Origin of the sequence: Polaribacter marinaquae (genome assembly GCF_038019025.1) — a bacterium.
Classification (GTDB): domain Bacteria; phylum Bacteroidota; class Bacteroidia; order Flavobacteriales; family Flavobacteriaceae; genus Polaribacter; species Polaribacter marinaquae.
Genome location: NZ_CP150496.1, coordinates 2937000 through 2994670 on the forward strand (window position 1 = coordinate 2937000; position 57671 = coordinate 2994670).

At 29.0% G+C, this 57671-nt stretch carries 45 protein-coding genes and 1 other RNA gene (2 of these 46 cut by a window edge); 30 read left to right on the plus strand and 16 right to left on the minus strand.

Features of this window, described 5'->3' with window-relative positions:
- A protein-coding gene (locus WG950_RS12990; protein ID WP_340932931.1) for a tagaturonate reductase crosses the window boundary here: on the plus strand, nt 1–1442 show its 3' portion. Its footprint begins 22 nt before the window's first position; 1442 of the gene's 1464 nt are visible here — the last part of the coding sequence; the start codon falls outside the window, past its left edge; the stop codon is at nt 1440–1442.
- Between the two features lie 21 nt (nt 1443–1463).
- Entirely contained in the window at nt 1464–3071 is a 1608-nt protein-coding gene (locus tag WG950_RS12995) for an altronate dehydratase family protein (protein WP_340932933.1), read from the plus strand.
- A gap of 23 nt (nt 3072–3094) precedes the next feature.
- Here the strand turns inward: WG950_RS12995 and WG950_RS13000 are convergent, their stop codons facing one another.
- Nucleotides 3095–4120, minus strand: a complete 1026-nt coding sequence (locus WG950_RS13000; RefSeq protein WP_340932935.1) for a LacI family DNA-binding transcriptional regulator — start codon at nt 4118–4120, stop codon at nt 3095–3097.
- Between the two features lie 128 nt (nt 4121–4248).
- Between WG950_RS13000 and WG950_RS13005 the strand changes: the two genes are divergently transcribed.
- The 14 genes from WG950_RS13005 (at nt 4249) to WG950_RS13065 (ending at nt 23560) form a co-directional block, all read left to right on the plus strand.
- Nucleotides 4249–5967 (plus strand): Ig-like domain-containing protein, encoded by a 1719-nt coding sequence (locus tag WG950_RS13005; protein WP_340932937.1) that lies wholly within the window; start codon nt 4249–4251, stop codon nt 5965–5967.
- A gap of 155 nt (nt 5968–6122) precedes the next feature.
- A complete protein-coding gene (locus WG950_RS13010) occupies nt 6123–9422 on the plus strand; it encodes a TonB-dependent receptor (protein ID WP_340932938.1) in 3300 nt (1099 codons plus the stop codon).
- Between the two features lie 18 nt (nt 9423–9440).
- On the plus strand, nt 9441–11237 hold the full coding sequence (locus WG950_RS13015; protein WP_340932941.1) for a RagB/SusD family nutrient uptake outer membrane protein: 1797 nt from the start codon (nt 9441–9443) through the stop codon (nt 11235–11237).
- Between the two features lie 21 nt (nt 11238–11258).
- Nucleotides 11259–12818 carry a DUF5123 domain-containing protein gene (locus tag WG950_RS13020; RefSeq protein ID WP_340932942.1) on the plus strand — a complete coding sequence of 520 codons (1560 nt, stop codon included), beginning with the start codon at nt 11259–11261 and terminating at the stop codon, nt 12816–12818.
- Nucleotides 12819–12998: 180 nt separating this feature from the next.
- Nucleotides 12999–13430 carry a hypothetical protein gene (locus tag WG950_RS13025; RefSeq protein ID WP_340932944.1) on the plus strand — a complete coding sequence of 144 codons (432 nt, stop codon included), beginning with the start codon at nt 12999–13001 and terminating at the stop codon, nt 13428–13430.
- Between the two features lie 150 nt (nt 13431–13580).
- Nucleotides 13581–14801: a hypothetical protein gene (locus tag WG950_RS13030; RefSeq protein WP_340932946.1), complete on the plus strand. Its 1221-nt coding sequence runs from the start codon at nt 13581–13583 to the stop codon at nt 14799–14801.
- Complete coding sequence (locus WG950_RS14155) at nt 14765–14917, plus strand: T9SS type A sorting domain-containing protein (RefSeq protein WP_377500880.1); 153 nt, start codon at nt 14765–14767, stop codon at nt 14915–14917. Before WG950_RS13030 ends, WG950_RS14155 begins: the two co-directional genes overlap by 37 nt.
- 95 nt (nt 14918–15012) lie before the next feature.
- Complete coding sequence (locus WG950_RS13035; protein ID WP_340932948.1) at nt 15013–16335, plus strand: pectate lyase; 1323 nt, start codon at nt 15013–15015, stop codon at nt 16333–16335.
- A gap of 18 nt (nt 16336–16353) precedes the next feature.
- Entirely contained in the window at nt 16354–17760 is a 1407-nt protein-coding gene (locus tag WG950_RS13040; protein ID WP_340932949.1) for a glycoside hydrolase family 28 protein, read from the plus strand.
- A 10-nt stretch (nt 17761–17770) separates the two neighbouring features.
- Complete coding sequence (locus WG950_RS13045; RefSeq protein ID WP_340932952.1) at nt 17771–18766, plus strand: DUF4861 family protein; 996 nt, start codon at nt 17771–17773, stop codon at nt 18764–18766.
- An 11-nt stretch (nt 18767–18777) separates the two neighbouring features.
- Nucleotides 18778–20016 (plus strand): glycoside hydrolase family 88 protein, encoded by a 1239-nt coding sequence (locus tag WG950_RS13050; RefSeq protein ID WP_340932953.1) that lies wholly within the window; start codon nt 18778–18780, stop codon nt 20014–20016.
- A gap of 2 nt (nt 20017–20018) precedes the next feature.
- Nucleotides 20019–21641, plus strand: a complete 1623-nt coding sequence (locus tag WG950_RS13055) for a glycoside hydrolase 43 family protein (protein WP_340932955.1) — start codon at nt 20019–20021, stop codon at nt 21639–21641.
- Nucleotides 21642–21757: 116 nt separating this feature from the next.
- Nucleotides 21758–22606: a rhamnogalacturonan acetylesterase gene (locus WG950_RS13060; protein WP_340932957.1), complete on the plus strand. Its 849-nt coding sequence runs from the start codon at nt 21758–21760 to the stop codon at nt 22604–22606.
- Nucleotides 22607–23560 (plus strand): alpha/beta hydrolase, encoded by a 954-nt coding sequence (locus WG950_RS13065; RefSeq protein WP_340932959.1) that lies wholly within the window; start codon nt 22607–22609, stop codon nt 23558–23560.
- 512 nt (nt 23561–24072) lie between these two features.
- Here WG950_RS13065 and WG950_RS13070 read toward each other — a convergent pair.
- Both WG950_RS13070 and ssrA read right to left on the minus strand, forming a co-directional pair.
- Entirely contained in the window at nt 24073–24369 is a 297-nt protein-coding gene (locus WG950_RS13070; protein ID WP_340932960.1) for a hypothetical protein, read from the minus strand.
- 889 nt (nt 24370–25258) lie between these two features.
- Nucleotides 25259–25652, minus strand: a transfer-messenger RNA (tmRNA) gene (ssrA, locus tag WG950_RS13075).
- Nucleotides 25653–25871: 219 nt separating this feature from the next.
- On the opposite strand from ssrA, the gene WG950_RS13080 reads away from it, so the two are divergent.
- The 4 genes from WG950_RS13080 to WG950_RS13095 are packed head-to-tail and all read left to right on the plus strand — an operon-like array spanning nt 25872 to nt 28774.
- A complete protein-coding gene (locus WG950_RS13080) occupies nt 25872–26051 on the plus strand; it encodes an HVA1 family protein (protein ID WP_340932962.1) in 180 nt (59 codons plus the stop codon).
- 50 nt (nt 26052–26101) lie between these two features.
- A complete protein-coding gene (locus tag WG950_RS13085; RefSeq protein WP_340932964.1) occupies nt 26102–27307 on the plus strand; it encodes an NAD(P)-dependent oxidoreductase in 1206 nt (401 codons plus the stop codon).
- The gene (locus WG950_RS13090; protein ID WP_340932965.1) at nt 27304–27528 is read left to right on the plus strand and encodes a DUF3820 family protein; all 225 of its coding nucleotides are present in this window, start codon (nt 27304–27306) and stop codon (nt 27526–27528) included. The genes WG950_RS13085 and WG950_RS13090 overlap by 4 nt, the downstream gene beginning before the upstream one ends.
- A 34-nt stretch (nt 27529–27562) precedes the next feature.
- Entirely contained in the window at nt 27563–28774 is a 1212-nt protein-coding gene (locus WG950_RS13095) for a mechanosensitive ion channel family protein (RefSeq protein WP_079737070.1), read from the plus strand.
- On the opposite strand, the gene WG950_RS13100 is transcribed toward WG950_RS13095, so the two are convergent.
- Nucleotides 28771–29334, minus strand: a complete 564-nt coding sequence (locus WG950_RS13100) for a hypothetical protein (RefSeq protein ID WP_340932967.1) — start codon at nt 29332–29334, stop codon at nt 28771–28773. The two genes, WG950_RS13095 and WG950_RS13100, sit on opposite strands and share 4 nt — an antisense overlap.
- 67 nt (nt 29335–29401) lie before the next feature.
- Between WG950_RS13100 and WG950_RS13105 the strand changes: the two genes are divergently transcribed.
- A complete protein-coding gene (locus WG950_RS13105) occupies nt 29402–29773 on the plus strand; it encodes a DUF1801 domain-containing protein (RefSeq protein ID WP_340932969.1) in 372 nt (123 codons plus the stop codon).
- Between the two features lies 1 nt (nt 29774).
- Here WG950_RS13105 and WG950_RS13110 read toward each other — a convergent pair whose 3' ends face one another.
- On the minus strand, nt 29775–30728 hold the full coding sequence (locus tag WG950_RS13110) for a transglutaminase domain-containing protein (RefSeq protein ID WP_340932971.1): 954 nt from the start codon (nt 30726–30728) through the stop codon (nt 29775–29777).
- A 114-nt stretch (nt 30729–30842) separates the two neighbouring features.
- Complete coding sequence (kdsA, locus tag WG950_RS13115; RefSeq protein ID WP_077809864.1) at nt 30843–31661, minus strand: 3-deoxy-8-phosphooctulonate synthase; 819 nt, start codon at nt 31659–31661, stop codon at nt 30843–30845.
- Between the two features lie 120 nt (nt 31662–31781).
- Here kdsA and WG950_RS13120 point away from each other — a divergent pair, with 120 nt between their 5' ends.
- Nucleotides 31782–32828 carry a M28 family peptidase gene (locus WG950_RS13120; RefSeq protein ID WP_340932972.1) on the plus strand — a complete coding sequence of 349 codons (1047 nt, stop codon included), beginning with the start codon at nt 31782–31784 and terminating at the stop codon, nt 32826–32828.
- Nucleotides 32829–32836: 8 nt separating this feature from the next.
- Complete coding sequence (locus WG950_RS13125) at nt 32837–33343, plus strand: DUF4136 domain-containing protein (protein WP_340932973.1); 507 nt, start codon at nt 32837–32839, stop codon at nt 33341–33343.
- A gap of 86 nt (nt 33344–33429) precedes the next feature.
- Here WG950_RS13125 and WG950_RS13130 read toward each other — a convergent pair whose 3' ends face one another.
- Complete coding sequence (locus WG950_RS13130; protein ID WP_077809861.1) at nt 33430–33909, minus strand: hypothetical protein; 480 nt, start codon at nt 33907–33909, stop codon at nt 33430–33432.
- Nucleotides 33910–33997: 88 nt separating this feature from the next.
- Nucleotides 33998–40630, minus strand: a complete 6633-nt coding sequence (locus WG950_RS13135) for an MG2 domain-containing protein (RefSeq protein WP_340932974.1) — start codon at nt 40628–40630, stop codon at nt 33998–34000.
- A gap of 168 nt (nt 40631–40798) precedes the next feature.
- Between WG950_RS13135 and WG950_RS13140 the strand changes: the two genes are divergently transcribed.
- Nucleotides 40799–42151 (plus strand): UDP-N-acetylmuramate--L-alanine ligase, encoded by a 1353-nt coding sequence (locus tag WG950_RS13140; protein WP_340932976.1) that lies wholly within the window; start codon nt 40799–40801, stop codon nt 42149–42151.
- On the opposite strand, the gene WG950_RS13145 is transcribed toward WG950_RS13140, so the two are convergent.
- The 6 genes from WG950_RS13145 to trkA all read right to left on the minus strand — a co-directional run bounded on the left by WG950_RS13145 (nt 42135) and on the right by trkA (nt 49964).
- Nucleotides 42135–43247: a nucleotidyltransferase family protein gene (locus WG950_RS13145; RefSeq protein ID WP_340932977.1), complete on the minus strand. Its 1113-nt coding sequence runs from the start codon at nt 43245–43247 to the stop codon at nt 42135–42137. The genes WG950_RS13140 and WG950_RS13145 overlap by 17 nt on opposite strands.
- Nucleotides 43237–44376 carry a hypothetical protein gene (locus WG950_RS13150; RefSeq protein WP_340932978.1) on the minus strand — a complete coding sequence of 380 codons (1140 nt, stop codon included), beginning with the start codon at nt 44374–44376 and terminating at the stop codon, nt 43237–43239. Before WG950_RS13150 ends, WG950_RS13145 begins: the two co-directional genes overlap by 11 nt.
- Before the next feature lie 89 nt (nt 44377–44465).
- The gene (locus WG950_RS13155; RefSeq protein WP_172830847.1) at nt 44466–44624 is read right to left on the minus strand and encodes a hypothetical protein; all 159 of its coding nucleotides are present in this window, start codon (nt 44622–44624) and stop codon (nt 44466–44468) included.
- A gap of 25 nt (nt 44625–44649) precedes the next feature.
- Nucleotides 44650–47016: a T9SS type A sorting domain-containing protein gene (locus tag WG950_RS13160; RefSeq protein ID WP_340932981.1), complete on the minus strand. Its 2367-nt coding sequence runs from the start codon at nt 47014–47016 to the stop codon at nt 44650–44652.
- A gap of 101 nt (nt 47017–47117) precedes the next feature.
- Nucleotides 47118–48617 carry a TrkH family potassium uptake protein gene (locus WG950_RS13165; protein ID WP_340932983.1) on the minus strand — a complete coding sequence of 500 codons (1500 nt, stop codon included), beginning with the start codon at nt 48615–48617 and terminating at the stop codon, nt 47118–47120.
- Nucleotides 48618–49964 carry a Trk system potassium transporter TrkA gene (gene trkA, locus WG950_RS13170; protein WP_340932985.1) on the minus strand — a complete coding sequence of 449 codons (1347 nt, stop codon included), beginning with the start codon at nt 49962–49964 and terminating at the stop codon, nt 48618–48620.
- Nucleotides 49965–50115: 151 nt separating this feature from the next.
- On the opposite strand from trkA, the gene radC reads away from it, so the two are divergent.
- Genes radC through WG950_RS13185 form a run of 3 tightly spaced genes read left to right on the plus strand, consistent with a single transcriptional unit; the run spans nt 50116 to nt 52997 of the window.
- Complete coding sequence (gene radC / locus WG950_RS13175) at nt 50116–50802, plus strand: RadC family protein (protein WP_077809854.1); 687 nt, start codon at nt 50116–50118, stop codon at nt 50800–50802.
- A gap of 34 nt (nt 50803–50836) precedes the next feature.
- Nucleotides 50837–52141, plus strand: coding sequence for a polysaccharide deacetylase family protein (locus tag WG950_RS13180; RefSeq protein ID WP_340932988.1), 1305 nt, complete (start codon nt 50837–50839; stop codon nt 52139–52141).
- A gap of 1 nt (nt 52142) precedes the next feature.
- Nucleotides 52143–52997: a hypothetical protein gene (locus WG950_RS13185; protein ID WP_340932989.1), complete on the plus strand. Its 855-nt coding sequence runs from the start codon at nt 52143–52145 to the stop codon at nt 52995–52997.
- Here the strand turns inward: WG950_RS13185 and WG950_RS13190 are convergent.
- The gene (locus WG950_RS13190; RefSeq protein ID WP_340935263.1) at nt 52967–54238 is read right to left on the minus strand and encodes a polysaccharide biosynthesis C-terminal domain-containing protein; all 1272 of its coding nucleotides are present in this window, start codon (nt 54236–54238) and stop codon (nt 52967–52969) included. The genes WG950_RS13185 and WG950_RS13190 overlap by 31 nt on opposite strands.
- Nucleotides 54239–55375, minus strand: a complete 1137-nt coding sequence (locus tag WG950_RS13195) for a glycosyltransferase family 4 protein (protein WP_340932991.1) — start codon at nt 55373–55375, stop codon at nt 54239–54241. It lies immediately after the preceding gene.
- A gap of 74 nt (nt 55376–55449) precedes the next feature.
- Here WG950_RS13195 and WG950_RS13200 point away from each other — a divergent pair, with 74 nt between their 5' ends.
- The 3 genes in view from WG950_RS13200 to WG950_RS13210 are tightly spaced (at most 35 nt apart) and all read left to right on the plus strand, a layout consistent with a single transcriptional unit that may run on beyond the window.
- Nucleotides 55450–56133 (plus strand): YjjG family noncanonical pyrimidine nucleotidase, encoded by a 684-nt coding sequence (locus WG950_RS13200; RefSeq protein ID WP_340932993.1) that lies wholly within the window; start codon nt 55450–55452, stop codon nt 56131–56133.
- 35 nt (nt 56134–56168) lie between these two features.
- On the plus strand, nt 56169–56717 hold the full coding sequence (locus WG950_RS13205; RefSeq protein WP_340932995.1) for a hypothetical protein: 549 nt from the start codon (nt 56169–56171) through the stop codon (nt 56715–56717).
- A gap of 1 nt (nt 56718) precedes the next feature.
- Nucleotides 56719–57671, plus strand: the 5' portion of a protein-coding gene (locus tag WG950_RS13210) for a DUF5723 family protein (protein WP_340932996.1). It continues 415 nt past the right edge of the window; the window shows 953 of its 1368 coding nt (coding positions 1–953); its start codon is at nt 56719–56721; the stop codon falls past the right edge of the window.

The window sequence follows — 57671 nt, forward strand, 5'->3', positions numbered from 1 at the left end:
AAATATTAAATAGAGAAAACACAAACCTAAAAAGTGTTGCTCCGATAAAAGTTATACAATTTGGTGAGGGAAACTTTTTAAGAGCCTTTGTTGAATATGCATTTCAAAAATTAAATCAAAAAGTAGATCTTAATGCAGGTATAGCAGTTGTACAGCCTATTGATCGCGGTATGGTAAGCATGCTTAATGATCAAGATGGATTGTATAACTTATTTTTAAAAGGTGTTCAAAAAGGGAAAGAAATTCAGCACAAAGAATTAATTACAAACATCGTAAAAGGTGTAAACCCTTATACAGATTTTAATTCTTATATTAATTTAGCCAAAGAAGAACAACTAGAATTTATCATCTCTAATACTACAGAAGCAGGTATTGCTTATGTAGAAAGTGATACTTTAGAAATGCAACCACCAAGTTCGTTTCCAGCAAAATTAACAGTATTACTAAACGAAAGATTCAAACATTTTAATGGTGATTCAAACAAAGGATTAACTATTATTCCTTGTGAATTAATCAATCATAATTCAGAACAATTAAAAGAAATCATTTTAAAATATGCTAACGATTGGAAGTTAGGTAACGGTTTTATCAATTGGATAAATAATGATTGCTCATTCCATAGTACTTTAGTAGATAGAATTGTACCTGGATATCCAAAGGATGAAATTGAAGCTTATAACGCACAATTAGAATACAAAGACAATCTAATTGTTGCAGCTGAGGTATTTTTACTTTGGGTGATTGAAGGTGGTGAAGAATTAAAGAAAAAATTACCATTTCATAAAACAGATCTAGACGTAAAAATAGTAGAAGATATGCAACCTTATCGAACAAGAAAAGTACGTATTTTAAATGGTGCTCACACTTCTATGGTTCCATTTTCTTTGTTATATGGTAATGAAACAGTAAAGGAAACAGTTGATAATACTTTTACAGGAGCATTTGTAAACAAAGCTATTTTTGATGAAATCAATGATGTACTTCCTATGGATAAAAGTGAGCTAAACAGCTTTGCTGAAGAAATCTTAGATCGTTTTAGAAATCCATTTATCAAACACAGGTTGGCTGATATTGCTTTAAATTCTATCTCAAAATTTAAAGTACGTGTGTTACCAAGTTTGTTAGAATATGCAGAAAAAAACAGCAAATTACCAACCAATTTAACGTTTGCATTTGCATGTTTAATCCGTTTTTATAAAGGAACTTGGAAAGGACAAATACTACCAATTAAAGACAGTCAAGATATTGTAGATACTTTTAATAAAATTTGGGCAAAAAATGACACAAAATTAGTAGCAGAATCTGTTTTGTCTTATATATTATTTTGGGGGGAAGATTTAACAAAAGTCAATCAATTAACAGAAGCAATAATATTTGCTTTAGATCAAATTGAAGTTAACGGAATTGAACAAGGATTTGCTAATTTTAGCAATAAATATTAAGTAAGAAACACGCATTATATCATGCAAAAAAAAATAATAAAAGTACATGCAACTGATAACGTTTTAGTTGCGTTAGTAAATCTAACAGCAAATGAAGTTATCTCTTTTGAAAATCAAGACATCAAAGTTATTTCAGATGTAAAAGCTAAACATAAAATTGCTTTACAGACTTTAGAAATTGGTGATGAGATTTTTATGTACGGAGTTTTAGTAGGAAAAGCAAGTTTTAAGATTGAAAAAGGAGGTGTTTTAACTACAGAAAATGTAAAACATCAAAGTGCTAAAGTAAGTAAAAAAACAGGTACTATTGATTGGACTCCACCAAATGTAGATCAGTGGAAAGATAAAACTTTTATGGGTTATCATAGAAAAGATGGGCAAGTAGGAACTGCTAATGTTTGGTTATTTTTTCCTTTGGTATTTTGTGAAAATAAAAATATTGAAAAATTAAAAAGTATTTTTGAGAAAGAGTTGTTAACACAAAAATCAAACTCTCATCAAATGTTATTAAGATCATTAGTTAATGATAATGTTGGCGAATTAGAACAAGCAGAAACCACAAAAGTTTTTGAAAACATTGATGTTAAATTTATTACGCATCCGGGAGGATGTGGAGGAATTAGACAAGATTCTGAAAGTTTAGCAAGATTATTAGCTGGCTATGTTAAAAACCCAAATGTTGCAGGAGCAACTGTTTTAAGTTTAGGATGCCAAAATCTTCAAATAGATATTTTTAATAAAGCATTAGAAGCTATTAGTCCAGATAATAAAAAACCAGTGTTGATGTATGAACAACAACAAATGGGAACTGTAGATGACATGCTAACAGCAATCATTAAAAGTTCTTATGCAGCTATAAAAGAAGCTAATGAAATTGAAAGAAAACCAGCACCTCTATCAAAACTAAAAGTAGGTTTAGAGTGTGGTGGGTCTGATGGTTTTTCTGGTATTTCTGCAAACCCAACTTTAGGATTTACTTCAGATATGCTAGTAGCACTAGGTGCAACAGCAATATTATCTGAATTTCCAGAACTTTGTGGTGTAGAGCAAGAGTTGGTAAATAGATGTGTAGAAGAAGAAAATGCAAACAAGTTTTTAAGCTTAATGCAAGCTTTTGAAAAATCTGTTATAGATGCTGGTTCTGGTTTTGATATGAATCCTTCACCAGGAAATATCAAAGACGGTTTAATTACAGATGCAATGAAATCTGCTGGAGCTGCTAAAAAAGGAGGAACATCTCCAGTTGTAGATGTTTTAGACTATGGAGAATATATTACAAAACCAGGTCTAAATTTACTTTGTACTCCTGGAAATGATGTTGAGAGTACTACAGCAATGGTTGGCTCTGGAGCAAATATTGTTTTATTTACAACTGGCTTAGGAACTCCTACAGGAAATCCGATTACGCCTGTAATTAAAGTGTCTTCAAACTCAGACTTAGCAAAAAGAATGAGTGATATTATTGATATTGATACAGGGGAAGTTATAAGAGGCGAAAAAACAATCGAAGAAATGGCTGAAACAATGTTAGAATACATTGTTAATGTAGCTAGTGGTAATATTTCATCAAAAGCAAGTTTGTTAAATCAAGATGATTTTATTCCTTGGAAAAGAGGCGTTTCTTTATAAGTTTTTCAATAAATTTTTATCAATTATAAATTAGTTTTTAAAGAAGATTTTCTAATAATTAATTCTGGTTGTAGCACAATTTGTTGAGCTTTCTTTGTCTTTAAACTTTTATCTACTTCTTCTAAAAATACTAAAGCAGCTTTTCTTCCCATCTCTATTGGGGACTGATCTACAGAAGTGATAGATAATTCCATGAAACGCGTAAAAGGTTCATTACTAAAACCTACAACGCTTATATCTTCTGGTATTCTTAATCCTTGAGATTTAATTTCTTGAATAGCACCAAGAGCTGAAAAATCACTAGTAGAAAAAATAGCATCAGGAGGATTTTCTAAACTTAACAATCGTTTTGTTGATGCTCTTCCTGCTAAAACTTTACTATGAGTTTCAATAATTAAACTTTCATCATACTCTAAACCACTATCCAATATAGCCTGCTTATAACCTAAAAATCTATTTTTAAAAATTTCAAGCCTTCTATCATTAGATAGATGAGCAATTCTCTTATATCCTTGTTTTATAAGATGTTTTGTAGCTTGGTATGCTCCATCAAAGTCATCTATAGTTATAGAACTAACATTTGCAATATCTTTTTTTCTATCAAAAAATATTAGTGGTACATTTTTTTTAGAAATGCTTTCAAATATATTACTCTTAGTTTGGGCATTGGTAATAGACATTAAAATTCCATCTACTTGGGCACTTAATAAAGAATTAATATTCCCAATTTCTTGTTCTTCTTGGTCATGGGTTTGGCAAATAATTACATGGTAACCTTTTGGGTATAATTCTTCTTCTATTCCTCTAATTACAGATGCAAAAAAGTTACTGTCAATACGAGGTACAATTACTCCAACATTATAACTCTTTCCGCTTTTTAAGGCTTTTGCTAAAGTATTCTGCTCATAATTCATAAGTAAAGCAGTTTTTTGAACTAGTTTTCTAGTTTTTTCACTAATTTTTGGATTGTTGTTGAGAGCCCTAGATACTGTAGCAGCTGTTAAACCTAAATTTTCGGCAATATCGTAGATTGTCGTTTTCTTTACCATCTTGCTAATTAATGATTTTTTTTTGAATTAAATATATTTTTAATTAATAAATTTTGATAATTCAAAGTTTATTAATATCATTGTGTAATCGATTACATTTATTATAATTCCTTTTAAATAAATAAATCATGAAAAATATATTTAAATATTCGTTTTATATTCTGTTTGTAGTGCTTTTTTCTTGTAATAGCAATGATGATGATTTTACAGAAACTGCTGTAAGTAGTATTATTATTGATGGCGATCATATTAATGATGGAACTTCTTCTCAAATGCGAGCCGAAATATTTCCTATAACTGCTTTAAATAAATCTATAATTTGGAGTGTTTCTAATGAAACAATTGCTACCATTTCTTCAAGTGGGTTAGTAAAAGCAATAACAAACGGATCTCTAACTGTTTTTGCAACTTCTAAAGATAATCCAGAAGTTAGTTCATCTAAAGATATTTTAGTATCTGGAGTTGTTGTACCAGACGTTTTAGTATCAAGTTTAACAATCTATGGTTCTGATATTATAAACGGGCAACCGCAAAACTTTACTGTAGAGGTGTTTCCTGCAAATGCAACAAATCAAGATGTAAGTTGGTCAGTATCCGATAATACTATAGCGACTATTAATTCAGAAGGTTTATTAACACCCATAAATAATGGAGTTGTAAAAGTTATTGCAACTTCTAAAGATCCAAATGCGGTATCAGCAGAATTAGAAATTAGCATATCAGGTTTTTCAAATATTCAAGGTGTAAGCACTAGTACAGAGCTATTAAATGCCATTCAAAATGCTATTTCTGGTGATGTTATTTATGTAAAAGAAGGTGTTTTTACTTTTAGTACTACTATTAAAATCACACAAAGTGGAACATCAACAAACCAAATATCCATTATCACGCACCCAAATAATTCTCAAAGACCAATTTTTGATTTCTCTTTAATGTCAGAAAATTCATCCAATAGAGGTATTGAATTATCTGGTAATTATTGGCATATAAAAGGAATTAAAATTACAAAAGCCGGAGACAATGGAGTGTGGATTAATGGTAATAATAATTTAGTAGAATATTGCGAATTTAGCGAGAATTCAGATACTGGATTGCAGATTAGCAGTGGTGGTAGTAATAATACAATTCTTAATTGCGATTCTTTTTTTAATGCCGATTCTACTTTAGAAAATGCAGATGGTTTTGCAAGTAAGTTAGATGCAGGAGATGGAAATAAATTTATAGGTTGTAGAGCATGGCAAAATTTAGATGATGGTTGGGATGGTTATTTAAAAGGTACTGATAATATAACCACAACTTATGAAAACTGTTGGGCAATTAAAAATGGATATTTAAAAGATGGTAGCAAAGGTGTTGGAGACGGAAATGGTTTTAAAACAGGTGGTAGTGATGACAAAACATTAAAACATAATGCTATTTTTAAAAACTGTTTGGCTGTGGGCAATGTTGTTGACGGATTTGACCATAATAGCAATAGAGGTAATGTAGAAATTTATAATTCTGGAGCCTATAATAATAGTAGAAACATCAATTTCGGAAGCTCTAATATTGCGAATGCATTAACTATAAAAAATACCGTAAGTTTTTCTGGTGATAATAATGATAGTTACAATGCAACAAATATAGATATTAGCAATAATGGTTGGCAAAATGGAATCCTAACAAATACGAGTGATTATGTTAGTTTAGACATAGATTTATTAACCAGTGCTAGACAGTTAGATGGTAGTTTACCAGAATTAGATTTTATGAAATTGGTAGATGGCAGCGATCTTGTAAATGCTGGTATAAATGTTGGATTATCCTTTAACGGATCTGCACCAGATATTGGTCCTTTTGAAAAATAACCAAATTTTAAGTTTAGAAATTAATTTTTTAGCAAAAAAAGCATAAAAAAACTATTGTTATAGTAAAAATGTCTAGTTTAAATCTAAAAAATAATTATATTTGTGTAATCGATTACAATTAACTAAAAAAATGAATTAATACTTAAATTAATTTTATGACAAACAATAAAACAGTATTTTGGAAACTAAGATCCAAAATAAAAGACAGAAAAGTTTCTTCACTTAGTTTTTCTAAAAGCTTTAAAGCTTTACTTTTTACATTTTTATTCTTTGCTTATACAAACATTCAAGCACAAGATAATATTATTGTAAATGGAGTAGTTACAGAACTAGATACAGGTGTTCCTTTGCCAGGAGTATCTGTAATGATAAAAGGCACAACAAGAGGAATGTCTACAGATTTTGATGGTAATTTTAAACTTGCTAACGTTTCATCAAATGCAGTGTTGGTTATCTCTTATTTAGGGTATGCAACAAAAGAAGTAAAAATAGAAGGTAAAACAAATATTAAAGTTGAACTCTCACCAAGTACTGAATCTTTAGACGAAATTGTTGTTGTTGGTTATGGAACATCAAGGAAGTCAGATTTAACAGGTTCAGTTGTTGCCATTTCTGGTTCAGATATAGCAAAACAACCGATTTCTAATGTTGGAGAGGCCTTAACTGGTCGTTTACCAGGTGTTCAAATTGTTTCTTCAGAAGGGTCTCCAGATTCTGAAATGAATATTAAAATTCGTGGGGGTGGTTCAATAACACAAAACAGTTCTCCTTTAGTTATTGTAGATGGTTTTCCTGTAAATAGTCTTAGTGATATTGCATCTTCTGATATAGAAAACATATCTATATTAAAAGACGCTTCTTCAACTGCAATTTATGGTTCTAGAGGTGCAAATGGTGTAATAATTGTAACTACGAAGAGTGGTAAAAACGGAAAAGTCACAGCAAATTTTAATACCTTTTATGGTTTTAGTAGTATTGCAAAAACTATAGATGTATTAGAGGTGCAAGATTTTGTAAAATGGCAATATGAGTATGCACTGCTTAGAAATGATGGTAGTGATAGACCAGAAGAATCTTATGAAAGATATTTTGGTTTGTGGCAAGATTATGATCAATATTTAGGTCAGAAAGGAACAAATTGGCAAAAACAAATCTATGGAAATCTAGGTACAGTTGAAAGCCGAGATTTATCTGTAAGAGGTGGTTCAGAAAAATTTAATTTTAATTTAAACTATGCTTTATACGATCAAAAAGCCATAATGTTAGGTTCTAAATTTAGAAGAGATAACCTTTCTGTTTCTTTAAAAAGTAAAGCAAGTGAAAAAGTAGACTTATCTTTTACATTCCGTTATTCTAATACTGAAGTTAATGGTGGTGGAGCAAATGAACAAAACGAAGTTTCATCAGCAGATTCGCGTCTAAAACACAGTGTTGGTTATTCACCAATTCCATTACCTGGTTTAACAACAGATGAAACAGATGAAGCTTTACAGAGTTATTTGGTAGATCCTTTTCTTGCTGTAGATGATAATCAACGTCAAAAAACAAGAAAAAACTTTAATATGGTAGGTAGTTTTTCTTGGGAGGTTTTAGAGAATCTAAAATATAGAATGGATATTGGTTTAGATAACAGAGAAGACGGAGATAACCGTTTTTATGGTAGATCAACTTATTATGCTAATAACAGACCATCAGCAAACAACCAAGGTTTGCCAGCTTTTGTTACAACAGACAGAAAACAAACTCGTTTTAGAAATGCCAATACTTTAAATTACGATTTTAAAGAATTATTACATAGTGATGATCATGAACTTAAGTTACTTTTAGGTGAAGAAATGCTTATTACAAAATCTAATACTCTAACTCAAGAAATTCATGGTTTTCCTAAGTTTTTTGATTTTAATACTTCAAAAAATCTTTTTTCACAAGGAACCCCTCAAACTGTAGATAATTTTTACAGTCCAGATGATAAATTACTTTCTTTCTTTGGTAGAGTAAACTATAGTTTTAAAAACAGATATTTATTAACAGCTACTTACAGAGCAGATGGTTCTAGTAAATTTTTAGGAGATAATGCTTGGGGTTATTTTCCTTCAGCTGCTTTAGCTTGGAAAATAACTGAAGAAGAATTTTTAGAAGATTCAAGTTGGATAGATATGTTAAAACTTAGAATTAGTTATGGTGAATCAGGAAATAATAATATACCAACAGGTCAAACAGCTAGAAATTTTCAATCAAGCACAACTACTTACATAAACGATGTTACAAATTATTGGGCACCATCAACGGTACTTATTAATCCAGATTTAAAATGGGAAACCACCGTTACTCAAAATATAGGTTTAGATTTTGGTTTATTCGATAGCAAAGTTACTGGTAGTTTAGAGGCGTATAAAAATGTTACAGAAGACTTGTTGTTTAGGTTTAATATACCAAATGATACAGGTTATGCCAGCCAATATAGAAATGTTGGTGAGGTGCAAAACTCAGGAGTTGAAGCTTCTTTAAATTTCACAATTTTAGAAAAATCAGATTATGCTTTAAATCTTTCTGTAAATACAAGTATCAATAGAAATAAAATTCTTTCCATGGGCGCTTTAGAAAATTTTGGAGAAAATACTAATTGGGCATCATCTCAAATTGGAGACGACTATTTAGTAACAGTTGGTCAACCTTTAGGTGTAATGTATGGGTATAGAAATACAGGAAGGTACGAAGTTTCAGATTTTAATTATAATCCTGACAATCAAGAATACACGTTAAAGTCTGGTGTGGCCGATAATTTAGTTATTGGTAATGTAAGGCCAGGTTCAATGAAGTTAAAAGATATTAGTGGCCCAGAAGGTGTACCTGACGGTGTAGTTGATGCAAACGATCAAGAAATTATCGGTAATTCTAATCCAGATTTTATCGGTGGTTTTGTACTTTCTGGACGTGCATATGGATTTGATTTATCTGCAGCGTTTAATTTTAGCGTAGGTCAAGATGTTTACAACGCAAATAAAATTGAATTTACCACATCAAACGAAAATGGACAGTACAGAAATCTAAGCACTATAATGGCTGATGGTAATAGATGGACAAATCTAGATTCATCAACTGGTCAATTAGTAACAGATCCAAATCAATTAGAGGCTTTAAATAAAAATACAACCATGTGGTCTCCATATATGTCTAGATATGTTTTTAGTGATTGGGCTGTAGAAGACGCTTCTTTTTTAAGATTAAATACTTTAACATTAGGATATACTCTTCCTGAAACCGTAGTTGAAAAATTATTGGTATCCAACTTAAGGTTTTACGTAACTGCAAATAATGTGTTTGTGTTAACCAATTATTCAGGCCCAGATCCAGAGGTATCAACAAGAAGAAAAACTCCATTAACACCAGGTGTAGATTACTCTGCATATCCTAGAAGTAGACAGTTTGTTTTTGGATTAAACTTAAATTTTTAACAATATATTTTTTAGAATATGAAAAAAATAAAATCAATATTAATTTTAGGAGTACTTACACTTACTCTTTTCAATTCTTGTAGAGAATTTGAAAGTGATTTTTTAGATGCTCCAGTAAAATCTTCATTAGAAGAGTCTTTGATTTTTTCTAATGCAGGTTTAGCAAGAGGTGCTGTAGATGGTATTTTAGAGCCAATGGGACAAACAAATTCTTATAGAGGTAGACACATTCCTAACTATGGTTTTAATACAGACGTAGAATGGCATTACAATTCTGCTTCTGTGGGTAATGCTACTGGAGAACTAGCAATCTATGATGCTAAGCCAAATAACACTTCAATGAATAGAGATAATAGCTCTTGGGCAATGATTTATAGAGGTATTGAAAGAGCAAATATTTGTATAGTAGGTATCCGAGAATATGGTAATCCAGAGCCTGGTAATGAATTAGGTCAATTGTTAGGAGAAGCTTTAACATTAAGAGCCTTGTATTATAGCGATTTACTAAAAACTTGGGGAGATGTACTTGCGCGTTTTGAACCTATTACTTCAGAAACTGTATATATCGAAAAATCTAGCAGAGATGTTATTTATAAACAAATAATTGCAGACTTAGGAGAAGCAGCTGAGTTAGTTGCATGGCCAAATGAATCATCAGCAACAACTACAGTAGAAAAAGTAAATAAAGCTTTTGTTAAAGGATTAAGAGCACGTGTAGCATTAGCTGCAAGTGGTTTTCAACAATACCCAGTTGATGGAGTTCGTAGAAGTAATGATCCAGATTTATCTGTAGATAAAATGTACAGATTAGCTTTAGACGAGTGTATAGACGTAATTAATAGTGGTACAGCTTCGTTAGAAACATCTTTTGAAACACTATGGAGAAAATTAAATGAAGAAAATATTTCTGCAGGAGGAGAATCTCTTTGGGAAATTCCGTTTGCAGATGGTCGTGGTCGTGTAAACTTCTCATTTGCAATTCGTCACAGAAGTGTAGACCAATACACAGGACAAGCAAGAGGAGGTACTGCAGGTCCATTACCAACAGTTTTTTACGATTATGATGAAAAAGATATAAGAAGAGATATTACCTGTATACCTTATCAATGGGGTACTGCTGTAGATGGTGTTTCACAACAAGAATTGGTAGACTTAAATACGTGGTATTTTGGTAAATATCGTTACGAGTGGATGAATAGGTATGTTACTTCTTCTAACGATGATGGTGTTAATAAAATTTATATGCGTTATGCAGAAATTCTTTTAATGGCAGCCGAAACTGCAAATGAATTAGAAGGGGTTGCTGCAGCTGCACCATATTTAAAACAAATTAGAAGAAGAGCTTTTGATTCTAGTGATCATCCAACAAAAGTAGAGAACTATGTAAATAATATTAGCAGTAAAGAAGAAATGTTTCAAGCTATTGTAAATGAACATGGGTACGAATTTACAGGAGAAATGGAACGTAAGCAAGCACTTATACGTTGGAATTTGTTAGGTGAAAATTTAAGAAAAGCAAAAGAGAAAATGGCTAATTTAAAAAATCGTACAGGAGAATACACTGACGTACCAGTAACCTTATATTACAAATATGAAGAAGATGAAGAAACATTAAACATCTATGGATTAAATAGAGGAGAAACAGAAAATCCTGGTGTAGAGTATTCTGCTAAAGATTGGACAAATTTACAAGACGACAGAATAAACGCTTTGTTTAAGGAAGGTGTAGATCCAGATACAAGACAATTTTGGCCAATTTGGCAAGTATTTATAGATAATAGTAATGGTAAATTATATAACGATTACGGATACTAATAAACTTAATAACAATTTATTATGAAACTAAACAATATAATAAAAGTACTATTTTTAGCTGTATTATGCATCAGTTTTTCTAGTTGTATAACTAGTTATGATGAAGATGTTATAGAAGAGCTTTCTATTAAAAGAGAATTTGCGCCAGTAGACTTAACAGCAAGAGTTAGAAATCAAACAAATGTAGAGTTAAATTGGGCTTTAAGAGATCAGGTTACAAATTTTGTGGTAGAATTTAGTGCAGATGATCCAACTTTTTCTACAATATTTTTATCACAAGAAGTATCTGCAGAAGATTTACCAGTGCAAATAAGGTTAGAAGGAGAAACTGTTTATTCAATAAGAGTAAAAGCTGTAAGTTCTAGAGGTTTAGAAGATTCTACTTGGGCATTGGGTGAAGCAAGAACCTTAACAGAACAAATTATTTTACCTTCAGAAGCTGGAGATATTCAAGCATTATCTGCAACTTTAAGATGGGAAGCTGGTTTAAATGTAACTCATTTTATATTAGAACCTGGTAGTATAATATATGATATAACCACACAAGATAAAACAGCTGGTATTGCTACAATAACAGATTTAACTTCAGAAACAGAGTATACTGCAACACTTTACAATAATGATAAAGTTAGAGGAACCGCTTCTTTTACCACTGGTATAGATGTAGGAAATAACACATTAGCGCTTCCAACTGATGATATTTTTAAAATAATTGCAGATGCTGCTCCAGGAGATATAATACTTTTTGAGCAAGGAGATTATACAGATCAGGTAGGTAGAATAACTTTAGATAAATCAATAACTCTAAGAGGTTTAAGACCAGATTTTAAACCCCAATTAAAAGTTAGTTTCGCTCTAGAAAGTGGAGCAACTGATGTTAATTTAATCGATTTAGATTTAACTGGAGATTTACCATTAGAATTAACAGATATGATAAGGTATAGTGGTGTTGGAAATTATAATTCTCTTTTAGTAAGTGGTTGTAATGTACACGATTATGATCGTTCTTTTATAGCAGGTAATGTAACAGATGCAATTATTCAGTCTATAACTGTAGAAAATTCTATAGTAACAAATGTATTGACTAATGGAGGTGATTTTATCGACTTTAGGTCTTCTGATGTTTTTAATGTAAATGTTAATACAAGTACATTTAATAATTGTGCTCCAGGTCGTGATTTCTTTAGAATTGATGATTCAGGTACGTCAACTCGAAGTGGTTTAACATGTAATATTATATTAGATAGCTCTACCATTTATGCTTGTTCAAATTCTTCGAGTAAAAGGTTGATGTACGTTAGATTTCAGGACAATAAAATTACCGTAAAAAATACTTTAATTACAGATACAGATTCAGAAGGATATTCAGATCAAAGTAGAACAGATCCAAATCCAACATTTTTAAACAATAATTATTGGAATGCAGATGGCTTTTTTAATAGTAGTCAAAAAATATCAGATCAATCAGGCACAAATACTGTTTTAGACCCTGGTTATGTAGATGCAGCCAATGGAGATTTTACAATAACAAACCAAACTTTATTAGATAATGCTGTTGGAGACCCACGTTGGAGACAATAGTAGTTTTAATTGATTTATAACATGCCAAATAGCAATAGTTATTTGGCTTGTTTGGTTTTTTAAGTTGTTTAATGTTTAAGGATGATATTGCCTTTAATGAGTTTATAATAAAGTAATTATCTAAATAAAATTCATGTATCTACAATCAAATACATTAATAGTTTTAATACTTAAAATGTTATGAAAATAGCATTTTCTTGTTGGTTTGTACTTTTTTATTCATTAACTATTTTTTCTCAAGAAGTTAGTTTTAGAAAATATGGAGGTTGGTTAGAATCTGCTTATATAGAATGGCAACCTGTTGATGAAACAACAAGTTATAATGTGTATTACAGTGGTCAAGGAACCGTAAATCGTAAAATTGATAACCAATTAATAAGATGTTATAAACATGGATCTTACAGGGCAGATATTCTCGGTTTAAAACCAGGTAATTATACAACTTTAGTAGCTCCTATTATTCAAAATTCTGAACAAATCAAAACAACAAATTCAATTGATGTTATTGCTAATGATAGAGGCGGTTTTGCATTTTTTAACAATCGGATAGTTGGGGGGTATAACTTAGATGGTACACCTAAATCTGGTGCCGTAATTTTATACATTACATAAGAAACTAAAAATACAACTCAATTAAATGTAACAGGCGCCAATTCTAATCCATATATTGATTTACAAGCTATTCTAAATGGTTTTAAAAAAGGAAAAGACAATAGACCTTTAATTGTTAGATTAATTGGTCAAATAACAGATCCTTTAGAATTGTTAAATGGAGATATTGTTATCGAAAATAAACAAAATTCAAATAGCTCTGTAAATCTAGAGGGTGTAGGCGAAGATGCAGTGATAGATGTTTTGGGTATTCGTTTAAAAAATGCTTCGAACATAGAGATTAGAAATATTGGTATTATCAATGTGAATAGTGGAGAAGGAGATAACATTGGTTTACAGCAAGAAAACGATCATATATGGGGTCATAATGTAAATTTCTTTTATGGTGATGCAGGTAGCGATGCAGATCAAGTAAAAGGTGATGGGGCATTAGATTGTAAAAGATCTAAATATGTAACATTCTCTTACAATCATTTTTGGGATACAGGTAAAACAATTTTTTTTGGGTTAAGTGAAACACAGGAGGATCCTGATTTATTGATTACATATCATCATAATTGTTACAATCATTCAGATTCACGCCATCCTAGAGCACGTTATTATACAGCACATGTTTACAATAATTATTATGATTGTAATTCGAAATATGATGTAGGTTTTACCAAAGGCTCATCGGTATTTGTAGAAAATAATTATTTTGAAAATTGTAAATACCCAATATTAACTTCTTTGCAAGGAAGAGATATTGCCTATGGAAATGGAATATTTTCAGGAGAAGATGGAGGTACAGTAAAAGCTTTTGAAAACACAATTATTGGAGAAAGTAGATTTGATCCTTATGGAGCCGTTGGTCCAACCAATTCTACTACTACTACTACTACTACTAATTTTGATGCTATTGTTACAGAAACTAGAAACGAAACCATATCAAATACAATAACTTCAAAAGCGGGTAGTAATATTTATAATAATTTTGATACTAATGAAGTTCTTTGGTATACCTATAATGTAGATTCAGCTGAGGATGCTAAAACAAAAGTGATGCAATTTTCGGGTAGATTAAATGGAGGTGATTTTAATCAACCTGCAGATGATACATCATCTACTGTAAATCAACCCTTAAAAACTGCACTACTAAATTACACCACAAATTTAGCATGTATTCAAGGTATTAGTCTACCACCCAATGATCAAATATTAGTGATAACTAAAGACAATACAGATAAAGATATAATAGAGGGTAATAGCTTGCAAAATATTGTATTTACTTGGGTAGGAAAAGCAATCGATGCAAATGTTACTGGTTTACCAGCATCAGGAATTATAAAATACAGTTGTATCCAAATCCTGTTAAAAACCGATTATTTATAAATTTTAATGAAAAAACAGAAAAAATTCAAGTTTATAATACATTTGGTAGGGTAATTAAAAGTAATACCAATCTCAATAATATCGATTTAAGTGATTTAAAAAATCAGCTTATATAGTTAGAGTATATACCAAAAAAGGAATCGCAAAAAAGGTGATAATTAAAAATTAGGTTTAAAATGATGAATTTTAAATGTAAAAAAGAAAAAATATAATGCCCAAAAAAGGAATTTTAATTTTATTTATTTTAATAGTTGTTCAAACAAATTATAGCCAAGAACTTGCATTTCCTAATGCAGAAGGTTTTGGAAAATATGCTACTGGTGGTCGTGGAGGTTTAACTTATGTAGTTACCAATTTAAATGATGATGGAGAAGGTAGTTTAAGAAAAGGAATTGTAAAAAAAGGAGCAAGAACCATTGTTTTTGCAGTTTCTGGTACTATTGAATTAAAATCAAAATTAGACGTAAACAAAAACAAAGGGAATCTTACCATTTTAGGGCAAACAGCTCCTGGAGAAGGCATCACTCTAAGAGGTTATCCATTTACAATAAAAGCAAATAATGTTATTGTAAGGTATTTACGATTTAGAATGGGAGATGAAAACAGTGTTCAAGGAGATGCCTTAGGTGTTAATAATGCAAAAAATGTTATTATAGATCATTGTTCAATTAGTTGGGGTACAGATGAAAATGCTTCTTTTTACAATAATAAAAATTTTACTTTGCAATGGAGCATTATTTCAGAAGCTTTAAATAAATCAGTTCATAAAAAAGGAGCTCATGGTTATGGAGGTATTTGGGGAGGCGTAAACGTTTCATTTCATCATAATTTAATAGCCAATAATAATAGTAGAAATCCAAGATTTAGCGGTTCTAAAACAACTCAAAATTCAGAAAATGAGTTTGTAGATTTTAGAAATAATGTAATCTATAATTGGGGATCCAATAGCATTTACGGAGGTGAAAAAGGAACTTATAATTTGGTAAATAATTATTTTAAGCATGGTCCTGCAACTACTTCTTCAAAATTAGATAGAATTGTAAGTCCTTCTAAACCTTATGGTAAATTTTATGTAGATGGCAACTATGTTTACGGGTATAAAGAAATTTCTAAGAATAATTGGAAAGGTGGTGTACAATGTGATAATCCTCTTGCAACCAAGTTAGATAATGAAATCAATATTTCTGGAAACACAAAGACCGACAAAACGCAAAAAGCTTACAAAAGAGTTTTAAAAGATGCTGGTGCTAGTTTCTTTAGAGATCCTGTTGATCAGAGAATCATCAAATATGTGAAAAAAGAAAACGCCATGGTTAAAAACGGCATTATTGATTCTCAAAAGGAAGTTGGTGGATGGCCACTAATAATAGAAAATAAAGTAGGCAAAGACACAGATAAAGATGGAATTCCAGATAAATGGGAGCAAAAAAACAAATTAGATCATCTCAAAATCGATGCTAATTTAAAAACCTTAAGTAAAACGTATACAAACATAGAAATGTATAGTTTCTCTCTTGTTAAAGAATGTATTTAATTATAACAAAACAAAATTATGAACATTAACAAAACAATTTTAGCGCTTTCAATATTTTTGACGACTTTAATTTCTTGTAAAGAACAAACTGCAAAAAAGGCAAATTTTTTTGACGAAGCTGATAAAATAATCGAAAGCATCAACATAAAACAGTTTAATAATCTTACTTTAAATATAAAAGATTTAGGTGCTGTAGCAGATGCTAAAACTCTAAATACATCCATTATTAATGCAGCAATAGATTCTTGTAATGCTGCTGGTGGAGGAAAAGTAATTATTCCTCCAGGAGACTTTTTAACAGGGCCAATTGTTTTAAAAAGTAATGTGAATTTACACTTAGAAGAGGGCGCGAATGTCCTTTTTTCTAAAAATTATAAAGAATATTTGCCTGTTGTACATACTTCTTACGAAGGTCAAGAATTAATGAATTATTCTCCATTAATTTATGCTTACAAACAAAAAAATATAGCCATTACTGGTAAAGGTGTTTTTAACGGCCAAGCGAGTAATAAAAACTGGTGGCCATGGGCAGGTAAAGATACCTATGGATATATTAAAGGAACTCCTAATCAGAAAGACAGCATAAACTTACCAAGATTATGGGAAATGTCTAATAATAATACACCCGTTTCTGAGCGAATTTTTGGAGAAGGCTATCAACTTCGTCCAACATTTATTGAACCTTTTGAGTGCGAAAATGTATTAATTCAAGGGGTAACAATTACAAACGCTCCTTTTTGGGTAATACATCCTATAAAATCAAATTATGTTAGAGTTGATGGAGTAACAGTAAATAGCCATGGGCCAAATAATGATGGTTGTGACCCAGAATACAGCAAAAATGTTCATATTACAAATTGCACTTTTAATACAGGTGATGATTGTATTGCCATAAAGTCTGGTAGAAATAATGATGGAAGAGTGGTTAATATTCCTAGTGAAAATATTGTAGTAGAAAATTGTGAAATGAAAGATGGTCATGGAGGAGTGGTTTTAGGTAGTGAAATTTCTGCAGGTGTAAGAAACGTATACGTTAGAAATTGTAATATGGATAGCCCCAATTTAGATAGAGCAATTAGAATAAAAACGAATACTTTAAGAGGAGGCTTTGTAGAAAATGTTTTTGTAAAAAACATTAAAGTTGGGCAAGTAAAAGAGGCGCTTTTAAGAATTAACACATACTATGGAACCTATGCAAACCAAGAAGGAAAATTTATACCAACTATTAAGAATATTTATTTAGAAGATATTACTGTAGAAAATAGTGGTAAGTATGGTATTTTAATTAAGGGTAGAAAACAAAGCCCTGTAGAAAATGTGTCGTTAACCAATGTACACATCAAAAATGCAAAAACGCCAATATCAGTAGAGAATTCAGAACCTCTTGTCTTCAAAAATTCATCAATAAACGGAAAAAAATATTAAAAAATTAATTATGAAAAAATTAGCCATTCTTTCAATCTTATTTTTCGCTTTTTACGCATGTAAAAAAAATAGCGAAACACCAAAAACTAGCTCAAATTCTTCAACAAAAACTTATGCTGAAATTTCAATGGCACAAGGAGGAGAATGGGTAGATGGCCCAAGAAATCATAAAGAATATAAAAATGGTAAATTTTTTAAAAATGTAAATAAAGTAAATGTTCCCCAACAGCATACAGACCATACCTGGTACCTTCGTTACGAAGGTCCAGGTTGGGAAAATAACAAAGTGGGATATCGTTTGTATTTAGATTGGAGAAATGCAATTGATGTTTTTGGTAAAAAAGTAGACTCTTTGGTTTTGCCTTATGTTGGTCAAGATGGTTTTGATTCATATCACGAACCTTCAGCTTGGGGCCAAGATATTTTAAAAGCAGGAAAATCTATGGGAATTGGTGGTTTTGGAAGATTAGTTTTAGATACCATAGTCCATTTTCAAAAAGTAGAAAAAACAATAGCAACTATAGAAAATACAGAAAAAAGTTCAGCTATAAATATCCATTATAAAAATTGGAAATCTGGTAATGATAGTATCGATTTAAAAGCAAAATTAGCTATTTTTTCGGAAGATCGTTTTACAAAAGCAAGCTTAACTCCTTCAAAAGAAATCTCTGGATTATCAACAGGAATTGTAATTGCGAAAAACATTCCAGTAATTAAAAAAGAAGGTGCAAAATGGGCATATATTGCTACCTATGGCAAACAAACTTTGGCAAATCCACCAGACAATTTAGGAATGGCATTATTTTATAATTTAGATGATGTAGATTCTCAAACTTTAGGTCAACACGATCATTTGGTAACTTTTAAACCAACAACTAAAACAATTACATATTACTTCTTAGCTGCTTGGGAACAAGAATTAAATGGTATAAAAACTGAAGAAGAATTCTTAAAAGACATCAATAAAAAATTAGCTTCTTTAGAAGCCACAAACAATATTAATTAAAAATATTTTTGATGAAAACAATCAGATTTTACAGCATACTTTTTTCTTTAACTTTTATTTGTATAGTTAGCTCTTGCAAAAAAAACACAAAAGAAAAAATCAATAAAACAGTAACAGAAAAAGTTGTTCCTGAAAATTTAAAATGGTCAGAGAGAATGGTGCTTTCAGAAATAGAGCGTTTTCCAGATCCTACCTTGTTAGATTTTAGGAAAAAACCAAAATGGAGCTATACTCCAGGTTTGGTTTTAAGTGCTTGTGCCAAGGTTTATGAGCAAACAAAAAACAAAAAATACTACGATTATGTCTATGCGTATGCAGACCAAATGATTGATAGTTCAGGAACTATAGATACTTATAAATTATCAAATCAAAATTTAGATATGATAAAATCTGGGGATGTTTTATTATACCTATATCCAAAAACTAAAGAAGAGCGTTTTTTAATTGCGATGGAAACTTTAAACGGTCAATTAGAATCGCAACCAAAAACGTCAGATGGAGGTTATTGGCATAAGAAAATTTACACAAATCAAATGTGGTTAGATGGTTTATATATGGCAGAACCTTTTCATACACGTTATGCAAAAGAATACATAAATGATAAAGCTAAACAACAAAAAATCTATAATGATGTAGTACATCAATTTGATTTAATTCAAAAACACAGTCGTGATCAAAAAACAGGATTACTATACCATGGTTGGGATGAAAGTAAAGAACAACGTTGGGCAAATAAAAAAACGGGAAACTCAGAGAATTTTTGGTCTAGAGGAATGGGATGGTATGGAATGGCATTGGTAGATGTGTTAGATTTTTTACCAGAAAATCATCCTAGAAGAGAAAAAATTATTAGATATTTAAATCAATATTCAGAAGCTGTTGTTAAAGTTCAAGATGAGTCTGGTTTGTGGTGGCAAGTTTTAGATCAACCAAATAAAAAAGGCAATTATTTAGAGGCTACAGGTACTGCAATGTTTGTGTATACCTTAGCAAAAGGAGTAAATAAAGGGTATTTACCCAAATCTTATTTAAACTTTGCAAATAAAGGGTATGATGGTTTAATTAACAATTTAATTACTGTTGAAGATAATGGAATTGTAAACCTAAACAAATGTTGTGGAGTTGCAGGTTTAGGTGGTAAACCTTACAGAGATGGATCATATGAATATTATATTAACGAATTAATACGTTCTAATGATCCCAAAGGAACAGGTCCATTTATTTTAGCAAGTTTAGAGTTAAATAGATAGAAATGAGGTGTTTAATAAATTTAGTAGTTTTATTTTTTACAATATTTGTTTTTGCTCAAAAACCCTATGTTTCTGAGGTTTGGGTTGCAGATAATGGAGATGGAACTTATAAAAATCCAATAATTTATGCAGATTATTCAGACCCTGATGTGGTTAGAATTGGTGATGATTATTTTATGACAGCATCAAGTTTTAATGCAGCTCCAGGTTTACCAATATTACATTCTAAAGACATGATAAGCTGGAAATTAGTTAACTATGCATTAAAAGAGCAAGTTCCTAAAGATGTTTTTAACATTCCACAACATGGTAATGGCGTTTGGGCTCCAAGTATTCGCTATCATAATAATGAAGTATATATTTATTGGGGAGATCCAGATTTTGGAATTTATATGGTAAAAACCAAAGATCCATTTTCTGATTGGGAAAAACCAGTTTTAGTAATGGCAGGTAAAGGACTTATAGATCCTTCTCCTCTTTGGGATGATAATGGTGATGCATACTTAGTTCATGCTTACGCAGGTAGTAGAAGAGGTGTAAAAAGTTTATTAACGGTAAATAAAATGAATCCTGAAGGAACCAAAGTTTTAGATGCTGGAATTCATGTTTTTGATGGTCACGAAAATCATTCCACTGTTGAAGGTTCAAAATTCTATAAGAGAAATGGATATTATTATATTTTTGCTCCAGCAGGAGGCGTTGCTACAGGTTGGCAATTGGTATTAAGGTCTAAAAACATTTATGGCCCTTATGAAGAAAAAGTTGTGTTAGAACAAGGATCTACAAAAATTAATGGGCCTCATCAAGGTGCCTATGTAGAAACTCCAAATGGAGAATCTTGGTTTTATCATTTTCAAGATGTAGATGCGTATGGTAGAATTGTACATTTACAACCCATGACTTGGAAAAATGATTGGCCTGTAATGGGTAAAGATTTTGATGGTAATGGAATTGGAGAGCCTGTTGCATCACATAAAAAACCTAAAATCGATAAAACCTACTCAATAGAAACACCTGTAGAAACAGACAATTTTGAGGATTTTAATATTGGTTTGCAATGGCAATGGCAAGCAAATCCAGATGTGGTTTGGCATGCAAAATTACCAGGTAATAATTTTTTAAGATTATTCTCTATTAAAGTACCAAAAGTAGCTCCAAACCTTTGGAATACACCTAATTTGTTATTGCAAAAATTTCCAGCACCAAATTTTACAGCAACAACTCAAGTAAAATTAGTTCCTGAAGAGGTTACTGAAGGTAAATCTGCAGGAATCATTGTAATGGGAATGGATTATGCTAGTTTAGTAATTACACATGATGCAAACGGATTTTATGTTCAGCAAAAAGAAGCCATCAACGCCATAGAAGGAGCAAAAGAAGTTATAAATGAGCAAAAACGCTTGGCATCTAACACTGTATATTTTAAAGTAAAAGTAACTGCTCCAGATGCAATGTGTCAATTCTTATATTCAGAAAATGGCAAAAAATTTAAAAAAATAGGAAAACCCTTTAAAGCTAAAGAAGGAAAATGGATTGGTGCTAAAATCGGTTTATTTTCAATTAGTACAGAAGAAGCAAAAAGAGGAAGTTATGCCGATTTTCCTTTTTTTAAAATTTCTAAATAATCTTTAAAATACTTTTTCAATAAAGAGACTAAAAAATAGATTTTATCTTTTTTTTTTGATTTTTAGAACTTTAAATCTAAGTTAAAATAATAGATTGTATATACATCATATAAAAAATGAAAAAAAATAATGATAAAGTTTTAATCTTTTGTTTGGCTTTAATTTCATGCTTAAGCTTTGTTTCATGTAAATACAATAAAGAACAAGAAATTAAAGAGGAAACAGCTTCTAAAATTACTACCATATATTTAATTGGAGATTCTACTATGGCAGATTATGCAAATAATTATGAATTAGGAAAAGACTATCTAAAAACTAGATATCCTATTACAGGATGGGGTCAAGTTTTTCAACCTTTTATGATTACTGATAGTATAAAAAAAATACAACCATTAATTAAAACAGATAGTGTTTTGGTAGACGACAGAGCAAGAGGAGGAAGAAGTACAAGAACTTTTTTTCAAGAAGGAAGATGGAGAGCAGTTTATGAAAATTTAGAAAAAAATGATGTTGTAATTATGCAATTTGGTCATAATGATGCATCAGTAAAGAAACAAGAACGTTATGTAAATATAGAAGGCTATAAAGAGTTTTTAAGATTATTTGTTAGTCAAACTAGAGCAAAAGGAGCTACTCCAATTATTTTAACACCTGTGGCAAGAAACTATCCTTGGAAAGATGGTAAATTAGGAAACGTTCATGGAGAATATGACACAGCTCCAAAAGACATTGCAAAAGAAATGGATGTTTTATTCATAGATTTAAATAAAAAGTCTAGAGATTTTTTTACCAAAAAAGGGCGTGAATTTGTAACTACTAACTATTTTATGAATTTACCAGCAAATACTTATAAAGCTTATCCTGATGGACAGAAAGATAATACACATTTTCAACCAGAAGGTGCTGTAGAAGTAGCTAGGTTAGTTTTTGATGGTTTACAAGAGTTGAATAAAACAAAATACTAAATGAAAATTTTTAGAAAAGTATTTTTTATTATTTTCTTCAGTGCTTTTGTGGTATCTGGTCAAGAAAAATCAAATTTTAAACCCTATACAGTAACAACAACTTTTAAAAAATTAAAAAAGAAATATCCATTTATAACTCCAATAAAACCAATTTTTTCCAATAATATTATTTCTGAAGAAAATGTAGTTTACAAAAAGGTTGATAAAACAAAATTAATGCTAGATATTTATTATCCTTCAGAAAATAAGAACACTTCTTTTCCTGCAGTTTTATTAATTCATGGTGGTGGTTGGTTAACTGGTAGCAGAGATAATCAACAAATTATGGCACAGCATTTAGCTTTAAAAGGCTATGTTGCTATTACTGTTTCTTACAGATTGGGTTTAGAAGCCAAATATCCAGCTGCTGTAAATGACATTAAAGATGCAATAGTCTGGCTAAAACAAAAAGCAAATAAATATCACATTAATAAAGATAAAATAGCTGTTTTAGGAGCTTCTGCAGGAGCACAATTAGCAACTTTGGTTGGTGTAACTGCTGATAATGTTTTGTATACAACAGATAAAAAAACATCAAATAAAATACAAGCTATTGTAAATATAGATGGTATTGTTTCTTTTATACATCCAGAAGCAGCAGAATCTAAAAAAGGAAAAGCATCTATGGCTGGTATTTGGTTGGATGGTGAAAAAGAAGAAAATTATAAAAACTGGAAAGAAGCATCACCCTTAGAATATGTTGGTAAAAACACACCACCTATCTTATTTGTAAATAGTTCTTACGACAGATTTCACGCTGGTAGAGATGATATGATTTCTATTTTAAATCGACACAAAATTTATAATCAAACCTTTATGTTGCCTAAAAGTCCGCATTCTTTTTGGTTGGTAAATCCATGGTTTAAAGAAATCTTACACTATGTTGTTTGTTTCTTAGATAATACCTTAAAATAAATTATTCTACTACTACTACTACTACTACTACTACTACTACTACTACTACTACTACTACTACTGAAAAATAATTTTCACTTTAAAATTTAGGTATTATTACTTTATTTCTCTTGCAATATTGTACTTATAAATTCATAATGTATTGTATTAAAATAGGCTGACCTTATTATTTGTTTTTTGTATCTTAAAGAATTAAAAAAAATAGAAAGAAGTAATTCTTTCTGTTTTTTCTGCTTTAATAAAAAATGTCAAATCTGGTGGAGTTAGTCTACTCTCTATAAGTAGTTGAAAGTTCCCCCAGATTTAACATAAGGTAAGTTGTATGAATGATATTTTTTAAAAATACAGATATGCTTATTAACTATTATATACCCCTGTTGGTAAAGGTGGTAAACCTCAATATTGATAAGGGTTTAGAGTGGTTTTTATAGCGGTAAGGTTGGTGAAGCGCATAAAAAAACCACCTATTCAATCTGAATAATTAAGTATGCGGCTAGTTTTAAAAAGCTTTTTTATTTAAACTTTTCCTGGTAATTACCTATACTATCAACTCTTTTAAATAAATCCTTTTTATTTAAAAACCCAGCTAAAGAACCTCCACTAATTCCATGCTTTTTAAATAATTCAGCTTGATCACTTTTTTTTAATTCCATTCCTAATTCCTTAAAGAGTTTTTGTTTGTTGTCAGAAAAGTTATCTAATGGATTTATTGAGGACAACTTGTTGTATAAACGTAAAGCATTTTCTCTAAAATATTCTACTAAGATTATAGCATCATTAAAAGTGTTTTTTGGGGTTTGCTCTATCATCTCTAGAATTAAAGCAAGTCTCCAAACGTAGGTTTTTAACTTAGATTGGATTAATGTTTTTAAATCATCATGATGTTATTTCTCAACTTTTTCTTTCAACAATTTTCTTAATTTTTATTTTTCAATATATTTTAAAGATGATTTTTCATTAGCATCTGTCTCTAAGCCTAATTTATAGGCCATTATTTTTGTCTCTAAAGAACGATCAATATCTATTATAATGTTAATTCAAGTATTGGATATTATTTTATCAACGGGTAAATCCATTTTAAATGCTTTGTGATATTAAGTTTATTGTAAAAAAAATGTTCATCTCACTAAATATATGTTTTTAACTAAAAACATATAGAAAAAATAACATAAATATAAATTAAAAAATAATTTCTGAAATTTTAAGAAATCTAAAACAGAAATGTGTTTATCAATGATATTATTCCAAATTGATTGATTTTTACTTTAGTTTTGATAATTCTAGAGTAGAATTATTTTTAATTGCTTTCATAATTGGATTTCTTTTTCTATCAGCTTTTCAAGATCTCTTTTTTTATGGAATAAGTTTGTTTGTTCTTTAGTGAGTTTTAAATTTGTTTAGTCTTAATCGTTTATATAATGAACTTGATCGATTTTAAATGGAATGGTTTGAATTGAACGTGATTAAAGAAGTATCAATTTTTGATTTAGTTATTTGTTGCAAAAGATTATCTAAAAGGTTTGGATTATTTCTTTAGATAAAAATTACTTTAAATAATGTAAATTTTTATATTGGTCAGTAAAACTTTTGAAGGATGGTGTCTGTTTGCTTAAAAAGAGAATGGACACAAATACGTTAATTTCATTAATTAAAAAACCTCAAATAATTGAAAATCAATTTATTGAGGTTTTTTTAATTTTGTGGAGACGCCGAGAATCGAACTCGGGTCCAAACAAGCAGCCAAAAAGCTTTCTACATATTTAGTTCTTTCTTAATTTTCGATTTAAAGCTGATTAAGAACAATCCACTTTAAACTTAACTTTTTTAGTTTCAAAAACCTGGCAAAGTTACAGGTTTTCTATGTTTATTTTTACGATGCCCAAAAGTGAAACGCCATAAACCAAGGCTTTTCGTGGACATAAAGCTTGCACACCTTGTGTGCCGAGGCTAATTCTACTATGATTCGAATTATGCAGCTAAAGCGTAGTTATCTTCGCCGTTTAAAAAGTTGAAATTAGGTTTTACGAGTGTTATTTCATAACTCGATATGCTTACAAATTCACTGACCTTGCTGTCAAAACCAGTCGTCCCCAAAATTTCAAAGAACTGTAATAAGATTGCAAATATTAAGCCAATTTAATTTTAAAATTTCATTTTTTAATACTGATGAAACTTTGTAACTTGTCTTAGTAATTAATATTACAAGTTTGCAAAAATACAAAAACTTATAATTGTAGCATAAATTAGTTTTAATAATAGTAAATAAATTAATAAATCTTATGATAAGAAAAGGAACAAACGTTACTTGGAAATGGGAAAAGGTACAGCAGAAGGTAAAGTTGTAGAAACGTATTCTAAAAAAGTATCAAAAACTATAGATAACACAGAAATTGTTAGAAAAGGAGAAGCTAGCAATAAAGCATTGTATATTAAGCAAAAAGACGGTAGTGCTGTCTTAAAATTAGAGAGTGAAGTCGAAAGAGTAAACTAACTTTTTGTAGGTTCATTTAAATAAAATATCTTCGAACAAAACTAAAACATATGAAATTCGGTATCATTAAAGAACGAAAAAATCCACCAGATAGAAGAGTTGTTTTTTCACCTTCTAAATTAAAGCAGTTTAAAAATGAATATCCCGAAGCAGAAATTGTAGTAGAAAGTTCTGATATTCGTGTTTTTAGCAATCAGAATTATAAAGATTCTGGTTTTGATGTACTAGAAGATATGTCTACTTGCGATGTATTATTGGGTGTAAAAGAAGTGCCAATTAATGCTTTAATTCCTAATAAAAAATATTTCTTTTTTAGTCATACAATTAAGAAACAACCATATAATAGAGATTTATTATTAGCTATTTTAGATAAAAATATAGAGTTATACGACCACGAAACAATTATTAAAGAAAATGGTGCTCGTTTAATTGGTTTTGGTAGATATGCCGGTATTGTAGGCGCATATAATGGTTTTAGAGCAATTGGTTTAAAAAACAAAACATTTAATTTGCCTAAAGCAGAAACATTAGATAGCCAACAAGAATTAATATCAGAATTAAAAAAAATAGCATTACCAAAAATAAAAATTTTATTAACTGGTAATGGTAAAGTTGCTTATGGTGCAAAAGAAATGCTAGATGCAATGCAAATTAGAGAAGTTTCTGTAAACCAATATTTAAATGAAACTTTTGATGAAACTGTTTATTGTTTAGCAGATGTTTTAGATTATAATAAGCGAAAAGATGGTAAAGTTTTAGATAATTTTGATTTTTACAATCATCCAGAAAATTATGAATCTAATTTTATGCGTTTTGCAAAAGTTTCAGATTTTTTTATTGCGGGTCACTTTTACGGAAACGGTGCGCCATACTTGTTTACTAGAGAAGATGCAAAATCTAAAGATTTTAATATAAAGTTTGTAGCAGATATTTCTTGTGATGTCGATGGTCCGGTGGCTTCAACAATAAAAGCATCTACTATTGCAGAACCTATTTACGGATACGATTCAACAACAGAAAAAGAAGTAGATTATCAAGATAAAAATGCTATTGTTGTGATGGCTGTAGATAATTTACCATGCGAATTACCAAAAGATGCAAGTGAAGGTTTCGGAGAAATGTTTTTAGAAAACGTAATTCCTGCATTTTTTAATAATGATGAAAATGGAGTATTAGCACGTGCTAAAATGACAGAAAACGGAAAACTGACTGAAAGATTTTCATATTTACAAGATTACGTAGACGGTAAAGAATGATAAACGACAGACAATTTCTAATTGATTTAGCTAAAATGCGAATGCCATTTGGCAAATTTAAAGGTAGGTTTTTAATAGATTTACCAGAACATTATATAGTTTGGTATAAAACCAAAGGGTTTCCGCAAGGTAAATTGGGTAAACAAATGGCACTGGTATATGAACTTCAATTAAATGGTTTAGAAGATATTGTTAGGAAAATTCAGAAAGAATATTCTTAGTAATACATTAATATTATTAAATTAATTGGTTATTATGACTTTAAAGTATATTTATTTTGGATTTGCAATTCTAGGAATTTTCCTTTTCTTCTTTCTTTTAAAGAAGTTTTTTAGATGGTTACAAACCAAATTAGATTCTTTAGATAGAAATGTGTTATTTAAGAAAAAAGAGCTTTTAAACATCTTTAAATTTATAACACCAAGAAGAGAAAAACATATTTTAAAGTTTTCGGTAAGAGCATTAAGAATAGCTATTAGTATTTTTTTCTTAGTGGTTTATTTGCCTTTTGTTTTTAGTTTTATACCAGAAACAAAAGAGGTGGCATCTACAGTTTTCGATTATGTAATGAAACCAGTACAGTTTGTAATAAGTGGTTTTTTACAATTTATACCGGGCTTATTTTTTATTCTAGTAATTGTTTTTATTACTAAATATCTACTTAAATTTTTAAAGTATGTAACTGGCGAATTAGAAAGAGAAGCGGTAAGGTTAGATGGTTTTCATGCAGATTGGGCAAAACCAACTTTTAATTTAATTAGAGTTGTAATTATAGCTTTTGCAGCAGTTATTTGTTTTCCTTACATACCAGGTTCACAATCAGATGCTTTTAAAGGAGTTTCAATATTTTTTGGTGTATTATTTTCTTTAGGTTCTACAGCAGCAATATCTAATATTGTTGCGGGTGTTGTAATTACTTACATGAGACCTTTTAAAGTTGGTGATCGTGTAGAAATAGGAAATACAGTTGGAGATGTTACCGAAAGAAGTTTATTAGTAACTCGAGTTAGAACTATTAAAAACTTAGATGTTACAGTTCCAAATTCTACTATTTTAGGAAATCATATAATCAATTTTAGTAAAAATGCTGCAGAAGAAGTTGGTGTTATTTTACATACTTCTGTAACTATTGGTTATGATGTGCCGAGTGGAGAAGTTATTAAAGCTTTGGTAAAAGGAGCAAAAAATACCAAAATGATTTTAGAATCTCCAGAACCATTTGTTTTGGTAAAAAGTTTAGATGATTTTTATATAAATTATGAAATCAACTGCCACACAAAAAATCCAGAAAAAGGAGCTTTAATTTATTCTTTATTGCACGAAAGTATTAAAAATGAATTGCATAATGCAGGCATAGAAATTTTATCACCGCATTACAATGCTGTTAGAGATGGGAGTGTTTTAACCGTTCCGCCAGAAAATGTGCCTAAAGGATATGTAAAACCTGGTTTTAAAGTTGAAAATTAATTTTTTTCTACCAAGCCAAAAGCTGCATGCGCAATAGCCATAATTGTAAATGATGAATACCAATAACTTGGTATCATAAAGCAATACAAAGCTAATAGAATAGCCAAACCAATTAAAACATACAATTTATTGTTATCCTTACTCTTTAATAGAAATAATAAAGTAGCATAACAACATAGAAATATAGGAGTTAAAAGGTTAATATATCCGTAGTTTTTTAGAATCAATAAAATACCAAACCCTATAATTATTGTTAAAAAATATTTTTTAAGAGCACTTTTACTTTGCTTATTCCATAATAAATAATCTTCTTTTTTAGCCTTTCTTTTTGCTCTAAAAAAAATAGCGAAAGAAGAAAATACTATAAATATAACAGCCAAAACAATACAAAGAATTTCTAGTATTTGTGGACTTATAACACCTAAAGGATGATTATCTATTAAAAAACCATCTAATAGATATTTATAAGCATAAGCGAGTAAAAAAAAATAAAATCCTATTAATATACTTGCGAATCCTTTTAAAGAAAAGTTGTTTTTAAAATTATCTTGCAATTGCATGGTTTTTCTTGTAAATTTTATAACTTTCGTAAAGATACAAAAAGAGGCGTATTGTTTATCTTTATTTATGAAACCAGCAGAAGAATATATATTAAATCAACCAGAACCTTTTAAGTCTATTTTACTGCACTTGCAAATATTAATAGAGGCTAATTTTTCTGAAGTTGATTTACAATTTAAATGGAAAATTCCTTTTTATTATTTAAATGAAAAACCTTTTTGTTATTTAAATCCATCTAAAAAGAAAGGATATGTTGATGTCGCTTTTTGGGTTTCTGCACATTTAACAAAATATAAAGAACATTTAATTTCAGAGAATAGAAAAGTGGTTAAATCTCTTAGATATTTTAAAATTGAAGATATAAATGAAGAAATTCTGCTGTCTGTTTTAAAAGAAGCACATTCACTTAAAGACAAAGGTTTTTATAAGAGAAACTAAACTATAAAACTTTAAATTGAAGTGCAGTTTTATTATTTAAAAATAAATATAATTCAGAGTTTCTTATCGGATTTAAAATTGTTAAAGTTGTGATATTATTTTCTGATTTTAAAATTGGTCTCTTTGCATATTTGTAATTTTTAAAGTGATACAACAAAGAAGCTTTTTCTGATAAATTCTTAAATTTTAAAACAATATTTTTACCTTTTTTTATACTGATAAAACCGCTCTTTGGAGATAACAATTCAATAGCAGAATCTAAAAATTCTTGTCCGTAAATTGGTTGATTATAAAACTCACTTTTTGTAATTCTGCCAAATCTTAAAATCCATATGCTATCTTCTGGTAAATGTGTTTTAAAAATTTTGTCTTTTGGTATGTCATAAAAATAAGAGTTAAATTTACGTGTCCATTTTCCATTCATTAAATATCCTGCAGCCCAAGTAGCGTCTAAAATGATCCATTTATTATTAAGTTTTACTGCGTTCCATGCATGGTTTGTTTCAGAAACTACTTTACCAATATCATCTGCAGAATTTCTAGTATATCCTTTTATTACTGCAGCTTCTATATTTAATAAAGTACATATTTTCTTAAAAGATTGTGCATATTCTTCACACAAACCTTTTTTAGTTTTAAAAGTATTACTAATAATTTTATTTTTAGCAGCTTCTATTTTTTGTTCTTTTTCAAGTTGATTTCTGTAACTAAATTTAAAACTTCTTCCTGTAGGATTGTAATACTGCTTTAAGTCGTATCTTATGTTTTTTGCCAACCAAAAAAATGCAGCTCTAACCTTTTCCTCATCCGAAGAGAAATCAGCATCTATTTTAGAAGCTAAATTTTCAATTTTAGAGAATTTAGGATATTCTAAAACGATTCTATCAACTCTATCAAAACTCTGAGAAAAAGTTGAGTAAGAAATTATTAAAAAGAAAAAAATAAATTGTTTCATATAATACGTGTTAACAATTAAGCTAAACAATTATTGTGCCTTTATATTTTATTCATAAAAAAACCATTCAAATTAAAATCTGAATGGTTGAAATAAGTACTAATAACTTATATTTTACAAGTTATTTATTGTTTTTCTGATGGCTACTAAATTACTTAATAAACTTTCTAGATTATCTAAATGTAGCATGTTTGCACCGTCAGATTTTGCGTTTTTAGGATCAAAATGAGTTTCAATAAATAAACCGTCAACGTTGTTTACAATTCCGGCTCTAGCAATAGTTTCAATCATTTCTGGTCTTCCGCCTGTAACACCAGCAGTTTGATTAGGTTGCTGTAAAGAGTGTGTAACATCTAAAATTGTTGGAGCAAATTCTCTCATTTCTGGAATTCCTCTAAAATCTACAATCATGTCTTGATAACCAAACATTGTTCCTCTATCTGTTACCCAAGCTTTATTAGAACCCGCATCTTTTACTTTTTGAACAGCGTGTTTCATAGCACCAGGACTCATAAACTGTCCTTTTTTTAAGTTTACAACTTTACCAGTTTTTGCAGCTGCAACTACTAAATCTGTTTGACGTACTAAAAAAGCAGGAATTTGCAAAACATCTACGTATGCTGCTGCTTTTTCTGCATCAGAAACTTCATGAATATCTGTAACTGTTGGTACATTAAATGTCTCTGAAACTTTACGTAAAATTTTTAATGCTTTTTCATCTCCAATTCCTGTAAAACTATCAATTCTACTTCTATTTGCTTTTTTAAAACTTCCTTTAAATATGTAAGGAATTTCTAATTTGTCTGTAATAGTAACTACTTTTTCAGCAATTCTTAATGCCATTTCTTCACTTTCTATAGCACATGGTCCTGCTAATAAGAAAAAGTTATTTGCATCTGTGTTTTTTATATTCGGAATTTCAGATAAAATCATTTGTAAAATTTTCAACAAAAATACATAAAATTTTAACGCTTATTTATAGAGTTATAATCGAATTTTATAAGAGAACCTTCAATTTAAAATAGTTATATTTAGCCTCTAAATAAATATTATATGAGAAAAATTATTGGCGCTTTTTTAGCCATGAGCTTAATGCTTAGTTGTGCTATTGTTACAAAAGGAAAAGATGGAAAAGCAGGAACAGCTGGAGAACCAGGTCTAAATGGAAAAAAAGGAGCCGATGGTATTTCTGGAAAACTTGTAAAACCAGAAAAAACTTTTTTTATAGATTCTAATTTGGTTAGAAAACATTTATACACTTTAGCTGCAGATGATATGGAAGGTAGAAAATCTGGAACACCAGGTATCGAAAAAGCTGCGGTTTATATAGAAAATGAATACAAAAAAATAGGACTTACCACGTTTAAAGGTTTAAAAGATTATAGACAAACGTTTACTTTTAAAAATAGAAGAACGAAAGAAGACATTACTTCTAGCAATATTATTGGTGTTTTAGAAGGGAAAAGCAAAAAAAACGAATATGTAATTATTTCTGCGCATTACGATCATTTAGGAATGAAAAAGAGTGGAGAAGGAGACTTAATTTACAATGGCGCAAATGATGATGCTTCTGGTGTTACAGGATTATTAGTTTTGGCAAAATATTTTAAAGAAATGGGGAATGAAAGAACAATTGTTTTTGCATCATTTACTGCAGAAGAAATGGGCTTAATTGGTTCTACACATTTTGGTAAAGGTATAGATGCAGATAAATTTGTTGCAGGAATTAATTTAGAAATGATTGGTAAAACACCAAGTTTTGGCCCAAATACAGCTTGGTTAACTGGTTTTGATCGTTCTGATTTTGGAAAGATTATTCAGAAGAATTTAGAAGGTACAGGTTATCAGTTATTTCCAGATCCCTATAAAAAATTTAATTTATTTTTTAGATCAGACAACGCTTCATTGGCAAGATTAGGTGTGCCATCGCATACGTTTTCAACAACACCAATAGATGTAGATCCAGATTATCATAAATTAACTGATGAGGCTGAAACTTTAAACATGACTGTTATAACACAAACAATTCAGGCAGTTGCAAAAGGTACAGAAAGTATTATAAACGGTACAGATACACCAACAAGAGTAATTATTAAATAAATTGCAAAATGAAAGCTGTTAAGTTTATTTTATTGTTCTTAGTTTTTGGTTGTTCTAGTTCGAAAGTAGTGTCAGATTATGATTCAAATACAACGTACTCTAAATATAAAACATTCAATTTTTATGAAGATAACGGAGATAATTTGAATGATTTTGACATAACCAGAATTACAAATTATATAACGTTAGTATTAAAAGACAATTTTTTAGAACAAGATAAATTACCAGACTTTTTTATTTATTTTGATACACAAACAGCTTCTGTAAGAAATAATAAGTCGATTTCTATAGGATTAGGAAATAGAAATGTGGGTGTTTCTGGTGGAATACCAATTGGGAATCATAAAATAAATGAGAAACTAATTATAAAATTTATTGATGCAGATACCAATGATTTAGTTTGGGAAGGTTCTTTAGAAAGTAAGATTTCAAAAAACAGAACTCCAGAACAAAGAGAGGCTCATTTAAAGGAGGTTATTTCTAAAATTTTACAAAAATATCCACCAAAAAATTAATGAATTGAGTTCAGAATTTTCAAATTTAAAAAATAAAAAATCCTCTAAAAATTAATTTAGAGGATTTTTTTATATGTTTCTAGTTTCTAGAATTGGTATCTAATACTAAATGCGATATCATTATCGTAATCATTAAAATTATCACCAAAACCAAACTCTGGTCTTAAATCTAAAGAAAGTAAAATTGGAGCAGAATCGAAGTTGTATTCAATACCAATATCACCAGCAGCAAAAATAAAAGTTTCAGAAAAATTATCATTTCCGTTACCATTGTAATTTGCTAATCCACCACCAACACCAGCGTACCAGTTAAAGTTGTTTTCGATGTTCCAAACCCACTGATAAATACCTGTAGCTTTAAAACCATCGTAATTAGAATTATCTCTTAATCCTAAATCTATTTCTAATCTATTGTTATTGTTTAATGCTCTTTGGTAAGAAATTTCTCCTCCAAAACCATCATTATCACCTAAACGCAAACCAATTGCGTTTTTAGAAATACTTTGTGCATTTGCAGAAAAAGCTCCTGCTACTAAAAGACCTATAATTAAAAATGTTTTTTTCATGATTGTTTATATTTATTTAATAGCAAAATTAGTTGTAAACTACTTTTAAAATTAACTCATATGCATTAAAAATTACACCAAATAAACTTTATTTTACATTTAATCTTACACCTTTAGAATGGCTAGTAAACTCTGGTGCATACATGCTTTCTATGGTTGTAATTCCGTTACTAAAACTACCAGCATTGTTAACTCTTAAGTCATATTCAAAAACAAAAACCCCTTTAGGTAAATAATCAAAAAAGAAGTTTGTGGCCGCATCTTTAGTGCTTTCATAATAACTTAAATTATCTTGATATTTGTAACTAGAAATTACATTTATTGGTTCTAAACCAGCAGCTCTCATATCTTTCATGTGAATAAATTCCATATTTCTATCAGAAGATAATTCTATTCTAACAGTAATTAAATCACCAACTTTTAATTGACTATTATCTGTAATTTCAATTAACTCTTTTCCTGTGTCAGAATTCACTTTCAAAAATAATTTCTTAGACAATTTAAGAGGAGTGTTTGCTGCGCTAATTTTATCTAAGTCTTCAAAATACTGCCAATACAAACCAGCCCAAGCAATACCTTTATTCTTTTTACTAATAGTTACAGTACCCATTTCTTTTGTAATTTCTTTACCAGCCCAAGAAGTTTTAAAGTAACCTGTGCCAGCTTCTATTTTTGCGTTCTCTAACTTTGTTGGTTCAATTTTATGTTCACCAATTTTAATAGTAACTAACTCTTCGTTATTGTAAGCCCAATCGTTTCCGTTTAAAAGTAAAGCGTAAATTGCTTCGGATGTTGCCTTGGTTGTTTTCCAGCTATTGGTTTGCTTATTTTTTAACAGCCAAACTTTTAATTTGTCAATTGTTTTGGTGTTATTTTCTAATTCGGAAAAAACTTCTACCATTAAAGCTTGTGTTTCAACAGGTGCTTGATAAAAATAATAACCGCTATTATTAGATTTCCAATACATACCTAATTCATCTGAAGTAATAGCATTTTCTTTTAATGAATTTAAAATTTTAATTGCTGATGTTTTTTCATTTGTTCTAAATAGATTTAATGCAATTTGCCCTTTAGCATATAAATTAAACTCTGTCCAATATTTTTTTGATTGTTCTTGATAGTAATTAACAGCTTCTTTTAAAGATGTATTTTTAGCTAAATTTTGATAAAAACTTCGCATGTACAAATACTGAATTGTAGTATAATCTAGATGATTTTTTTCTAAATAATTTTTATATGCTTTTTCACCTGCAGATTTATTTTTAGATTCTCTCTTTAATTTATCGGCATTTTCTAAAAGTGTTTTGTGTTTCTTTACAACTTGCCTGTCTAAATAATTAACAGCAGCGTTAATCATTTTTTTTGTATCTGTGTTAAATTGAGCTACACCTAGTTTTTCTAAATGCCCAAAACCAGTTGCAATATGAAGTGTAATGTAATTATTCTCATATTCTCCGCCTTTAAACCAAGGAAAACCACCAGAACTCTTTTGCATATCTTTAAGTTTTGCAATGGCTCTTTCTTGCTCGTTTTTCATTTTATTCAAATCGAATAACAATGCAATCCTTTTTTTCTGTTCAGACTCAGATTGTGCATCTCTTAACCAAGGTGTTTCTTGAATAATTAATGATTTTAATTCTTCATTCTTCTCTAAGTTGCTAAGCAACGCATCAGAAGATTTCCATAGATTAAACACTTCTTGAATTCTAGGATTTGAATTCGCAATAAAACTAGCCAAAGTATTTGCATAAAATCTAGAGAAAGTTTGCTCTGAACACTCATACGGATATTCCATTAAATATGGCAGAGATTGAATTGCATACCAAACTGGGTTAGAGGTTACTTCTAATGTTAATTTATGATTTTTTAAAGTTGTAGAATTATTTTCTCTTAATTTCTTTAAGGTAAACGTTTTGTTTTCATTAGAATTTACCCAAATTGGTAATGTTTCTGTAACCAGTTTTCTGTTAGATAAAACTGGCAATACTTGTAGTTCTCCGTCTGAAAAAGAACCGGCTTTCGCTACAATTTTATACTGAACCGCCTGTACAGTTTCCGGAATAAAAATTTTCCAAGAGACATTTGTGTTACCATCTTTAGCAACTGTAAAGTTTTTATTTGCACCAATGTTTTGCATTAAAACATCTATTTTTTTATTGGTAATAGCATCTGATAGCTCAAGTTGTGCAATTCCGTTTAAGGTATTATTTGTTAGGTTGGTAATTTTAGCACTTAAAGTAATTGTGTCCTTTTGTCTTAAAAATCTTGGTGCATTTGGTATTACCATTACTTCTTTTTGAGTAACAGTTTGCATACTTTTTACAGCATATTTTAAGTCTTTTGTATGTGCTAACAATTGCAATTTCCATCGAGTTAATGCTTCTGGCATTGTAAAGGTAAAACTTACTTTTCCCTCTTTATCAGTTTTTAACTGTGGATAAAAAAATGCAGTTTCTTTAAAATTCTTACGCGCTTTAATTTGAGATAAATCTGCAACAGCATTTGTAGTTATAATTATAACACCATTATTTCCTTTCGAGCCATACAAAGCAACTGCTTCAGAATCTTTTAAAACTTGATAACTACTGATGTTTTCAGTTTTTAATGACTCTAAAACATCTAAAGTACTGATCTTACCGTCAATTACAATTAATGGTTTTTCATTCGAGTTTAAAGAAGAATTTCCTCTAATTCTTATTGTTTTATTATCATCAGCAATATTTATTCCTGCGGCTTTTCCGCTTAAAACAGTTGTTATTTCGGCTTCTTCTTGTGGTACGCTTATCGAACCTGTTCTATCGGATGCTTTTCTTTTTTGAGTACCATAACCTGTAACAACTATTTCATCTAATAATGCTAAATCTGGAATTAACTGAACATTTAATCTAGAAAAATCTTCTACTTTAACCTCTACACTTTGATAACCAATATATCTGATAGATATGATATCATTTTTTTTAACATCAATTGTAAAGTTACCTTCAAAACCTGTGTTTACGCCTTTTGTTTTATTTTTATTAAGAATTGAAACTCCTGGTAAAGGTTCGTTATTTTCATCAGTAATAAAACCAGAAATTGTACCATTAAACGAGCCAGACTTTGTTATTTTAATCTTTTTTGAATTTAGCTTTTGTCTAATTGTTCTTAGATAACTGTTGTTTAGCCAAGAATTATTATTCAAACTAAACCCAAACCAGTTATAGGTAATGTTCTTTATAGTCGGAAAATTTAAATACCTGTTTCTATTATTTGTTACGTTAAAATTATTTACACCAAAGCTTAAGTTTGCATTACTAGATTTATACGAGTAATATTTTTTAGTAGCTTTTACTGGATAAAAATACCAATTGTGTGTTTTAAATTCGTCTAAAGAAGCATCGTACATAGAGGCTAATAATTCTGCAGCAACTTTATCGTTTTTATCATTTTTGATGGTAAAACTCCATGTTTCTTCTTGTCCGGGTCTTAGTTTATCTCTAAAAACATTTGTTTCAATTTCAATATTACTTTTAGGTTTATCTAAAACATTTACAAGAATACTTCCGCTTTTAAAGTAATTAAAGTTTACAAAATGATATTTAATAGCAAAACCACCAATGTCTTCTTTATTTACAGGGATTTTAACCGTTTTAGTAGTGTTTTTTAGATGGATTAGTCTCGTATCTACAATTTTGTAATTTTTTTCTATTTGCACAATAATTGTGATGTCTTTAGAAGCAGAACCAATTTTTAAGTTTACTGTTTCACCTTCTTTATACGAGTTTTTATCGGTATTAATTACAAACAACTTATTGTCTGCAACTTGTTTTTCTGATGTCGAAAACACCGAAAAGTTAACTTCATCTTTTACTTTTTTACCAAACTTATCTTTGGTTTCTAATAGAGCAATGTATTTACCAGATTCCCATTTTTTAAGATTTGATATTTTTATTTTTTTAGAATTTTTAGTGTTAAATTTTTTAGAAAAAGTTAATGCTCCTTTTTGCCAATTGGCAACATCATCTTCTTTATTTGAGTAAGGATCATTCGGGAACAATCTTTTAAATTCTTCTTTAGAAATTTGCTGATAATCTGGTTCTTGCCAAGGTCTATTTCTTAAAGGAGCTTTTGGTGCTTGTAATTTGTATATTTTTAAAGTTCCTTGAGCAGCAGTAAACTGATTGTTTAAGTTATTGGTTTCAATATTAATTATTGTTTTCTGCTGATTCTTATCAATATTACTATCCATAGAAATAGAAGCCAATAAACTATGATAACCAACTTTTACAGTGGTTGTGGCACTTCTAGTTTCTCCATTAATATCAGTTACATCTGCAGTAATTTGATACGTAAAAATTGGTAAATTTTCTTCAGAAGTACTTTTATCTGGTATTGCTTTAAATTTGATAGAGAAATCTCCAGAACTATCTGTAACAACTTCTCCGTTAGTGATTTCTCGTGATTCTGAGCTGAAGTAAGGTCTTCTCCAAGAATACCAAGACGGAAATTGTGTTTTTCTTAGTACTCTATAAACAACATTTGCATCGGTAATATTTGCGCCAGAAAAAGCTTTTGCAAAACCATTAACCACAATCGAATCATTAATTTTAAAACTTTCTGTTATTAGCTTAAACTCAGTTTTAAATTTTGGTCTTTTGTATTCTTCTACTGCAATATTTGTGTATGCACCATTAAAACGTACGTTTTTAGTGATGATTGAATTTGCCTTAACATGAATTTTATAGTTACCTGTTAAACCGTTATTTGGCAATAGAAATTCACCAGCAACACTGCCAAAATCATTTAATTCTAAAGTTTGAGTTTTTACAATTTGGTTATTTACATCTTTTAAACTTATTTCTACCGTTTTATTATTTACAACCTTTGAAATTTCATTTTCATTCTGAGTTAAAATAGTTTTAAAATAAACAACTTGTCCGGGTCTGTAAATACTTCTATCCGTAAAAATAAAAGCCTTAATATCAACATAATCATTCTTATTGTTTACATTATTATTTGCTCTATTGTATAAATATGAAGAACCAAAAGTTGCAGCATCATTTTTGGTTTGAACTTTAATTTGAACGTTATTATATCTGCTGTTGCTTTTAAAAGTTGCAAATCCTTGTTTATCTGTAACTAAGGTTTTGTTGATATATGAACCGTAATTACGTCTAGTATTTTGTAAGTTTATTTTTGCATTTTCAATAGGTTTTCCAGTATTTCGATCTAAAACTTGATAATTATAAGAGTTATTAAAAGTATTGCTTACCAAAGTTAAATCAGTAACTTGTATCACAGTAGAAGCGTGAATAAAATTGGTTTCTATGTCTCTTTTTTCTGATGCAATAATTAAATATTTACCACCATCAAACTTAGGAACAATAGTTTCTGTGGTGTGTTGTAAAAAGTCAGATTCATTTTTTAAATTACTTATCCACGTTTTTACTTTTGATAGTTTTGAAAGAAAGTTTTTTTTCTTTTGAATATCATAAATATCATTAAATGAGCTTAACTCACTTTCAGAGACTTTGTAAGCCGAAAAGTAAAGTTTATTTAGGTTTTTGTATAATACTAGAAATCTAGAATTAGACTGAATTGGAATAAATTCTTCGGAAGTTATGTTTAAAGATGAGTTTAAAATATTTGCTTTTAATACTTTGCATTTTTTTGCAGCTAAACTTTCTGGAAACTTTAAAATAGTTTGGTTACACAACTCTAAAGCTTCTTTATTTTTAAAGTGATTTTCTTTTTTTTGAGTATCCTTATAATGCAATGCTTTTTCATTAAAAATCTGTGCTATTTCAAAAGCATATAAACCACTAGATTCGTGTAAACTATTATTTTGTTTACTAGTTTGAAGTGTTTTTAAAAGTTCAGCTTTACTGTTTTTAAAAGTTCCGTTGCTCTCTACAAATTTTAATCTTTCGATATCAATATGCGCTAGTGCATTTTTTTGATTTTTTTCTGTATGTAATTGTATCAATTTTTGATACAATTTTAAAGCATGAAATTGATTTGAAATACTATCTTTTGATATGATTTCTAAAGAAGAGAAAATTTTTGAATTTTTAATAAAATCGGGATTGTTTATTTCGAATTTATAGGAAGGTTTATGAATTGAATTTTCGCTTGTATTATAAAATTTTAGTGCAGAATTCGCTAAAAAATCGAATAGAGATGGTTTAAATTGAATAGTTTCATCATCTATATTTAAGATATCATTATAATCTGTGATTTTTATTTCTAAAAGTTGCTTATCATTTTGTAAAGAATTATCAAAATGAAATTGTATTTCTTTAAAAATTGAAGCTAAATCCCAAGTTCTAAAGTCTTTTAAATTGGTTTTTTCTTTAGTAGCAGTTCTATTGTAAAATTTATATCTATTTTGTTTAAAATATTGCCAATATAAATTCCCTAAAATATTTTCTAGAATGTTTTTTGTAGGAAATGTTTGATGTGCAATTTGTGCTTTAAATTGATTGATAACCTTTAGCTGTTCATTTTCTTCTAAAGTAAGAGAAAATTTACTTTTGTAAAACAGCGATTTAATTAATTGCGGTGAATTATTTTCTTTTGCAGCTTTGTTATATATTTTGTCGACAATTTTTAAGGCTGATTTAGGTAAATCATCCAACTCAAATTTTTCGACATTTAACCATAATTCGTTAAAATTATCTTGAGAATTAACGGTCGTAGAAATCAAAAATATTGAAAATAAAGTTGTTATAATTTTTTTCATAGTTAAATTGTTTGCACCTAAAATAAGTGTAAATTTTACTGAAACTAAAACGTATTTTACTAAAGTGGTACTTTTTGCAAGTAAAAGTAACTTTTCGATTAGTTTCGTGATAAATATAATTAATAATGTAAAGAGCTTTTGTACTTTTACTTTTTAAAATTTTGTTAAATGAATATTCATTTTATTGCCATCGGTGGTAGCGCAATGCACAATCTTGCAATAGCATTATACCAAAAAGGATACCAAGTTTCTGGAAGTGATGATACAATTCACGATCCGTCTAAATCTAGGTTAGAAAAATATGGTCTATTGCCAAAAGAATTTGGTTGGTTTCCAGAAAAAATAACAAATGAATTAGATGTTATTATTCTAGGGATGCATGCTAAAAAAGATAATTTAGAATTATTAAAAGCCCAAGAATTAGGGTTAAAAATTTATTCTTATCCAGAATTTTTATATGAGCAATCTAAAAATAAAACAAGGGTTGTTATTGGTGGATCTCATGGTAAAACAACCATAACTTCTATGATTTTACATGTTTTAAATTATCATGAAAGACAAGTAGATTATATGGTTGGTGCACAATTAGAAGGATTTGAAACAATGGTGCATTTAACAGAAGAAAATGATTTTATTGTTTTAGAGGGAGACGAATATTTAAGTTCTCCTATAGATATGCGTCCTAAATTTCATTTATACAAGCCTAATATTGCGTTGTTAAGTGGTATTGCTTGGGATCATATTAATGTATTTCCAACTTTTGAAAATTATAAAGATCAGTTTCAAATTTTTACTGATTCTATGGTTAATGGAGGAAGTATGGTATACAATATTGAAGATGATAACGTAAAAGATGTTGTAGAATCTTCTGAAAATCATATAAAAAAATATCCATATGAAACTCCGAAACATTTTATAGAAAACGGTATTACTTTTTTAGAGACAGAAGAAGGAGATTTGCCTTTAGAAATTTTCGGAAATCATAATTTACAAAATTTAGCAGGTGCAAAATGGATTTGCCAACACATGGGTGTTGATGAAGATGATTTTTATGAAGCAATTGCTAGTTTTAAAGGAGCAAGTAAGCGTTTAGAAAAAATTGCAGAAAATAATTCTTCTGTAATCTTTAAAGATTTTGCTCATAGTCCTAGTAAAGTTGCTGCAACTACAAAAGCTGTTAAAGAGCAATATTCTAACAGAACAGTTTTAGCATGTTTAGAATTGCATACATATTCGAGTTTAAATGCTGAGTTTTTGTCTGAATATAAAGGAGCATTAGATGCTGCTGATAAAGCAGTTGTATTTTACTCACCAAATGCAGTAAAAATTAAACAGTTAGAAGAAGTAACTTCTGCGCAAATAGCAAATGCCTTCGAAAGGGAAGATTTAGTTATTTACACTAATCCTTCAGCTTTTAAAGAGTTTTTGTTTAATCAGAATTTAGAAAAAACAGCAGTGGTGTTAATGAGTTCTGGCAATTATGGTGGCTTAGATTTTGATGAAGTTAAGAATTTGATTTAGATTTTGTAATGTTTAGTTGCCTAAGCTTTTCTTTTTGCCAGTTTTTATCTCGTATTCTATTAAATACCCATTTTCTAAATTCCTTATTTACAATTGATTTTAAAATAATATTTAATCTATTTTTAACGAATAAATAAAATCCAATGTTTTTATGAACACGTTTTGTATTCACCCTATTTGATATTTGGTTATTAAAAACTTGTAAATACTTTTCAGTTTCCACTGTGTTTTCATACTCTAAGGAAGAAACTTTATTAAAGGTAATATAAGTTGAAGCTAAAAAAGAATTTAAAGGGTTCTTTAAATTTTTGAAGTTTTTAAATGCCTCTTTTGCTGTTGTTTTTTTTGACAATAGAAATACATCATATGCATTTCTTAGAGCAATGTCTTTAAAATATATTCCATCATCATTTATTTGCTTCGCAATTATAGAAAGAGAAATTTGATCATCATAACTTAAAACTGTTATTTCATTTATTTTTAAGAGGTTTTTTTTAACGCTATCATAATTAAACTCACTTGCATATTTTTCAATTAAAAGTTCTTTATGTATTTCGATTGCAGCTATTCTTTTTTCTTTATGCAATCTTGCATAATGCTTAAATTGTGGGAAATCATAACTTTCTTTACTAACTCGATTATAACCAAAACCTTTAATAAGTTTAATTGTATTAATGTAATCGTTTTTTGAAACAATAAAATCAATATCACCAACCATTCTTTCTGCAATGTCGGCATACAAACCTTCTAGTAAATTACCGGTTCCTTTTAAGAAAATTGGCGTAATATCATTTGCAAGTAAAAGACTATTAATTTCTTTTGCTTGTTTTATAATTTGTTTGTTTCTTTCCCTGTTTAAATCGGTTATATGAACCATATAATTTACCAATTCTTCAGGTAAATATTGTAATAGATTCACTCTTTTTAGATTGCAATACAATGCAGGGAAAACAAAATGTTGCGTACTTACTTTAACAACAGAATCCCAATCTATTTCAGTGTTTTTTAATGAATCCTCAATTTCGATTCGGTTCTTTTTTTCTAATGTTATTGTTAAACATTTGGCTATAAAAAAGACTGTTTCTTTATAATTCATTTTCAAAAATTTTAGAAACTTTATTTATCATTTTTTTATTATCAGAATATGTAATTTGATAACAATTTAAGTTCGAAAACCAATCTAAAAATAATTTAGAGTTTTCTTTTATTGGCGAAAGCCAAGAATCTGGCACTAATTGCTGAAAAGCTTCAATCTTAGAAATTTTACTAAAAGAGATATCACTATCTTTTTCATATTTAATAAATACTAAATCTTTACATGGTAAATGTGCTAAAAAGTTACTATTCTTTGGCTCTAAGTAGCGAACTATTTTATTTAGTCTTTTAAAATGATATTCTGCAGAGTTTTCTAATTCCGGATAAAAAGGGAGTAGTGTTTTTAAGCTGTTTTTTTTGATTGAAATTGATGCAGGAAAACTAAAAACTTCATTTTTTTCTATATCGATCGGCACAAAATCATCAGCTAAACAAGTATACCCGTTTGCTTGTAATAAAGCTAAAGAAGTACTTTTACCGTTACCTGAGTCTCCTAAAAACAAAATAGTTTTTTTACCGTTAGAAACAGCAGAGGCGTGAAAAACACCCATCCATTCATTTTCTTTTTTCTGATGGATTTTTTGAATTAATTCCATTGAAAATTTTCCTTGAAAATAATGAACCTCTTTTTTGTTCCAAGCACCAATAAAGTTGTTGTCAACATAAAAAAAGATAAAACTATTATTTAGAAAGACTGTAAATGTAGTGTGTATTTTATCTGAGATGGTAGTTTCTAAATGCGCAAATTTAGGATGAACTAAATACAGTTCATATTCTGAGTTGAATTCAACTTTATAAACTTCATTATTTATTTTGTAATACTTTGTGAACTCGAAAGAAGTTGGTTTCGTAACATCTCTATAGTCGTTAACAATTGTATTATTAATAATAGATTTATTGGCATAAATTTTCTTTTCAAGGTCTAAAATAAAATCTATTGTTTTATCCAAAGGCACCTGTAGTTTTTTAGCTAATGGAGTTGCTATTTCTTTCACAGAAATTCCTTTACTTAATCGTTTTAAAATATCTGCTGTTGTATTCTCTAATACTAGATATTCGTTACTATTTTTAAACCAAACAATTGTTTTGTCTTCTATGGTTTTAAGTAATAATTCAGATTGATTTTTCATGAAAAATAAATGTAGGTAATTTCTAAATGATATTCAATAAAAAACGCCTCAATAAAATTGAAGCGTTTTAATTGTTTTAAAATTTCAGTTTAAAATCCTACTCCAGGTTTTTCTGGACTTTGTGCTTGCGCTTTTTGAGGATTTAAAATCATGTAAGTTCCCAAGGCAGTTAAAGCAGTATATTTACCATAATTACCTATTTTTTTAATAGCTTCTTTACGAGTAATTTTTGTTTCGTTTTTTTTCATGGTTTAATGTTTTATCTCTAAAGAATTATTCTAAAATTATCTTTTTATTAATGCTATTAGAAAGTGTTTCTAATTTTACAATATATACACCACTCGTTAAATTTGGTAGTGCAACATTTTTTGTGTCAACAATGTTTAGCTCTTTCTTTAAAACATTTTTACCTAAGATATTAAAAATTGAAATGTTTACTTTTTCATTATTAAACCCTGTTAATTTTAAGTTAGTATTGCTTGTTTGAAAAATTGAAATATTACTAACCAATACATTTTCTACATTTAGAGCTTCGTTTGTCTTTGTATGAATAAAAAAACGATCATCAGTATTATTAGTTTTAACAGTAGCAATATAATTAGAAGAAGTATCTAGTAGCGTAAATGTGCCTGTTAATCTATCTTCTAAATAAATGTTATGTTCTTTTGGTAAATTAATTCCGTTTGCAGAAAATGTAATTTCTGAATCAGCAGGTGCATTAACACCAACAGGAATAACCATGGAATCAAAATTGGATTTTGGTAAAGTTTGAATTGCTAATTTTTGATTGCTTTCTTCTGATACTAATTTAGTGTATATTGTAAAAGAATCACCGGCACCTGTAAAAATTGAACTATCATAACCGTTGTCAAAACCTGTTGTTTTTTCAGCATAATAATAGATAGAAGTATTTGAGGTTCTGCCATTGTTTGTAATACTTAAATTAATCTCTGGTCTTAAATTTTCTAATTTATTAAATGTTCCTGTTGTTTGATGACTTTGATCTGCTTGTTTAAACTTAAAATCACCACCAGTATTGCTAGATTTTACAAAGAAACTTTGTGCCGGAGCTATGTATAGAGATGGTCTTTGATTTGTTCCGGTTCCTACAGTTGTAGTTTGGTTAACTGTAATATAAGAAGCAGTAGTTTTATCCCAAATCCAAAGTGTTTCCTCTTCTAATACTCCAGAATTTTCTGATAATAAATTAGTCGAATTTGCAGCAGTATTAAAAGGTAAATACGCAGGATAAGGATTTCCTACCAAGTTAAAAGCATTTCCTGAAGTGGCTGTTTTGTCGGTAATTGTAATTGAAACATCAGAAGTAGGTGCATCACCTTTAAACCCTAAGTTTCCTTTCGCAGTATCAGAATTTAAAGCAGAATTTGGTAAAACACTGTATCCTTTACCTTGTTCCATTGTTAGAACTGCGCTTGTATTGACAACATCAACTTCAGCTTTAGAATAATAATCCCAACGAAGATTAGAATCAGATTGAGAATTATCGTAAAATGCGATTCCGTAGTTTGTTGCACTTTGTTGCAAAGCATTAAAAACAGCAAAATTTCCATCTCCGGTGTTACCATCTATTAATTCTCCAACGGTAGGAGAAGAGATTAAACTCCATTCAGATGTATCGTCAATAAAAGTTTCTGTAAAATAGAAAAAAGAATTATCATCAACAGAAGTATAACTTCCATTTAAAATTAGGGTTGCAGCATCTAAAGTTTTTGATGCAGTTACTTTAGATTCTAAATACAAAGAGCTTCCTGCATTAACTGTAACATTTCCATATACAGTTAAACTTCCAGATAATACAGATAATCCATCAGCTTCAGAAATTGATAAATTACCAACTTCTGCATTAGTAGATGTGCTAATTTCAGGTGCATTCGGCATTAAATCCGGAATTATAACTAAAGAACTAGAATTAGGAACGCCATTATCCCAATTTAAAGGGTCAGTCCATGAAGAACTTATAGCACCTAACCAATTTGTGGTTAATATTGTAAAAGATTCTTTAGAAATAGGTAAAGTAGCTTCTCCATCTCCAGTGTTGTGTGTCCAATTATTTTTATCTATCATAAGATTAAAATAATTTGAATACAATGCTTCTGTAGATCTTGAACCATTATAAAATCCTCCGTCAGGACTACTAACAGGATTAAATTCCATAAAATTAACTCCAGCAGTTAAACCAGTACCAGTTAATTCTCCACTTAAATTTCCATTTTTTAAACCTGTTAAATAAGTAGTTGGTGTATCTTTATCAGTCCCTAAATAAACAAAAACTGCTTCACCGCTTGCAGACCAATTAAAAGCTCCACTTTTTTCTATAGTTCCTTTCGAAACCCCTAATAAAGGGTTTAATGTGGCATCAACATCTGTAAATACTGTGATACTTCCAGATTTTATAACATTGCTTCCAGTGTTCCAAGTTATAAAACCAGAGCCATCTTTTATATATATTATTGTATTTGGAGAAAGATCTACTAAGTTAACTAAAGAAAAATCTGTATCTCCGTCTGCATTAAATGCTGTGAAAGCAATATCACCAGTAGTTTGAGAATTTACAGAATTAACTGTAAATACTGTTAAAATAAAAAGGCAGAAAACCTTTAAAAAGTACTTTTGTTTCATATCGTTAGTTTTTAGGTAGTCTAAGATACAAAAAAAATAAAGCTATTACTAGTGTTTAGTATTTGTTAACAATATGTTAAAATTAGAAAGATTGTAGTTTTCTAGTTTTTACGCCAAAAGAAAGGTGTAAATAGTATTAAAACAGTAAACAATTCTAACCTACCAATTAACATTAAAAAAGAACAAAACCATTTTGCAGAGTTGGTTAAATGAGCAAAATTATCTACAGGACTTACAGAACCTATTGCAGGCCCAATATTTCCTAGAGAAGATGCTGCAGCACCAATTGCAGACATAAAATCTAAACCTAATAATGTTAAGATTACAGAAGATATGATAAAAATTAACATATAAATTATAAAGAAAGATAGTATGTTAAAAACAATGGTTTGGTTTACTGTTTTGCCATCGTATCTTACTGGTATAATGGCATTAGGATGTAATGCTTTTTTAAATTCTAAAAAGCTATTTTTAAGCATGACAATATGTCTTACAACTTTTACACCACCACTAGTAGAACCAGCAGAACCACCTGTAAAAAATAGTGCAAAAAAGATTCCGGTTGCAAAAAAGTTCCACATTGTAAAATCAGCAGAAACAAAACCTGTTGTAGTTACTACGGATATAACCATAAATAAAGAATGTCTAATAGCACTTTCTGTTTCTCCTAAAACTTTTGGATGCGCTAATACAGATTCTAAATTAGGGTCTTGAAAGAATATAATAATGATTGCAATTATTGCAGAAACACCTAAAGATCCAAATAAATAATACTTAAATTCTTCACTTTTAAATACACGTTGCATTTTTCCTTTTAAAGCGAAATAAGTCAATACAAAATTTGTACCTGCAACAAACATAAAAAAGATGATAATGTATTGTATTAAAGGTTTTCCGTTATAAAATGCGATGCTATCAGATTTTGTAGAAAAACCACCAGTACTCATTGTTGCCATTGCATGGTTAATTGCATCAAACCATGTCATGCCAGCAAATTTTAATAAAAAGAATTCTAATAATGTTAATATTACATAGATTAAATATAATCTTTTAGCTGTATCTGTAATTCTTGGATGTAATTTATCTGCTGATGGGCCTGGAGCTTCTGCCATAAATAATTGCATACCACCAATACCCAAGAGAGGTAAAATAGCTATTGTTAAAACAATAATTCCCATTCCGCCAATCCAATGTGTAGCACTTCGCCAAAAAAGAATTCCTTTTGGCATGTTATCAATATCGGTTAATATTGAAGAACCAGTTGTAGAATATCCAGAAATTGTTTCAAAAAAAGCATCAGAAATACTTGGTATTGCTCCGGAAAGTAAATATGGTAACATTCCTGTAAAAGATAGAATTAGCCATCCAAGTGTTACAATTAAATAACCTTCTTTTTTCTGAATATTAGTGTTTATGGGTTTGTTAAAAAAGTAAAGTAAACTACCAATAAAGGTTGTTATAATACCTGCATTTAAAATTCCCCATTTTTCTATTTCATCATTAAAAATACTAAACGGAACCGTTAAAAACATAAACAGACCATTAAGTATTGCTGTAATACCTAAAAAACGATAAATTATTTTTGTGTTTAAATTTCCCATTTATCTAAATAGGCTTTCTACAGTGTTAATTGCTTCTGGCAAACAGAAAACAATCACTTTATCTCCGCTTTGAATTTGCATTTCACCAAAAGACATATATGGCTTACCATTTCTAATTAAGCCACCAAAAACTGCATCTCTAGGAAAATTTAAATCCTTAATAGGTTTTTCTGTAACTTTAGCATTCGGCTGAACTTCAAACTCAAAAATTTCAGCATCTATATTATGTAAATTTGCAGATGCAAGTATTTCTCCTTTTCTAATATGTCTAAAAATATTACTTGCAGCAATTAGTTTTTTATTGATTAAAGATTCGATACCAATGGTTTGAGAAATCTCGATATAATCCATGTTTTCTACCAAAGCAATGGTTTTTTTAACACCTTTAGACTTTGCTACTAAACAAGACATAATATTGGTTTCAGAATTACCTGTTACTGCAATAAAAGCATCGGTTTCTCTAATATTTTCTTCTTCTAGTAATTCTAAATCTCTACCATCACCATGAATTACTAAGACGTTTTCTAATTCTTCAGCTAAATTTTCTGCTTTTTCTCTGCTTTCTTCAATTAGTTTGATGTTAAAACTATCTTGACAAAGATTCCTTGCGGTTTTTTGACCAATACTACTTCCTCCAAGAATAATAACATTTTTAATATCGAATTTTTTCTTTCCTATAATCGGATATAAATCCTTCATATTATAACTTGGTACAGAAAAATAAACTTGATCGTTAAGTTGATATTTTGTATCTCCTCTAGGGATAATAGTTTGTGCAACATTATCTCTTTTAATAGCAATAGTTATAAAATCGATATTGTTAAATTTCTGTTTAGCTTCTTTTACAGTTAAATCTACCAATGGAGATTTGTAAGATAAAGAAGTACCCATTACATTAAATAAACCACTTTCAAACTCTACTGTATCGTTAAAAGAAGATTGTTTAAGCAACATTTTTATTTCATTTGCTGCTAATTCTTGTGGCGAAATCATAAAATCTAAACCAAACTCTTTAAAGTTTACTTCGCATTCATTTAAAAATTCTGGGTTGTCTATTCTAGCAATAGTTTTTTTAACACCTAAAGATTTACCGATTACAGAAATTGTAAAATTGGTATTCTGACTTTCTGTAACAGCAATTAACAAATCAGCAGAATTTATACCAATTTCTTTTAAAAGTTTTATAGAAGTGGCATCACCTTTTTTGGTAATTACGTCTAAATGATTGTTAATATAATTTAGTTTTTCTCCATCAAAATCTATGATATAAGTATCTTGAGATTCGTAAGAAAGTAATTTTGCTAAATGAAAGCCAACATCTCCAGCTCCAGCTATAATAATCTTCATATGTAAAAATAGATAGAATATAAGTTGCAAAGATACGAAAGTCTGTAAATTGTTTTTTTAAAATTGAATTTTCTTTTCAACCATTTAAAAAGCGGTACTAAATCGGTTAAACCTAACTTAAATCTGATTTTGTATTTTTATAAAAAAAAGCGTGGAAAAATTGACTATTAAATCTTGGGCATTAGACGATAGACCAAGAGAAAAATTGATTGCTAAAGGCAAAACATCATTATCTGATGCTGAACTTATAGCTATTTTAATAGGTTCTGGAAACAGAAACGAAAGTGCTGTGGCTTTATCTAAAAGAATTTTAAAATCGATAGATGGTAACATAAACCAACTAGCGAAACTTTCTTTAGAAAAATTAATGGAATTTAAAGGTATCGGAGAAGCAAAAGCAATTAGTATAATTACAGCTTTAGAATTGGGCAAAAGAAGACAATTAGAAGTTGCCTTAGAAAAGCCAAAAATAACTAGTAGTAAAGATGCTTCTTTAGTTTTACAAAGTATTATTGGCGATCTAGAACATGAAGAATTTTGGGTGCTGTTTTTAAATAATTCTAACAAAGTTATTGCAAAAACGCAAGTAAGTAAAGGTGGTTTAACGGCAACAGTTGTAGATGTTCGGTTGTTATTTAAAAGAGCTTTAGAATTGGCTTGTGTGGCAATTATTGTGGCACATAATCATCCATCAGGTAAATTACAACCAAGTAACGCAGATAAACAACTTACTAAAAAGATTAAAGATGCAGGTTTTACTTTAGATATTAAACTTTTAGATCATTTGATAATTACCCAAAAAGATTATTTTAGCTTTGCAGACGAAGGAATTTTATAGAATTTACAATTAATTAAAACTTCTATACCCATAAATGATATTAGTTTACACACATAAAATAACACCAAGAGTTCGTTACATTTTTAAGCATGTTTTAACCAGAACGCTTTTAATTTCTGTTGATTTTACAACAAAAGTAGAAGAATTTGTGGCACATAGTGGACCCAAATTAACATACACAAAAACGCCTTTAGGAAACGAATTTTTTATAAAAAGTAACGATTTGTTGTTTGAACAAGGTGTAAACGATTTAGATATTAATATTCAAAAATGGGACAATACTCCGTGTTTTTTTGGTGCCGGAAGTAAATCAGCAATTCCTTTTGATATTTTTGCGGCAAGTTTTTATTTAATATCGCGTTACGAAGAATATTTACCGCACGTAAAAGACATGCATGGTCGTTATACAGCAACAGAAAGTTTAGCATACAAAAACGGATTTTTAGAAAAACCGGTTGTAGATATTTGGGCATACAAGTTGTTAGAAAAGTTAAAAGAAAAATTTCCAGATTACGATTACAAAACAAGATCTTACAAATATTTATCTACTATAGATATTGATAATGCATTTGCCTATAAACATAAAAATTTTGTTAGAACCTTTGGTGGCTTTTTTAATGATTTATTTAAACTTCGTTTGATAAATGTTTGGTACAGATTTGCAGTTTCTTTAAATATTAAGAAAGATCCTTTTGATAATTTTCAAAAGATTTTAGATATTAAAAAAGCATCGGATATTAGAACCATCTTTTTTTGTTCTATAGGAGATTATACAACGTTTGATACCAATGTATCTGCATCTAAAAACAAATACAGATTGCTTATAAAAGATTTAGTAGATTATGCTAGAGTTGGTTTGCATCCATCTTATTTTACAATGCAAAATCCTGGGTTGCTAAAAAAAGAAAAAGAAAGATTAGAATCTATAACCAACATGCCGGTTATAAGATCTAGACAGCATTATTTACGTTTTAATTTACCAGAAACGTATCAGCAATTGATAGATTTAGAAGTTCAAGAAGATTATTCTATGGGATATGCTAGTAATGTTGGTTTTAGAGCGAGTACCTGCACACCATATTATTTTTACGATTTAGATTTCGAAATTCAAACTCCTTTAAAGATATTTCCTTTTGCTTTGATGGATACAACTTTAAACGACTATTTAAAAATAACACCTAAACAATCTCTTGGAAAAATTAGAGATTTAAGAAATGAAGTAAAAGCTGTAAACGGAACCTTTATAACCTTATTTCATAATGAAAGTTTAAGCAATCATTTAAGATGGAAAGGTTGGAAAAGATTGTACGAGTCTATGGTTAAAATAGCAACTTCTTAGGATGATTAAGCTTATCTCAAGAAAAAATATCAACATTGATAAATATGATGATTGTATTAAAAATTCAATTCAGTCTAGAATTTATGCGTTTTCTTGGTACTTAGATACTGTTTCTAAAAATTGGAGTGTTTTAGTCTTAAACGATTATGAAGCAGTTTTACCAATTTCTTGGCAGCGTAAATTGTTCTTTAAACTTGGTAACCAACCTTATTTTAGTCAGCAATTAGGAGTTTTTTCTAAGGATTTAATTTCAAAAGAATTACAAAAAGAATTTTTAAGTCAAATTCCGATTCATTTTTTTAAAGTTGTTATTCATTTTAATTCTCAGAATTATTCTACAGAAAACACAATTACATTAAAAAATTACAAACTAATCTTAAATACTGATTATGTTTCTTTTAAAAAGAATTTTTCTAAAGGAAGAAAACACGCAATTAAAGTAGGAGAGAAGGCGTCACTTTATGTAAAAGAAACAACTATATCTGAGTTGATTAAAATATACAAAGATAATTATTCATATAAAATTCCGTATAAAGTATTAACTGCATTGTCTAATGCTATTTTACGAAATCGAAAAGGATTTTTAATAGGTGTTTTTAAGGACGAGCAACTTTTAGGAGGTGCACTTTTTACAGATCATAATAACAGAATTACCTATTTATTTGCCGCTTTTACAGTAAAAGGAAAAACGTTACAAGCATCTAGTTTTTTACTTTCAGAGGTTATTAAAAAATATCAAAATAGCAATCTAACACTAGATTTTGAAGGTGGTAATATGCCAAGTATTGCCAAATTCTATCGAAGTTTTGGCGCGGAAGAAGAAAACTATTTTGCTTTTAAAAGAACTCTCTTATAAAGTTTTTTAAAGCAAATAAAAGAGAATAAACCTGTTAACCACATTAAAATAGCAGAAGTTATTGCAGCACCTTTAATGCCGTATTTTGGTATCAAATAATAATTACTAATTATATTTATTATAAGCGCAATACTAGCAATATAATAGTTAATGTGTGCTTTTCCAATAGACGAAAGTAGGTTGCCAAATAAACCTCTTAAAATAAATATACCAGAAATTCCAAGCATTAAAATAAAGAAAGTTGTTTGGTATTTGATAAAGCTTTCATCTAAAAGACTTAGTAAAAAACTACCAAAAAAATAACTAAACATAATTAATAAGAAACTTAATATAGTAAACATTTGTATATAGCTTTTTATATACGTTTTTATATAATTTTTGTCTAATATTTTTTCTGTAAAAGCAACAAAATCAGTATTGATGAAAACTCTAGGTAGAAATAATAAACTAAAAGGTATAATAGAAACATATCTATAATTTGTTACCATTTCTGCATCGTTTATTAAGTAACCAATTAATAAAATATCAATGGCAAAAAGTAATTGTGTAACAACGTTAGATAAACTAGCAAAGAAACCGTATCGCCAGAATTGAAAATTTAATTCTGAAACTATTTTTATTTTAGTTGCTTTAATTTTTATCTTTTTGATAAAAAATAAAGACACCAAAACAGGTGCCAACAATAAAGAAATTACATAACCATTTTCTTGATAATAAAAGGTTAAAACGGTAATTAAAATTAAGAAGATTAGACTGTATAAAAACTCGGAATATGCATAGTTTTTATTGTCGTGATTTATTCTTAACTGAGTTTTAATAATTTCAAAAAGAAAAGCCGGAATTAATAAAAACGATAAAATAATTATGAAAAATTGTGCTTTTTCAAATTGAAAAGAAATAAAAAAACTAGTACTTATAATAATACTTATTAAAACAAGACACGAAATTAATCCGTATTTTAAAACATATAAAAAAATATGATTTTTATCTTCTGCATTATTGTTTAATGCACTAAATCTTAGTAAACTTTGATGTAAGCCTAAACCACTAATTGGTAAAATAAATACAATAACATTATAAGAAAAAAGTAATATACCTAAATCTTGATTATCTATAAATTGTAAAGCTACCCAAGATGCAGCTAAAGATAAAATCTTAGCAAAAATTGTTGCCAAAAACACATAACTGCCAGAGCGTTTTAAAAAGTTTAATATGTACGTTTTAATTAAGTTCAGTGTAATTTATTTTAATGCTTTAAAATATAATTTTTCAAACTCTAGCGCAATTTTATTTTCAGAGAAATTATCGATAACAAAATTGTGCATTTTTTGTTTATTAAGTGTTTTGGTTTTAAAACTTTTTTCAAAAAGTAAAATACTTTTTAATAATTCTTCTTGATCATTTTTTTTAATTAGTTTACCAAAATCTTCTGGAAAATATTCTTTTATTCCGCCAACATTGGTAGAGATTACAGGTACACCACAAGAAAAAGATTCTAAAATTACACATGGTAGATTTTCATAATTACTAAACAAAACAAACAAATCACTGTTCTGTAATCTATTTGCAATTTCTTTATGAGGAATTTGATCAATAAATGTTACATTATTTAGATTGATATCAATTTTATTAGCAAAAGATATATAATTGCTAGAATTTTCACCAATTATTTCAACCTTAAAATTTGCTAATTTAGTTTCTAGTTTTTTGATAACTTTTAGTAAACCTTCAATGTTTTTATGTCGATTAACCATATTAGAAATATGCGAGATTGTAAAAACCGAATTTTTAGATTCTGAAGGAACAAACAAATTTGTATCAACAACATTGGGTACTCTTTTGTAATTTCCATCAAACCCCAACTGTTGCATTGCTTCTTTTAAATTGTTAGAAACTGGGCAAATAAATGCTGCATTTTTAGCAATTTTTTTACTGATAAACTTCTCAATAAAAGAAATGTTTTTTGATAAAGGTAAATGATAACCTGTAAAATGTTCAGAAATAATAAATGGTTTCTTTTGAGTTTTTTTTAGATACAAACTAAAAATACCAAAAGGATATAATTTATTTAAATGTACAACGTCAAAATCACCAATATTTTTTAATAAAGAAAGAAAAGCTTTTCTATATAAAAGTAGCTTATTTAAAGGGTTTTTCGTCTTTTTTATATAGGCAATATGTATATCTAATTCGTCTTTTTGTTCTGAAACTATTTCTATTTTTTGTATACAATTTTCATCAGAAATTATATGTAAAACTGTTACTTTATGTTTTTTTGAAACAGCTTTAGCATGTCTTTCTATAAAATCGCCATTAGTTGGCAAGACTCTAGAAGGAAACCAGCCGCAAAGAAATAATATATGTAGTTTTTTACTCAAAAAAAATAATTTATTATTACAAATATAACAACTTAATGTGCTTATAGTTTATTTATAATCTTTACTTTTAAAGGATGAAAATAGAACACGTATTTTTCGACTTAGACCACACGCTTTGGGATTTTGATAAAAACTCTGGTTTAACCTTTGAGAAAATTTTTAAATTAAACAATGTAAATATAGAAATTGATGATTTTTTAAGAATCTATATGCCTATTAATTTAGAATATTGGCGACTTTACAGAGATGAAAAAGTAACCAAAGAAGCACTTAGATACAATAGGTTAAAAAAGTCTTTTGATAAATTGAATTTTGAAATTTCTGATGTATTGATTGATAAATTAGCGATCGATTACATAGATAATTTATCAAGTTTTAATTACTTATTCGAAGGAACTTTTGAAATTTTAGACTATTTAAAAAGTAAATATCAATTGCATATCATTACAAACGGATTTGACGAAGTTCAAATGAAGAAAATGACAAGTTCAAAAATTATTGATTATTTTGATGCGATTATTACTTCTGATTCTGTTGGCGTAAAAAAACCGAATCCGAAAGTATTTAATTTTGCATTAAAGAAAGCCAACGCAACTGCAGAAAACTCGGTTATGATTGGCGATAGTTTAGAAGCAGATATTAACGGTGCTTTAAATGTAGGTTTTAACGTAATTCATTGTGTTTTTAATGATGAAACAGCAACAGACAACAATGTAACTTCTGTGGCTAATTTACTTGAGATTAAGCAATATTTATAAGGATTTAAGCGTTTGTAATTTGTAAAATATTTAAGATGAAAAAAAATATAATAATAAATATGCTTTTGTGTTTTGTTTTAATATTTGGGTGCTCAGAAGCTGTGGATTTCGACCAGATAGAAGATTATACATTAAAACCTTCTTATGCTTTATCATTAACCTATTTTACAATATCGCCAAATAATTTTGTGCCATTTCCTGGAGCTCCTCCAATTACAGAAATTTCAGAAAAATCTGACGTTAAAATATTTGAAACAAGTTTTATAAGACAAAATTTAGTACAATTAGATTTCGATTTTGAAATTACGAATAGATTCAACAGAGATTTTACGGTAGAAATTTCGTTGTTAGATGAAAATGACAATCTTATTTATCAGTTAAACGATTTAAATGTAGCTGCAAATAATTTAGAATTCAAACAAACAGAAATTTTAAATATAGAATCAAATCCAACGGTTAGAAATTTTACTAGAGTAGAGGTAAAGTTAAGTTTAGATGATAAAACAACGCCTATAATTGCATCTGATGTTGGTGAAATCATATTTAATTCTGCAGCAACAATACATTTAGAAGCGCCTTTATAAAATGAAAACAAAACTATTTTACTTAGTATTTATCTTTTGCATTGGTGTTTACGGTCAAAATAAACAAGTATTGTATGACTTTGCAGGTTTACCGCAAACACTACTCTTAAATCCTGGTTTAGAAACTAATTATAAATACCATATTGGTGTACCTATGCTTTCTGGGTTTTCATCAGAAATAGGATCAACTGGTTTTACAGTTTCAGATTTATTTGCTGCTGATAATAGAGATATTACAGATAAAGTTACAGCCGTTTTAGCGAATATATCTACTAGTGATTTTTTAAGTATAAACGCCAAAATCGACGTAATAAATATTGGTTATAGGTTAGATGATAAAACATATTTAAGTGGTGGTTTTTATAATGAAGTAGACGGAATTGGTTATTTACCTAAAGACGGAATTACACTTATAAACGAAGGTAATGCTGCGTATTTAAATAAAAGTTTTAGTGCATCTCAAATTCTTTACAAACTTGATTATCTGGGTGTAATTCATGCAGGAATTACTAGAAAAATAGATGATAATTTGACTTTAGGTGGGCGTTTTAAAATCTATTCGTCTTCGTTAAATGTAGAATCTACAAACAACACTGGTACTTTTACATCTAACCTTGGTAATAATAATATTTATGTGCACTATTTAGAAAATATAGATATAAATTTTAGAACCTCTGGTTTGATTAAAGACAATGAATATATTAATGATGCAAGTACATACATTGGTAATACTTTTTTTGGCGGAAATATGGGCGTTGGATTAGATTTCGGATTGTCTTATAACTTTTCTCCGCAATTACAGTTTTCTGCAAGTTTATTAGATATTGGTTTTATAAATCATACTAAAAACATTAAAAATACTATTACAAAAGGAAGTTTTACTTTCGAAGGTATTGCTTTTGATTATGATACAAACAATACAAATTATTGGCAGAATTTGAATGATGCTTTTGA

What these genes read in the sequence shown, in the direction of transcription:
- WG950_RS12995 (WP_340932933.1), top strand. Translation starts at nt 1,464, where the DNA reads ATGCAAAAAAAAATAATAAAAGTACATGCAACTGATAACGTTTTAGTT.
- WG950_RS13000 (WP_340932935.1), bottom strand. Translation starts at nt 4,120, where the DNA reads ATGGTAAAGAAAACGACAATCTACGATATTGCCGAAAATTTAGGTTTA.
- WG950_RS13005 (WP_340932937.1), top strand. Translation starts at nt 4,249, where the DNA reads ATGAAAAATATATTTAAATATTCGTTTTATATTCTGTTTGTAGTGCTT.
- WG950_RS13010 (WP_340932938.1), top strand. Translation starts at nt 6,123, where the DNA reads ATGACAAACAATAAAACAGTATTTTGGAAACTAAGATCCAAAATAAAA.
- WG950_RS13015 (WP_340932941.1), top strand. Translation starts at nt 9,441, where the DNA reads ATGAAAAAAATAAAATCAATATTAATTTTAGGAGTACTTACACTTACT.
- WG950_RS13020 (WP_340932942.1), top strand. Translation starts at nt 11,259, where the DNA reads ATGAAACTAAACAATATAATAAAAGTACTATTTTTAGCTGTATTATGC.
- WG950_RS13025 (WP_340932944.1), top strand. Translation starts at nt 12,999, where the DNA reads ATGAAAATAGCATTTTCTTGTTGGTTTGTACTTTTTTATTCATTAACT.
- WG950_RS13035 (WP_340932948.1), top strand. Translation starts at nt 15,013, where the DNA reads ATGCCCAAAAAAGGAATTTTAATTTTATTTATTTTAATAGTTGTTCAA.
- WG950_RS13040 (WP_340932949.1), top strand. Translation starts at nt 16,354, where the DNA reads ATGAACATTAACAAAACAATTTTAGCGCTTTCAATATTTTTGACGACT.
- WG950_RS13045 (WP_340932952.1), top strand. Translation starts at nt 17,771, where the DNA reads ATGAAAAAATTAGCCATTCTTTCAATCTTATTTTTCGCTTTTTACGCA.
- WG950_RS13050 (WP_340932953.1), top strand. Translation starts at nt 18,778, where the DNA reads ATGAAAACAATCAGATTTTACAGCATACTTTTTTCTTTAACTTTTATT.
- WG950_RS13055 (WP_340932955.1), top strand. Translation starts at nt 20,019, where the DNA reads ATGAGGTGTTTAATAAATTTAGTAGTTTTATTTTTTACAATATTTGTT.
- WG950_RS13060 (WP_340932957.1), top strand. Translation starts at nt 21,758, where the DNA reads ATGAAAAAAAATAATGATAAAGTTTTAATCTTTTGTTTGGCTTTAATT.
- WG950_RS13065 (WP_340932959.1), top strand. Translation starts at nt 22,607, where the DNA reads ATGAAAATTTTTAGAAAAGTATTTTTTATTATTTTCTTCAGTGCTTTT.
- WG950_RS13070 (WP_340932960.1), bottom strand. Translation starts at nt 24,369, where the DNA reads ATGATAGAGCAAACCCCAAAAAACACTTTTAATGATGCTATAATCTTA.
- WG950_RS13080 (WP_340932962.1), top strand. Translation starts at nt 25,872, where the DNA reads ATGGGAAAAGGTACAGCAGAAGGTAAAGTTGTAGAAACGTATTCTAAA.
- WG950_RS13085 (WP_340932964.1), top strand. Translation starts at nt 26,102, where the DNA reads ATGAAATTCGGTATCATTAAAGAACGAAAAAATCCACCAGATAGAAGA.
- WG950_RS13090 (WP_340932965.1), top strand. Translation starts at nt 27,304, where the DNA reads ATGATAAACGACAGACAATTTCTAATTGATTTAGCTAAAATGCGAATG.
- WG950_RS13095 (WP_079737070.1), top strand. Translation starts at nt 27,563, where the DNA reads ATGACTTTAAAGTATATTTATTTTGGATTTGCAATTCTAGGAATTTTC.
- WG950_RS13100 (WP_340932967.1), bottom strand. Translation starts at nt 29,334, where the DNA reads ATGCAATTGCAAGATAATTTTAAAAACAACTTTTCTTTAAAAGGATTC.
- WG950_RS13105 (WP_340932969.1), top strand. Translation starts at nt 29,402, where the DNA reads ATGAAACCAGCAGAAGAATATATATTAAATCAACCAGAACCTTTTAAG.
- WG950_RS13110 (WP_340932971.1), bottom strand. Translation starts at nt 30,728, where the DNA reads ATGAAACAATTTATTTTTTTCTTTTTAATAATTTCTTACTCAACTTTT.
- kdsA (WP_077809864.1), bottom strand. Translation starts at nt 31,661, where the DNA reads ATGATTTTATCTGAAATTCCGAATATAAAAAACACAGATGCAAATAAC.
- WG950_RS13120 (WP_340932972.1), top strand. Translation starts at nt 31,782, where the DNA reads ATGAGAAAAATTATTGGCGCTTTTTTAGCCATGAGCTTAATGCTTAGT.
- WG950_RS13125 (WP_340932973.1), top strand. Translation starts at nt 32,837, where the DNA reads ATGAAAGCTGTTAAGTTTATTTTATTGTTCTTAGTTTTTGGTTGTTCT.
- WG950_RS13130 (WP_077809861.1), bottom strand. Translation starts at nt 33,909, where the DNA reads ATGAAAAAAACATTTTTAATTATAGGTCTTTTAGTAGCAGGAGCTTTT.
- WG950_RS13135 (WP_340932974.1), bottom strand. Translation starts at nt 40,630, where the DNA reads ATGAAAAAAATTATAACAACTTTATTTTCAATATTTTTGATTTCTACG.
- WG950_RS13140 (WP_340932976.1), top strand. Translation starts at nt 40,799, where the DNA reads ATGAATATTCATTTTATTGCCATCGGTGGTAGCGCAATGCACAATCTT.
- WG950_RS13145 (WP_340932977.1), bottom strand. Translation starts at nt 43,247, where the DNA reads ATGAATTATAAAGAAACAGTCTTTTTTATAGCCAAATGTTTAACAATA.
- WG950_RS13150 (WP_340932978.1), bottom strand. Translation starts at nt 44,376, where the DNA reads ATGAAAAATCAATCTGAATTATTACTTAAAACCATAGAAGACAAAACA.
- WG950_RS13155 (WP_172830847.1), bottom strand. Translation starts at nt 44,624, where the DNA reads ATGAAAAAAAACGAAACAAAAATTACTCGTAAAGAAGCTATTAAAAAA.
- WG950_RS13160 (WP_340932981.1), bottom strand. Translation starts at nt 47,016, where the DNA reads ATGAAACAAAAGTACTTTTTAAAGGTTTTCTGCCTTTTTATTTTAACA.
- WG950_RS13165 (WP_340932983.1), bottom strand. Translation starts at nt 48,617, where the DNA reads ATGGGAAATTTAAACACAAAAATAATTTATCGTTTTTTAGGTATTACA.
- trkA (WP_340932985.1), bottom strand. Translation starts at nt 49,964, where the DNA reads ATGAAGATTATTATAGCTGGAGCTGGAGATGTTGGCTTTCATTTAGCA.
- WG950_RS13180 (WP_340932988.1), top strand. Translation starts at nt 50,837, where the DNA reads ATGATATTAGTTTACACACATAAAATAACACCAAGAGTTCGTTACATT.
- WG950_RS13185 (WP_340932989.1), top strand. Translation starts at nt 52,143, where the DNA reads ATGATTAAGCTTATCTCAAGAAAAAATATCAACATTGATAAATATGAT.
- WG950_RS13200 (WP_340932993.1), top strand. Translation starts at nt 55,450, where the DNA reads ATGAAAATAGAACACGTATTTTTCGACTTAGACCACACGCTTTGGGAT.
- WG950_RS13205 (WP_340932995.1), top strand. Translation starts at nt 56,169, where the DNA reads ATGAAAAAAAATATAATAATAAATATGCTTTTGTGTTTTGTTTTAATA.